This window comes from Sphaerisporangium sp. NBC_01403, assembly GCF_045040145.1.
Taxonomy (GTDB): domain Bacteria; phylum Actinomycetota; class Actinomycetes; order Streptosporangiales; family Streptosporangiaceae; genus Sphaerisporangium; species Sphaerisporangium viridialbum.
This window is the reverse complement of sequence record NZ_CP109534.1, coordinates 8,290,019-8,347,689: the sequence shown is the minus strand read 5'-3', so window position 1 is coordinate 8,347,689 and position 57,671 is coordinate 8,290,019. Positions and strand designations below refer to the sequence as shown.

Below are 57,671 nucleotides of genomic sequence, written 5' to 3'. Positions count from 1 at the left end.
CGCCAGCGAAAAGTCACCCGCGCGCGAGACCCGCCCCGCAGAAAGCTGGTGCCCACTGCGGGCCACCCTCTTGCCAAGGATAAGGTAATCCTGTCCTAATTTAGGCAAGGCTAAGGCAAGCACCAAGGAGAGCACAGTGTTCGCGAGCTACCTCATCGGTCTGAGAGAGGGCCTCGAAGCGACCCTTGTCGTGTCCATCCTTGTCGCTTTCCTGGTCAAGAGCGACCGCCGTGACCGGCTGCCGCTCGTGTGGGGCGGGGTCGCCGCCGCCGTGGCCCTGTCGGTCGGGTTCGGCGCGCTGCTCACCTTCACCGCCGCCCAGCTCGACTCGCGCCAGCACGAGCTCTTCGACGCGATCGCGTCGCTCGCCGCCACGGTGTTCGTCACCTTCATGATCTTCTGGATGCGCACGGCCGCCCGGCGTCTGTCCGGCGACCTGCGGGCCAAGCTCAGCGACGCGCTGAACCTCGGCGCCGGGGCCGTGGTCGTCATGGCCTTCCTCGCGGTGGCGCGCGAGGGCCTGGAGACGGCGCTGCTCTTCTTCGCCGCCGCCCAGGGCGCGACCTCCAGCGCCACCCCGCTCATCGGCATCAGCCTCGGCCTCGCCACCTCGATCGCGCTCGGCTGGGCGCTGTACGCGAGCGCGCTGCGCATCAACCTCGGCAAGTTCTTCACCTGGACCGGCCTGCTGCTGATCGTGGTCGCGGCGGGCATCTTCAAGTACGGCGTGCACGACCTCATCGAGGCGGGCGTGGTGCGCGTGCTCGACACTCCGGCCTTCGACCTGACGAGCGCCCTGCCGCCCGACTCCTGGTACACGACCCTGCTCAGCGGGATCTTCAACTTCACCCCGCAGCCCAGCATCCTGGAGACGATCGCCTGGCTGGCCTACCTCGTGCCGGTGCTGGTGCTGTTCGTCATGCCGTCCCGCAAGGGGCCCGGCGCCTCCCGCGCGCCGTCCACGACCGCGGTTTCCGCCTCCTCCTGACCACCTTTCATTCCTCATGACCTCGGTCCACCTGAACTGGAGAACGATGCGTACCCCCCTTGCCCTCACCGCCGGCGCGCTGGCCCTGGCGGGGCTCACCGCCTGCTCGTCGACGAGCGGCGGGGGCGACACGGCCGCCCAGACCTCCGGCAAGCCCGGAAAGATCACGGTCGCGGCCTCCGACACCGACTGCAAGGTGTCCACGGCGGCCCTTCCCGCCGGCACCTCGACGTTCTCGGTCACCAACGGGGGCAGCAAGGTCACCGAGTTCTACGTGTACGCCGCCGGCGACCGCGTGATGGGCGAGGTGGAGAACATCGTCCCCGGGCTCACCCGCGAGGTCATCGTCGAGCTGCCCGCCGGCGCGTACGAGGCGGCCTGCAAGCCGGGCATGATCGGCAAGGGCATCCGCAACCCGCTGAAGGTCAGCGGCGAGGCCGCGCCGCTCTCCGACGACGCCAAGCTCGCCCAGGCGGCCAAGGACTACGAGCGGTACGTCAAGAGCCAGACCGACGCGCTGCTGGTCAAGTCCCAGGAGTTCGTGGACGCCGTCAAGGCCGGCGACATCGACAAGGCCAAGGCCCTGTACCCGGTCGCCCGGACGTACTGGGAGCGCATCGAGCCGGTCGCCGAGAGCTTCGGCGACCTCGACCCGGCGATCGACGCCCGCGAGGACGCGGTCGAGCCCGGCGCCGAGTGGACCGGCTTCCACAAGATCGAGAAGGACCTGTGGCAGGCCAAGGACATCAGCAAGGACGGCCCGCTGGCCGACAAGCTGATGGCCGACATCAAGAAGATCGTCGAGCGGGCCACGACCGAGAAGATCCAGCCCCTCAAGCTCGCCACCGGCGCCAAGGCGCTCCTGGACGAGGTCGCCACCAAGAAGATCACCGGCGAGGAGGACCGCTACTCCCACACCGACCTGTGGGACTTCGCCGCCAACCTCGAAGGGTCGAAGGGGGCGATCGCCGCCCTGCGCCCTGTGCTCACCGAGCGCGCCCCCGACCTGGTCAAGACGCTCGACGAGAAGTTCCCCGCCGCCGAGGAAGCCCTGGGGAAGCACAGGTCGGGCGACGGCTGGAAGCTCCACACCGAGCTGTCCAAGGCCGACCTGAAGGAACTGTCCGACGCCATCAACGCTCTCGCGGAGCCCATCAGCAAGGTGGCCGCGGTGGTGGCCCAGTGAGCGATCCCAGCCCCGAGGCCCGGCCGCGTACGGGCGGGCCGGCAGGCGAGGAGGCGAAGTGACGCAGATCAACCGCCGCAAACTGTTCGGGATCGGAGCGGCAGGCGCGGCCGCCGTCGGAGCGGGAGCGTTCGCGACCCACGCCGTCCTGGAGGGCCCCGCGCCCGCCGCGGCGGCCTCCGCCTCCGACCCCGTGCCGTTCTACGGCGAGCACCAGGCCGGCATCGTCACCCCCGCCCAGGACCGCCTGCACTTCGTCAGCTTCGACGTCATCACCAAGAAGCGCGACGAACTGGTCGACATGCTCCAGGAGTGGACCGCCGCGGCGGTACGGATGACCCAGGGCAAGGACGCCGGGACGTTCGGCGCCGTCGGCGGCGCGATCGAGGCCCCGCCGGACGACACCGGCGAGGCTCTCGGTCTGCCCGCGTCCGGGCTGACCATCACCATCGGCTTCGGGGCGTCGCTGTTCGACGACCGCTTCGGCCTCGCGGGCAGGAAGCCCGCCGCCCTGGCCGACCTGCCGAGGTTCCCCGGGGACGACCTCCTCGCGGAGATCTCGGGCGGCGACATCTGCGTCCAGGCCTGCGCCCACGACCCGCAGGTCGCGGTGCACGCGGTGCGCAACCTGGCGAGGATCGGCTTCGGCAAGGTGTCGATCCGCTGGTCGCAGCTCGGCTTCGGCCGTACGTCCTCGACCTCGCGCGCCCAGGCCACCCCGCGCAACCTGATGGGCTTCAAGGACGGCACCAACAACCTCAAGCTCGAAGACGCCGCCCTGCTCAGGCAGCAACTGTGGGTCGCGCCCGGTGACGGCCCCGCGTGGATGAGCGGCGGCAGCTACATGGTCACCCGCAAGATCCGGATGAACATCGAGACCTGGGACAGGACGTCGCTCTCCGAGCAGCAGCAGATCTTCGGCCGCGACAAGGGCGAGGGCGCGCCGCTCGGCAAGAAGCAGGAGTTCGACGCGCTGGACTTCGCCGCCAAGAACGCCGACGGCACCCCGGTCATCGCGATGGACTCCCACGTACGGCTCGCGCACCCCTCGACGCACGGGAACGCCCACCTGCTGCGGCGGGGCTACAACTACGTGGACGGCTCGGACGGGCTGGGACGGCTGGACGCGGGGCTGTTCTTCATCGCCTACCAGCGGGACCCGCACAAGCAGTTCGTCTCCATCCAGATGGAGCTGGCCCGCAAGGACACGCTGAACGAGTACATCAAGCACGTCTCCAGCGGCCTGTTCGCCTGCCCGCCCGGGCTCCGCGACGCCGGCGACTACTGGGGCCGTTCCCTGTTCGCCTGACCCTTCAGAACGCGTAAGGACGCCTCACGGCAGGCGTGAGGCGTCCTCAGGGGCACGTCAGGACTTGGCGCCGGCCTTCGCGCGCGTGCGCTTCGGAGCCGGGCCACGGGCACGGCGCTCGGCGAGCAGCTCGGCCGCCCGCTCGATCGTGATCTCCTCCACGGAGTCTTCCTTGCGCAGCGACGCGTTGGTCTCGCCGTCGGTCGCGTACGGCCCGAAACGGCCCTCCTTGACCACGACGGGCTTCTTGGAGACCGGGTCCACCCCGAGCTCGCGCAGCGGCGGAGCGGCGGCCGCACGGCCGCGCCCCCGCTGCTTGGGCTGGGCGAACAGCTCCTTGGCCTGCTCGATCGTGACCGTGAAGAGCTCCTCCTCCGAGGCCAGCGAGCGGGAGTCCGTCCCCTTCTTGATGTAGGGCCCGAACCTGCCGTTCTGCGCGGTGACCTCCTCGCCGTCGATCTCCCCCAGCACGCGGGGCAGGGACAGCAGCTTGAGAGCGTCCTCCAGCGTCACGGTGTCCAGCGACATCGACTTGAGCAGGGAGCTCGTACGCGGCTTGGCGGCGACCTTCTTGGTCTTCTTCTTGCCGTCGGCGGGAGCCTCTTCCTCGGGAAGCAGCTCGGTGACGTACGGCCCGAAACGCCCGGTCTTGGCCACGATCATGTGCCCGGTGGCCGGGTCGACCCCCAGCTCGCGCTCGCCGCTCGGCTGGCTGAACAGCTCCTCGGCCTTCTCCGCCGTGAGCTCGTCGGGCGCGAGGTCCTCGGGGACGTTGACGCGTGCCCCGTCGCGGTCGAGGTAGGGGCCGTACCGCCCGACGCGGATGACGATGTCGGTGCCCTTGATCGAGAACGAGCTGATCTCGCGGGCGTCGATGTCGCCGAGGTCGCTGACCAGCTCCTTCAGGCCGTCGTCGCCCTGCTCGCCGTAGTAGAAGCGGCGAAGCTCGGGAACCCGCTCGGCCCTGGCGTTGGCGATGTCGTCGAGGACCTTCTCCATCTCGGCGGTGAAGTCGTAGTCGACGAGGTTGCCGAAGTGCTGTTCGAGCAGGTTGACCACGGCGAACGCCAGGAAGGACGGCACCAGCGCCGTGCCCTTCTTGAAGACGTAGCCCCGGTCGAGGATCGTGCCAATGATCGACGCGTACGTCGACGGGCGGCCGATCTCGCGGTCTTCCAGCTCCTTGACCAGCGACGCCTCGGTGAAGCGGGAGGGCGGCCGGGTGGAGTGCCCCTCGGCCCCCAGCTCCAGGGCCGTCAGCGGGTCGCCCTGGCCGAGGTTGGGGAGCCGGCTCACCGAGTCGTCACGGGCGGTCGACGGGTCGTCCGCGCCCTCCACGTACGCCTTCAGGAAGCCGTAGAAGGTGATCGTGCGGCCGGAGGCGCTGAACTCGACGCTCTCGCCGGTGCTGGAGGTGCCCGCGATGCGCACGCTGACCGACTCGCCGACGGCGTCCTTCATCTGGGAGGCCACCGTGCGCTGCCAGATCAGCTCGTAGAGCCGGAACATGTCCTGGGTGAGCCCGGTCTCGCCGGGCGTGGACTCGTCCCCAGAGGGCCTGATGGCCTCGTGAGCCTCCTGGGCGTTCTTCACCTTGCTCGCGTACACCCTGGGCTTGTCCGGGACGTACTCGGAGCCGTACAGCCGCACGGCCTGGTTCCTGGCGGCGGCCAGAGCGGTCTCGGACAGCGTGGTGCTGTCGGTACGCATGTAGGTGATGAAGCCGTTCTCGTACAGCTTCTGGGCGACCTGCATCGTGTACTTGGCGGAGAAGCCGAGCTTCCGGCTCGCCTCCTGCTGGAGGGTCGTGGTGCGAAAGGGCGCGTACGGCTTGCGCGTGTACGGCTTGCTCTCGACCGACGTGACCGAATAGGTGGAGCTCTCCAGGCGCTGCGCGAGGGCCCGTGCGGCCTGCTCGTCCAGGTGGAGGGTCTCCGGGCTCTTGATCGCGCCGGTGCTGGCGAAGTCGCGGCCCTGGGCGACCCTGCGGCCGTCCACGCCGGTCAGCGTCGCGTTGAAGGCCCTCGGGTCCTCGTCGCGGCCGGTGTCGAAGAGCGCCTGCAGGTCCCAGTAGTCGGCCGAGGTGAACGCGATGCGCTCGCGCTCGCGCTCCACGACCAGCCTGGTGGCGACCGACTGCACGCGCCCGGCCGAGAGGCGGGGCTTGACCTTCTTCCACAGGACCGGGCTGACCTCGTAGCCGTAGAGCCGGTCGAGGATGCGGCGGGTCTCCTGCGCGTCGACCAGGCGGAGGTTCAGGGCACGCGGGTTGGACACCGCGTCACGGATGGCCTGGGGCGTGATCTCGTGGAACACCATGCGGTGCACGGGGACCTTGGGCTTGAGGACCTCCTGCAGGTGCCAGGCGATCGCCTCGCCCTCGCGGTCCTCGTCAGTGGCGAGGTAGAGCTCGTCGGCGTCCTTGAGCAGCTGCTTGAGCTTGGACACCTGCGACTTCTTGTCCGGGTTCACAACGTAGAGAGGCTCGAACTCGTGGTCCACGTTCACCCCGAGGCGAGCCCATGCCTCGCCCTTGTACTTCTCGGGGATGTCGTCGGCCTTTTCGGGCAAATCCCGAATATGGCCGATGCTGGACTCCACGATGTAGCCGCGCCCGAGGTACCCGGCGATCGTCTTCGCCTTCGCCGGCGACTCGACGATCACCAGGCGGGTTCCGCCGGCGTTGCCGTTGTTGGCTGGCACGCTGCTTCCTACCTCGCTGTTCGCTGTCGTTCTCCTGTCGATCATGCACGAAGCACCGAGGGCGGCGCTCCGATTGATCCGTCACAGGCATGAAGGTAACCCGTCGGACTACCCGGTCACTTGCCGGTGTTCCACCTACCTGGACCCGATACCCACGAGGACGCAGAATAGAGCCCAGAGAGTGCCAGCGTCCCCTTGCACACCCTTCGGAGACTAACCGCTGTGCTCGAGTACTCCTATTTGGACCTGTATCTCCCGCGCGGGACCTCGCGGGAAACCGCTCGCAGGGTTCTTACTGAGCATGCTGAATACGGACATTGGGAGCTGGACCTCCTGCGGCTGTATCCCGATGGCCGTCGGTACGTACGGCTGCGCCGCAAGATCCTACGAGTGGCCAGCACACTGTAATCTCCGTCGGCCCCACTGTAACCCCCCGGACATGGCTTTGCCCGCTCCGGGCCGCGCCCCCGGAACGGGCAAAGCATCTGTGCTCCGCCGCGCGAGTCCAGCTCAGCGGCCCAGTACCACGGCCGAACTCGCGACGGCGAAGCGTCTATGACTCCGCCGCGATGACCCGGCGAAGGGCTTACGTCCTCACCGCACTCCGGCGGCGAGGGGCCTGCGTCCTCACCGCGGCCTCACGGCGAGGTCTCTGCTTCTTCACCGCTCTCACGGCGAAGGGCTCACGGCTTCACCGCTCTCACGATGAAGGGTCTGGGTTCCGCCGTTGGGATCACGGCGGAATGACCTGGGGTCACAGCCCGGCTCACTTCCGCCGGAGGCGGAGGCGGCGGGTGCCGGCGAACAGGGTGGCCGAGGCGGCGAACAGAGCGCCGACGAGCAGGGCCGCCAGCGATCCGGTGTTCATGCCCGTGACGCCCATCGGCTGCTCGGCGCTCATCAGGCCCGTGTTGACCGGCAGGTCGCGGGTCGCGGAGCCGCCGACGAGGCCGGAGGCGGGGGTGCCGGAGAGGACCTTCCCGACCGTCCCGAGCGGGCTGTCGGCGTCGGGCGCCGAGGGCTTCTGGACCCCATCGGCGCGGCCCGGCGTCACCGGGAGCTCGGGCAGGCCGAGCGGCGGCTTAGGCAGGCCGAGCGGCTCGGGAAGCCCACCGGCCGGCGCGGCCTCGCCGGTCTGGCGGGTCACGTCGCCCGCCCCGCGCTCGCCGTGGAGCGCCGACACGAGAGGCATCTCCGAGAGCAGGCCGTAGCCCTCCGGCCGGGCGCTGGAGACCCGGCCTGAGCTGCGCGCCCAGTGGCCGTACCCGTTCTGCCCGCCACCGCCGCCGCCCGCGTGCGCGCCGCCTAGGCAACCCGCGGCGGCGTCGCCGAGGACGGCCACCGCGTTGCCGCAGACGTTGATCGGAGCGGTGATCGGGGCGACGATCTGGTTGCCGCCGAGGATGCTGTGACGCCCGTCGGTGAGGTTGCCGCCCGCGCCACGACCCCCGCCGCCCTTGACCGTGGCGCCGCCACGGCAGCCCGCGAAGGCCTCGCCGAGCACGGCGACGGAGTTGCCGCAGACGTTGATCGGAACGGTGATGGGAGCGACGATCTGGTTGCCGCCGAGCACCGAGGAGTGACCGGACGTGCGGTTGCCGCCCGCGCCGCCGCCACGGCCTGCGGGCGGGACGCTGATGCCGCCCTCGCAGCCCGCGCTGCCGTTGCCGACGGAGTTGCCGCAGACGTTGATCGGAGCGGTGATCGGGGCGATGATCTGGTTGCCGCCGAGGATGCTGTGGCGCCCGTCGGTGTAGTTCCCCCCGGCGCCTGGGCCGGGACGCGGGCCGTTCCCGTTGTAGCCGTTGCCACCGCCGCCGCCCTTGACGTGCGCACCGCCCCGGCACCCGGAGAACGCCCCGCCGATGACGGCGACGGAGTTGCCGCAGACGTTGATCGGAGCGGTGATGGGAGCGACGATCTGGTTGCCGCCGAGGACGGAGGAGTGCCCGGACGTGAGGTTGCCGCCCGCGCCACGCCCGCCGCCGCCGTTCTGGACCGACGAACCGCCCCGGCACCCCGCGGCCGCCTCGCCGAGGACGGCCACCGCGTTGCCGCACGCGTTGATCGGAGCGGTGATCGGGGCGACGATCTGGTTGCCGCCGAGGATGCTGTGACGCCCGTCGGTGCGGTTGCCGCCCGCGCCTCCGCCGCCACCGCCGTTCCTGACGGCCGCGCCGCCCTCGCAGCCGGCGTCGGAGCGTCCGACCAGGGAGACGGCGTTGCCGCAGGCGTTGATGGGGGCGCTGATCGGTGCGTTCACCTGGTTGCCGCCCAGCACGCTGCCGTGCCCGGAGGTGCTGCCCTGGATGCCGCCCGCGCCGGAGCCCTGGACGGACGAGCCGCCGCGGGAAGACGCCGACGACTCGCCGGCCACGGCGACGGCGTTGCCGCTGATGTCGATGGGAATGTTGATCGGCAGGTTGATCTGGTTGCCGCCGCCCACCGAACCGGTGCCGGAGGTGTCGGCCAGAGCCGTACCACTGCTGAGAGCCATGACGCCTACCGCAAGAAGAGCTGCGGGAGCGGAGCCCTTCGCCCACGTTCGCATAACAGATCGCTCCTTGGTGATTTCTTGGGGGAGTACCTGACAGACCGCGAAGAGCACACGGGGATGCCACGTGAGAGGCCGCACAGCCGCACGGTGGAGCCCGAGGTTTCGTCGCGAGACTGGAATGACGCTTCACCCGCGCGGAGACGGCACAGGTCACTCCCGGGGGGAAGAGATCAGCGGCGCGCTCCGCCACCGGCCGGACAGCTCAGGTCAGGGCCGGTGCAGAGGCGGGATCAGTCGGGAGAGAAAGAAGGGTCGTCCGCTGCGGTGCGGACGACAGGGGCGGGCGCACTCGCCACGAGAGCGGGCGCGACCATGAGCCGCGGGTCGAAAACGGACCTCGCGACGTCCCCGATACCCGGCCCGTATGGACCGGAGCCACCGCCCCGGGGCACGAAACCGTTGTCCCCGGCTGAGTGGTCGGCGGTGGATGGTGCGGGAAGAGCGGGCTTCGACTGGCTGGTGAGGCCGTCGACGGTGCGCCCGGCCATCGCCCCGGCATCTGCCAGGGCGCTGTCGCTGACCGTGGGGAAACCGTCGGCCAACGCCGACCCGGCAGCGACATGGAGGGGTGGGGAGACGGAATGACCCGCCGCTCCGGCCCTGGAGGCCTTCGCGGCATCGGCCTGACCGACCCTGATCGTTTTAGAGGCTTCGACAGTCGGCGCCCGACCCGCGGGGATATGGGCATCCGCAGCCGCGGGAGCGGCGCCTAGACAGGCGAAGAGAACGCTCAGGAGCCAGCCGGCGGCGATCAGGCCACCGATGGCCAGCAGACGACCGAACCGGGAGCCGGCCACGAACCGTGCCATCCGGCTTTCCCGCGTCACGATCGTCTGAGCCTGACCGCCTGAGGCGGCCACGGGCACGCACAGGGTGACGGCGGGCGACTCAGCCCTCCGCCGCCCTTTCGGCATGCGTGCCACGTGACCTCCCCGAACTCCTCGACCAACCCGTTCGCAGGGCAGATCGTCGGACCAACCCCTCAACGGAAAGTTACCGTAGCAGCACCGCGAGTGATGGCAACGGTTTTTCGAGGAACACGTCAGCACCCGTCGATGAAACGGTCAAGAACCCGCACCCCGAACTGGAGTGAATCCACCGGAACCCGCTCATCGATGCCGTGGAACATCCCGGAGAAGTCCAGGTCGGCGGGCAGCTTCAGCGGCGCGAACCCGAACCCTCGGATGCCCAGGCGGCTGAAGGCCTTGAGGTCGGTGCCCCCGGAGAGCGTGTACGGTACCGCCCGCGCGCCCGGGTCCTCCGCGTGCAGCGCGTCGGCCATCGCACGTACGAGGGGGCCCTCGAAGGCCGTCTCGACCGCGACATCGTGGTAGACGAACTCCCTGGTCACGTTGGGCCCCAGCAGCTCGTCCAGGGTGGCGAAGAACTCCTCCTCGTACCCCGGCAGGAAGCGGCCGTCCACGTGCGCGGTGGCGGTCTGCGGAATCACGTTCGCCTTGTACCCGGCGGAGAGCATGGTCGGGTTCGCCGTGTTCCGCAGCGTCGCGCCGATCATGCGGGCCAGCGGTCCGAGCTTGGCCACCGTCGCCTCGGCGTCGTCCGCCTCCAGCTCGATGTCGAAGGCCTCGTGGAAGAAGGCCCGCACCGTCGGCGTCAGCCGTACCGGCCACTCGTAGCGCCCGATGCGGGCGACGGCCTCGGCCAGCTCGGTGACGGCGTTCTCGCTGTTCAGCATCGAGCCGTGCCCCGCGCGCCCGGCGGCGGTGAGCCTCATCCAGGCGATGCCCTTCTCGGCGGCCTCGATGAGATAGAGACGCCTGGCCTCGTCGACGGAGACGCTGAACCCGCCCACCTCGCCGATCGCCTCGGTGCACCCCTCGAACAGGTCCTTGTGCTCGGTGGACAGCCACTGCGCGCCGTAGTGACCGCCGGCCTCCTCGTCCGCCGTGAACGCGAGCACGATGTCGCGCGGCGGCCTGCGCCCCTCGCTCAGGCGCTTCCGGACGACCGCGAGGATCATGGCGTCCATGTCCTTCATGTCCACCGCGCCGCGGCCCCAGACGCACCCGTCGGCGATCTCGCCGCTCAACGGGTGATGAGTCCAGTCGCCGGCGTTGAAAGGAACGACATCAAGGTGCCCATGGAGCAGCAAAGCCTCACGGCTCGGATCCTCCCCCTCGATGCGGGCGATCACGTTGGCCCGCTTGCTGTCGCTCTCCAGGATCCGCGGCTCCAGACCTACCTCGGCCAGCTTCCCCGCGACGTACTCGGCGGCGACCCGCTCCCCCGGCCCCGCGTTGTCCCCTGCGTTCGTCGTATCTATGCGGATCAGGTCACGGCACAGCTCGACGACCTCGTCCTCGGCGTTGAACGTGGTCATACGTGCTCCTTCGGCTCGGTACGCGCTAACGCCCACCATCCTGCCGCCCAACCGGCCCCACAGGCATCCCGGCCTGCCTAAAGGCCTCCGGCCTGCCGCCCGAGGACACGTCCAAGAGATCCCGGCCTGGCACCGGGGAGACCCCCCACGGCATCCCGCGTACGGCCCCACCGCACCCTCGTGGGAATCCCGGTATGACGCAGTGCCCGGAGTTTGCTAATCTAGTGCAGCCGACGCGGGGAGACGTTCTCACGTGCAGGCACCACTGTCCGGGTGGCGGAATAGGCAGACGCGCTAGCTTGAGGTGCTAGTGCCCTTTACGGGGCATGGGGGTTCAAGTCCCCCCTCGGACACGCACTCTGGTACATGCTGGGCCTGGCCTCGACTAGAACGACCCTCTCCGTGGGGTCATAGACGAGGTGCAGGCCCATTTGCATGTAGAGGTCGTTCTTGTCGGCCGGGTCCGCCTTCTCAAGGATCCTGATCATCTCGGTCGTCCGCGGAAGGTCGAGACGGCCGAGGCGGCCCTGCGCGACCTCGGATTCCCGGTGTGCCGGGTACGCGCCCATGCCGGTTTCCCACGCCGGGCGGCCGTCCCTGCACGGCCGCGCCGGGTGCGCGGCCTTGGGGCGAGATCACGGTGAGCCCTAACGTTGCAGCCGCACGGGGGCGCCGGGGGCGCTGCGGCGGACGAGCCAGGCGTTGGTGATGTGCGTGAACATCGCTTCGGTGGCGCCGTCGGGGTCATGGGCGGCGATGCGTTCGTAGATGTGGCGATGGCCGAGGTTCGACGCCACGCACAGGGCCCGCTCGGTCCTGCCCATGTACCGGGCAGTATTGATCACCTGGCTCTCCAGCGACCGCACCACGCCCCGGGCGATGCGGTTTCCGGACGCCTGCATGATCGTGTCGTGGAAGGCACGGTCGTGGGCGGCGTAGGTGACGGGGTCGTCCACGAGCTGGTCCATGCGATCGACCAGCTCGCGCATCCGCTCGATGGTGTCCTCGTCCGCCACGCGGGCGGCGAGGTTGGCCATGTCGGACTCCAGGACGCGGCGCGTGACGACGACGTCGTCGAGTATCGCCAGGCTCTCGTCCTCGGCGATGGTCGCCGCGAGGACCAGCTCGTCGAGCATGTCCCACATCGTCGGCGGAGTGACCATGGTGCCCGCCCCCTGGCGGACCTGGACGAGCCCCTTCTCCTGGAGGATCTTCACGGCTTCACGGACGACGGTCCGGCTCACCGAGAACGCCTCGCACAGCGCGGGCTCAGGGGGAAGTGGCGTCCCCGAAGGGTGCTCCCCGCGGACGATGCGCACCACCAGTTCCGCCGTTACCGCCTTGGCCAGGCTGGCCGGTCGGCGCACCCAGTCCGGCGGTGCCGAGACCCTGCCCGGCGATTCCCGCGATGCCGTCATATTCCCCTCCGGTGGTCCCGCCGAGGACAGCGCCACCGCGCTAGTATACGTCATCTGTATTGACGTCAGACGTCATACGAGTTACGTTTCGCGACAAGACGGCCGGGGAGGCTGGCCGCCCTCTGGAGAGGGAACAGCAATGAAGCAGCACACTTTATGGTCGGCCGCCCTGATCGCGGGACTGGCCCTGGCCGGCTGCGGGAGCGCCGCGCCGACGGGCTCCGGATCAGGGTCGGGATCCTCTTCCGGGAATTCCAAGAGCAAGCTCGTCGTCTGGGACTGGAAGTCCGGCGACAAGACCGTGGCCGCGTATATCGAGAAGGCCAAGGCCGACTTCGCCAAGAAGCACCCCGACGTCACCGTCGAGTTCGTGGCCCAGCCGTTCGACCAGTACTACACCCTGCTCGGGGCGGCCATCCAGTCCGGCAAGGGCCCCGACGTCATGCTGTTCAACGGAGGCGGCCAGATCCGCGACCGCGTGGACGCGCTCCTTCCGCTGGACCAGTACGTGGCCGAGGACAAGCAGCGCCTCGCGGGCTGGGAGGCGTTCGGCAAGGACGGCAAGACCTACGCCGCGCCGGTGACCCTGCAGGGCCATCCCATCTACTACAACAAGGCGCTCTACGAGAAGGCGGGGCTCGACCCGGAGCAGCCGCCCAAGACGTGGGACGAGTTGATGAGCGACTGCGCCGCCATCAAGAAGGCCGGCGCCAAGTGCTTCGCCCTCGGGAACAAGGAGGGCATCGGGATCCAGTTCTGGCTCTCGGGCATGGGCCCCGGCATCCTCACGCCCAAGGAGTACGACGACTGGATCGCCGGCAAGCGGGACTGGAACGCCCCCGACGTGAAGCAGGTCTTCAAGCTGTGGAAGGAGGTCAACGACAACGGTCTCAACAACGAGGGAGCCAACTCGACCGCGATGTTCAACGACGCCTTCTCGGTCTTCGACTCGGGTAAGGCCGCCCACATCATCGGCCTGATGTCGGACGTCGGCCACTGGAAGGACTTCGGCGAGTTCCTGGGCGACAAGGTCGGCGTCATGCAGGCCCCGGTCATCACCGCCGGAAGCGAACCGGTCCTTCCGTACGACGGAGGCATCGGTTACGCGGTCGCCAAGTGGGCGAAGGACCCGAAGTCGGCCGCCGACCTGGTGCGGTCCCTGACGTCGACCGACGCGTTGAACGCCTTCTACACCGGGGCCGGCGCGATCGCGTCCGACACGACGATCGACGTGTCGCAGGCTCCCCCGGCCGTCAGCACCATCGTGTCGCAGCTCAAGACCGGCAAGCCCGCACTGCACGTCGCGCTGTCCTCCAAGACTCTGGACCTGATGGGAAGACTGTCCCAGCAGCTGCTGAGCGGATCGGCGAGTCCCGACGAGGTGGTGAAGCAGCTGGCCGCTTCCGATCGAGCGGGCTGATCACGTGCCGGCTGGACGCTCGTCGCCGCTGGCCCGCCCGGCTCACACCGGGCTGGCCGATGGTGCGCCTCCCGAGCGGCGAGCACGCCGCGGCGGCACCGGGACGCACTCGCGGCAGACCTCTCGCACGGGGGTGCTGGCCGAGCGCTTCGCACCTCTCTTCCTGGTGGCCCCGGCCGTACTGATCATCGTGGTGCTGCGGCTGTGGCCGCTGCTCCTGGGCGTCAACTTCTCCTTCACGGGTGACGGCGAGAACAACGGGACGGCGGTCGGCTTCGACAACTACCTGGAGCTGCTCAACGACCCGCTGTTCCGCATGGCGCTGCGCAACGTCGGACTGCTGGTGGTCCTGCTTCCGGTCGCGGTGCTGATCCCTGGCCTGCTGGCGACGTTCATCTACCTGCGGGTGCCCGGACACCGGTTCTTCCGCAGCGTCTACTTCTTCCCGGCCGTGCTCTCACCGGTGATCGTCGGCGCCATCTTCAACCTGATCCTCGCCTTCGACGGCCCGCTGAACGCCGTCCTCGGGACGATCGGCCTCGGTCCGGTCGACTGGCTCGGCGATCCCGGCGTGGCCATCTTCACGGTCGTCGGCGTGCAGATCTGGGCGACCTTCGGGATGGCCCTGGTGGTGTTCCTCGCCGGATTCTCGACTCTCGACTCCGCGCTGCTGGACGCCGCCCGGGTGGACGGCGCGACGCTTCCCCAGACCATCTGGCACGTCATCATCCCGAGCCTGTCCCGCACCATCCAGTTCGTCTTCGTAACCACCATGATCGGGATGCTGACGTCCATGTTCGGCCTGCTCTACGTCATGACCGCCGGCGGCCCGGAGGGATCGACCTACCTGCCGGAGTTCTACATCTGGACCCAGCAGGGACAGATGAACCGTCCGGCACTCGCCTCGGCCGCGTCCACGGTCCTGTTCCTCATCATGCTCGTGGTGGGGCTCGCGCAGATGAGCGTGCTACGCCGCGGGAGCGAGGACTGATGGCCCGCGAGCGCGGTCTGGGCAGGTGGGTGGCCGCCGTCCCGATGGCGGTTCTCGCCTTGGCGACGATCTATCCCCTGGTGTTCACCACCAACGTCGCCATGAAGACCCGGCGGGAGTACATCCTCGACCGGTTCTCCCCGGCGAATTCCCCGCACCTGGAGAACGTCTCCGGCGCGTGGAACAGCGTCGGCATGGCGCGGTACTTCGCCAACTCGGTCGTCGTGGTGACGTGCTCGGTGGCCCTGATGCTGCTCATCGGGTCGATGGCCGGCTTCGCGCTGAGCCAGCTGCGGTTCCGCGGGTCCAGGGTGCTCTTCCTGGGTTGCCTCGCGGCGCTGTTCATCCCGTTTCAGGTGATCATGGTGCCGCTCGCCCGGGTCATGGCGGACACCGGTCTCATCGACACCTATCCGGGTCTGATCCTGGCCTACGTCGCGCAGTTCCTCCCGTTCACCATCTTCCTGATGACCAGCCATTACCGGACAATCCCGGCGGAGATCGTCCACGCGGCCAGGATCGACGGGAACACGACCTACGGCGTCTACCGGCGGATCATGATCCCGCTGGGTGTTCCGGCCCTGTTGTCGGTCGGCATCCTCGACACCTTGTTCTGCTGGAACGACGTGCTCATCTCTTTGGTGATGATGCCGTCGGCCGAGCACCGCACCCTCATGGTCGGGGTCACCTCGTTGCGCGGACAGTACTCCGATGACATCCCCACCTTCGCCTCGGGAGTCCTGATCGCCGCGATACCCGTCCTGTTGATCTATCTCTTCCTTCAGCGTCAAATCGCCGACGGTGTCACCGCCGGCTCCACGAAGGGCTGACATGCGGATTTCGGGGTATCGCACGCTGACGACGGTGCTCGAATGGGGCCGCCCCGTCGGTGACGCCAACGGCGTGTACACCGACGGGAACGTCTCGGTGCCCATCATCTTGGTGGACACCGATACGGGCATCACCGGCGTCGGGCTCGGGCCGCACGTGGAACTCGACGCCATCTTCGCCGCCATCGAGGGCGAGGATCCGCGCGGTGTGACGGCGCTCTACGACCGCATGCTGCGGCAGACCTTCAAGGCGGGTCACGCGGGCGCCGTGTTCGGCACCATTGGCGCACTCGACACCGCCCTGTGGGACATCAAGGCGCAGGCCGCCGGCGAACCGCTCTGGCGTCTGCTCGGCGGACGCGACAGGCGGGTCCCCGCCTACGCGTCAGGCCTGGACATCGGGTTGAGCGACGACGAGCTCGTCTCGACGTACGAGGTCTACGCCCGCCACGGCCTGCGGGCGGCCAAGCTCAAGGGCGGCCTGGACATCGAGCGCGACCGGTACCGCCTGACGCTGGTCCAGGAGGTACTGACCGAGGCGGGGCACGGATCGCGGCCGAGCCTGATGCTTGACGTGAACGAGTCCTGGACGCGCAAGCAGGCGGTCCGGCACATCTGCGAGATCGAACGCACCCTGGATCTCACCTGGATCGAAGAGCCCGTCCGGCGGTGGGACGCCGAGGGCCTGGCCACGGTCGGCGCCGGAATCCGCGCCTCGGTCGCCAGCGGGGAGAACCTCACCGGGCTCGAACAGTTCCGCCCGCTCATGGCCGCGGGCGCCCTGGACATCGTCCAGACGGCCGCCGTCTGGGGAATCACCCATTTCCTGCGGGTGTCCGCCCTGGCGCACGCCCACGACCTGCCGGTCAGCCCGATCGGCACCACTCCCATCGGCCTGCTGCACGCCGCGACGTCGGTGCCGAACCACATGGTCAGCGAGCTGCAGGATCTGCGGCCGCCGCTAGGGGTGTCCCTCGACCTGCACATCGAAGACGGCGCGTTCGTCCTCGGACACTCCCCGGGCCTCGGCATCACGATCGACGAGCACGCGATCACGGCGTTCACCCGCGAGCCGGACGTCGGGTCGGCCGACGGCCCCCACGTGCGCCCCGAGCACGCCGGCCGAAGGCTGCTGGCGGTGGCCCATCACGGTGGCGCGCAGCGCCGGCCGACCCCGTAAGACACCCGGCTCACCCTGATGTCAAGGGTTCTCCGGTGGACCCGGCGCGCCTGAGCCGCCGGGCCCGCATCCTTGATCCCGTCTATGCGATCACCGGCCTCGCGGGGATGCCCACGAGGCCGGTGACCGGTTCGCTCTGTCAGCTACGTGACCACTTCTGGTTGGTCCCGCCGTTGCAGGTGCCAAGGACGATGAGGGTCCCGTTGGCGGTGCCGCCGTTGGCGGCGGTCAGGCACAGACCGGACTGGACGCCGGTGACGGTGCCGTCGGTGTTGACGTTCCACTGCTGGTTGGGCTGCCCGTTGCAGTCCCAGATGATGATCCGGGTGCCCGGGGTGGTGCCGGCGGTCTCGGCGTCCATGCACTTGCTGCCATACACCTGGAGCTGTTTGGCGCTGGTGAGGGTCCATTGCTGGTTGGCGCCGTTGTTGCAGTCCCACAGCGCCACCTGGGTGCCGTTGACCTGGGACTGACTGGGCACGTCGACGCAGCGGCCGGAGGCCTGCCCGCGCAGCACGCCGCTGGTGCCGCCGTTGCCGCCGCCCTGGCCGGGGGTGATGGTCAGGTTGTCGAACTGGGCGGTCTCGGTGGTGGCGGTGCCGAAACCGACCTGTCCGGCGCCGTAGGAGCCATCGGTGACCGAGCCGACCTGGGTGCCGTCGATGGTGGCGGTGATGGTGCTGCCGGAGAAGCCCAGCGCCAGGGTGTGCCAGCGGCCGGTGCCCAGCGCGGCGACGGTGCCGCTGCGCAGGGTGGTGAGGGCGGCGTTGACGGTGTTGCGCTGGATCTGCCAGGCGCCGGAGTCGGTGACGCGCAGGTAGTAGGCGTTCAACCCGGCCGGGCCGAAGCTGCGCTGGGTGCCGGCCCGCCCGATCAGCTGGGCATATCCGCTCTGCTCCAGCAGCACATCGGCCGAGACGGCGTAGTTGTTCCACCCGGTATCGCCCAGCAGCGTGTACGGGTCGGAGGCGCCGGTCCACAGGATCGGCTGACGGGGCGCCATCTGGCGTATGCACCGGCCCGAGCGGCCGGCGCCGCAGGCGGCGACCTCGAACGAGCCCTGCTGGTCCATCAGGTACTTGGCCTCGCGGCCGACGGCGTAGGAGTCGAAGTTGTCGGAGTAGGGCAGGGCGAACGAGCCGCGGGCGGGGCTGACTGCGGTGCCCTTGCCCTGGCCGGTCGTGGTGGTGATGGAGTACACGTACCCCGGCTGCACCGTCAGGGAGAACGCACCGCCGCTGGGGGTGATGTCGGCGGCGTGCACCATCTGGTCGGCGGTGTTACCGGAGTTCAGGTTGCTGGCCCACACGTGGACCGCGCCGGTGGACAGCCCGCCGGTGAGGGTGAAGTTCAGCTGCTGGGCGGCGGTGGCGTCCATCGTCTCGATGATGGTGCTGTAGTCCGAGCTTGTCGGTGACTTCAGCGACACGTAGCTGCCGTTGTTGCGGTTGCCGCCGATGTAGCCGGTGGAGGAGTCCAGGTACGTCCAGCCCGGCGCGGTGAACTGGGTGGTGTGCGCCATGACCCAGGCGTTCTTGCCGATGGAGTAGTACCCCGACCACGGCTGCGGCGCCACCGCCACGCCCATGGTGGCGAAGGGCAGGTTCGGCGGGATCGCGGCGATGACCGGCCAGTTGATGTAGGCCGTCATCTTGCCGTCGATGTAGTCGCGGTTGATTCCCCGCGCCAGCGCCTTTGCCCCGTCGTTGTAGTCGTCCGAGCCGTTCTCACTGGCCCAGAGCGTCTTTCCGGAGTTGATCGCGGTGGTGGAGCTGGGGCAGCTGCTCTGCGCGCCGCGGTACCCGCACACATAGTGGGCGCCGTAGACGTCCACCGCGTTGCGGAAGGCGGTGTTGCCGGCGGCGTCATCGGCCACCCCGAAGCCCCAGTCATCCGAGGCGATGATCTTCACGTTGCCGAACCCGCGCGAGTCCAGCGCCGAGTTGAGGTTGACGTACCAGTTCAGGTCACGGCCCTTTTCGTTCCACCCGCCCAGGTAGTCGATCGTCAGCCCGTGACTGTTCTTGGCACACCCCAGCCAGTCGACCAGGTAGTTGATGGTGTCCTGGGACCAGAAGTTGCCGTTGCCCAGCCAGCCCGGCGCGCCCCACGACAGCCCGACCAGCTTGATGTTGGGGTTACGCGCCTTGGCCTGCTCCATCAGCCACCACTCGTACCCCCGGTTGCAGTCCAGATCGGCCGAGGTGTGCCGGTGACTGGGCTCGGCGCCGCTGGTGGAGTTGGTGTCGCCGCCGATCTCCACCTTCAGGATCTGCATCGCCGCCCCGTAACCGGGCTTGAACAGATAGTCCAGGATCTGACTGCGCTGCGGCTCGGGATAGTCGATCAGCAGACGGCTGTTCCCACCTCCGCCGCTGATGGCCCCGACCCCGTCGAAGGTCCGGCCGGCCGATCCGCCGTTGATCGTGATCCCGACGGCCGCCTGCGCCGGTGACATGCCGATCAGCGTCATCGCGGCCGTCACCAGCGCGGCCACGAGAGCCGAGACCAGGCGCAGCCTGGTGTTTCTTCGTCGGTTCATGGGGGTTCCTTTCGAGGAGGGAGGTAACGGTCGCCCGGCCTCAGCCGATGCGGCGTCCGCACACCGGTGAGACCGGTGACGGTTCAAGACGGTCGAGCCGAGATGTGGAGGATCTGTTCGTGCGTCAGCTGCGGGTCCAGCGTTGGTTGCTGCCGCCGTTGCACGACCAGATGGCGAGTTTGGTGCCGTTGGCGGTGGCGTTGTTGGGCACGTCCAGGCACTTGTTCGCGCCGACGGCGGTGATGGTGCCGTCGGAGTTCAGCCGCCACTGCTGGTTGGCCTGCCCGTTGCAGTCCCAGATGATGACGCTGGTGCCGTCGGCGGTGCCCGCGTTGTTCACATCCAGGCACTTGCCGCCGTACACCCGCAACTCACCGCTCGCGGTCGACGTCCACTGCTGGTTGGCCTGACCGTTGCAGTCCCAGATCTGCGCCTGCGCGCCGTTGGCCTGCGAGGAACCGGACACGTCCAGACACCGGCCCGACCCCACGCCCCTGATCGCACCCGTACCCGAGGCAGTGGGAGTGGGCGTGGGCGTCGGGCTCGGGGAGGAGGTGCCCCCGCCGGAGGTGACGGTGAGCAGGACCGCTTCGCGGGCGGGCACGGTCGTGGTGTAACCGCCGCTGAAGGTGCCGGCGTCGGTGCCCGTCCACGGGTTGCGCACGGTCGCCGAGCCGGTGAGCCCGAGGTCGGACCAGCGGGCGGTGATGGACGCGGCGGAGGTGGTCCGGTTCAGCAGCAGCACCGCCCGGCGTCCCGTGCCCGACAGGACCTTGCTGTACACCTGGCGTCCCGTCTGGTCCTCGGCGACCTTCACGCCCTGCCCTCCCAGGGGGTCCTGGTCGATGGCGAGCACTTCCCGGTTGGTGAGGATCGCCTTGGTGTCGGCGCTCATGTCGGTGAGCTTGTTGCCGGCGAGCAACGGGGCGCCGGAGAGGGCCCACAGACTCATGTGGGTGCGGTTCTGCGCGGCCGAGAAGCCCGTCATGCCCACGATGAGCATGTCCGGGTCGTTGTAGTGTCCTGGGCTCTGCGCGGCAGGGTGCTGGGCGGAGTCGAAGTTGGCCAGCACGCGGTCCATCGACGCGCTCTGTCCCCAGTAGATGATGTCGCCGCTGGTGCGCCACATGGTGGACATGCTCGGCGCCCAGTCCCAGGGGCTCTGGTTCCCCCAGTTGCAGACGGACAGGACCATCGGCCGTCCGGTCTGCGCGCTCGCGCGGGTGATCGCGTCGCTGATCGCCTGGTAGGCGTTGCGGGAGTTCAGCCCCTCGGCGTTGCCGCCGCACCAGTCGACCTTGACGAAGTCGAAGCCCCAGCGGGAGAACTGCAGGAAGTCCTGGTCGTAGTGGCCCTCGCTGCCGCTCCCCGGGGCGGCCGGACGGCCGGTCGGGTAGTAGTAGCCGCATCCGTCTCGGCCGGCGTCAGTGTAGATGCCGGCTTTCAGGCCCTTGCTGTGGATGTAGTCGGCGATCGCCTTCATCCCGCCCGGCCACTCGGCCGTGTCCACCGTGATGTTGCCGGCGGAGTCCCGCGTGCCCTGCCACCAGCCCTCGTCGATGTTGACGTACTGGTAGCCGGCGTCCTTCATCCCGGAGGACACCATCGCGTCCGTCTGCGCCTTGATCACGTTGTAGTTGATCTGGGCCGCGAAGGTGTTCCACGACGCCCAGCCCATCGGAGGGGTCGTCACCGACGCGACGGCGGCGGTGGCCGCGGTCGCGGTGCCCGCCGCGGCGACGGCGGTGCCGTCCGAGATGGCCCATCCCGCCGACACCACCGCCAGCATCATCAGCTGCACGATGACGGCGAGCCGGCTGAATGATCGGACGGGATCCGGGGGTGAGGAGTTTTCGCCCATGCTCGCGCCTCCAGAGCTGGATCAATGAGAGACATGTGGGGAGACCCCGCGATCGACGACCGGTCCATCGCCGACGCGTCACGGTCGGGGGCTCCTGCCGCTCACCACCGGCCCCGGCAGGAGGTAGCCGCCTTGGGGACTCAGTGTGGAAACCATTACGAAACATGTCAAGACCATGCCGAACCGGTTCGATCGCACTGTCGCCGCCCGAGCGGTCCCATGCGCTGGTGCGACACCGCCGGGGCGGGGGAACGTCCCGGCCCGGTCATGTCGCCGCCGGATGAACGTTTCATCGCCTCGCGCCGCCGGGACAACCGTGCCCATCAGGGCAGATCAAGCCGGTTCACCGCGTGGAACCGTGCCGCGGAGCGGCGGGGCCCTTGACAGATCTTCTGGGGTCGGATTTGCTCCGCCACACCACCACCGCGATCCGCCCGCGTGGAAAGGAGCACTCGATCCACCGTAATCAATGTTAGCGCTAACAACTCTGGGAAGCCGTTATGCGCATGGTTCGCCGCCTCGCGATGAGCCCCGAATCCATAGGTACCGGAGGTACTCGCTTTGTTAACGTTAACATCGCCAGCTGGGCGCGCACGTACGACCCGCGCACGGTGCTGGTGCGCATCGGCACCGACGACGTGCCGCAGAACGCCAACGTGTCCAGCGCGCCGCAGCGGCTGTCCATGCTGATCGACCCCATCCCCACGGCCGTGCCCGGCGCGGACGTCTTCGTGTAGAGGAAAGCAGATGCGCAAAATTCTTGGCTTGGCACTGGCGGCACTACTGGCCGCCGGCTCCATGGTCGCGATCGGCGGTGAGACCACGCCGGCCGCCGCGCTGGACAATGGTCTGGCTCGTACGCCGCAGATGGGGTGGAACGACTGGAACAGCTTCTTCTGCAATGTCAATGAGTCGTTGATCCGGCAGAGTGCGGATGCGATGGTGTCCAGTGGTATGGCGGCGGCCGGGTACACCTACGTCAACATCGATGACTGCTGGTCGACCAAGAGTCGTAATGCCAGTGGGGATCTGGTGGCCGATCCGCAGAAGTTCCCCAGTGGGATCAAGGCGCTGGCGGATTATGTGCATGGCAAGGGGTTGAAGCTGGGGATCTATTCGTCGGCGGGGACCACGACGTGTGCGGGGTATCCGGCGAGTCTGGGGTATGAGCGGCGGGACGCGGCGTTGTGGGCGTCGTGGGGGATCGATTACCTGAAGTACGACAACTGCGGGGATCACCAGGGTAAGAACGGGCAGCAGCGGTATACCGCGATGCGGGACGCGCTGGCGGCGACCGGGCGGGCGATCGTGTACAGCCTGTGCAGCTGGGGGCAGGAGAGTGTGTGGACCTGGGGGATGCCGGTGGGGAATTCCTGGCGGACCACCGGGGACATCGGGTCGAACTGGAATTCGATCATGGGGATTTTGGATCAGCAGGTCGGGCTGGAGGCGTATTCGGGTCCGGGTGGGTGGAACGACCCCGACATGCTGGAGGTGGGGGTCGGTTCGGTGACCGGGACCGAGGGGCGGGCGCATTTCAGTTTGTGGTCGCTGCTGAACGCGCCGCTGATCGCGGGGAACGACATCCGCACGATGAGCGCCGACACCCGCACGATTTTGACCAATACCGAGGTCATCGCGGTCAACCAGGACTGGGGTGGCAAGCAGGGTCACAAGATCAGTGATAACGGGAACCTGGAGGTCTGGCGTAAGCCGATGGCCAACGGTTCGGTCGCGGTGGTGCTGTTGAACCGGGGGACCTCGACCGCGACGGTGTCCACCACCGCCTCGGCCCTGGGGCTGGGTTCGGCCGCCTCGTATTCGGTGCGGGATCTGTGGGCGCACACCACGTCCTCTTCATCTGGGACGATCAGCGCGTCGGTGCCCGGGCATGGTGCGGCGATGTATGTGGTGACCGGCGGGGGCATCGTGACGCCCACGCCCACGCCCACGGGTACCGGTGCGCTCAGGGGCGTGGGGTCGGGCCGGTGCCTGGATGTCACCGGGGCCTCGCAGGCCGACGGCACGCAGGCGCAGATCTGGGACTGCAACGGGCAGGCCAACCAGCAGTGGACCCCGACCGCGGCCGGTGAGCTGCGGGTGTATGGCAACAAGTGCCTGGATGTGTACAACGCCGGCACCGCCGACGGCACCAACGTGATCATCTGGGACTGCAACGGCCAGAGCAACCAGCAGTGGCGGCTGAACGCCGACGGCACCATCACCGCCGTCGGCGCGAACAAGTGCCTGGATGTGCCCAACTCCACCGCCAACGGCACCAAACTCATCGTCTGGTCGTGCAACGGCGGCACCAACCAACGCTGGACCCGCACCTGAGGTACACCCCCGACCCGCCTTCGCCGGGGGCGGCCGACCACTCCCGGCGAAGGCGTCCCATCCACTCCGCCCGAAGGAGGTCCCCCGTTGTGGCTCACGTCGCGCGCGGTCACCCGCGCGCCCGACGGGGGGCCCGTTCCGCCCGCCGGTCATGGTGGATCTGGCCCGACCTCACCAGGTGGTCCGCGCATCGCGCGGTCCCCGCGCGGTGATGCAACTTTCATCATCTGGCCGGTGCGCCGCTTCCGGGCGGCGCGCCGGCCGTATGCCGTACTTCCCCGCCTCCACCAGCCGAGAGGCGGACGCGGGCGCGCGACGAGACGCTCGAATCGATTCGCTGATGGTCTTGACATGTTACGAGAAGGTTTCCACACTGAGTCCCCAAGGCGGCCACCTCCTGTCCGGTCCGGTGGTGGAGGGCAGGGGCCGTCGTACGTGACGCCTGCGGCACCACGGGTGCGGCGATGGGCCACGCCCCCGGTCGTCCCGGTTGTCGCTGCATTTTCCCTCCGGATGTCATCGATCTCAGTTGTGGAGGCTTGGGCATGGGCGAAAACGCCATCCCCTCAAACGGAGCTCGGCCGTTCAGGTTCCGGAAATCACACGGCGGCGTGCGCCGGGCGGTGGTCGCCGGCGCGCTTGGCGTGCTCGGTGTGACCGCGGCGCTGGCGCTGCCGTCCACCGCCGGGGCCGCCGCCGGCACGCTGGGTGCCGCGGCGGCGCAAAGCGGACGCTACTTCGGCGCGGCGATCGCGGCCGGGCACCTGAACGACTCGGCCTACGTGGCGACCTGGGACCGGGAGTTCAACGCGGTCACCCCGGAGAACGAGATGAAATGGGACGCGACCGAGCCCTCGCGCGGCTCGTTCCGCTTCACCTCCGCCGACCAGATCGTCAGCCACGCCCAGAGCAAGGGCATGAAAATCCGCGGGCACACCCTGGTCTGGCACGGCCAGCTGCCCAGCTGGGTCGCCGGCCTGTCGGCCAGTGACCTGCGCACCGCGATGACCAACCACATCAACGGCGTGATGGGCCACTACAAGGGCAAGATCTACGCCTGGGACGTGGTCAACGAGGCCTTCGCCGACGGCGGCGCCGTCGGCAGCCTGCGCAGCTCGGTCTGGACCCAGAAACTCGGCAACGGCTTCATCGAAGAGGCCTTCCGCGCCGCGCGCGCCGCCGACCCCAACGCCAAGCTCTGCTACAACGACTACAACATCGACGACGCCAACGCGAACAAGACCCGCGGCGTCTACAACATGGTCCGCGACTTCAAGGCCCGCGGCGTGCCCATCGACTGCGTCGGCCTGCAGTCCCACTTCGGCAACCCGCCCTCCAACTACCAAGCGAACATCGCGCAGTTCGCCGCCCTGGGCGTCGACGTGCAGATCACCGAGCTCGACGTCGGCGGCTCGGGCTCCACCCAGGCCGACGCCTACCGCCGCGTCACCCAGGCCTGCACCGCCGTCCCCCGCTGCACCGGCATCACCGTATGGGGCATCACCGACAAGTACTCCTGGCGCTCGGGCGAGACCCCGCTGCTCTTCGACGGCAACTACACCGCCAAAGCCGCCTACACCTCCGTCCTGAACGCCCTCAACGCCGCCACTTCGAACCCCAGCCCCACACCCACCGTGACCCCGACGTCCACCCCCTCGGGTACGGGTGCGATCAGGGGCGTGGGGTCGGGCCGGTGTCTGGACGTGTCCGGTTCCTCGCAGGCCAACGGCGCGCAGGCGCAGATCTGGGACTGCAACGGGCAGGCCAACCAGCAGTGGACGTCGACCGCGAGCGGTGAGTTGCGGGTGTACGGCGGCAAGTGCCTGGATGTGAACAACGCGGGCACCGCCGACGGCACCAGCGTCATCATCTGGGACTGCAACGGGCAGGCCAACCAGCAGTGGCGGCTGAACTCCGACGGCACCATCACCGCCGTCGGCGCGAACAAGTGCCTGGACGTGCCCAACAACGCCACCGCCAACGGCACCAAACTCGCCATCTGGTCGTGCAACGGCGGCAGCAACCAACGCTGGACCCGCAGCTGACATACGGGAAGTTCGCCGGGGGCGGGCGACCGCCCCCGTGCCCCGGCGGGCAGGTGACGCCGGTTCACCCCCCAAGAGGAGAGCAATGCAGCATTCATCCGTCCCCCCGCGGGATCCCGCCGTCCGTCGGCGGCGCTCACCGGCAGCCGTCGCCGCATCCGTGGTCGCCGTGCTGGCCACGGTGCTGGCGGCCACGCTGACCTGGACGTCACCCGCGTTGGCCGCGGCGGCGCCGTTGGTGAGCGCCGCTTCCGGACGCTGCCTCGACGTGAAGGGCAACGTCGACACCGCCGGCACCACGCTGGACATCTGGGACTGCAGCGGTCAGGCCAACCAGGCGTTCGAGTTCACCTCGGCGGGAGAGCTGCGGACGCTGAACGGCACGCGGTGCGTGGACGCGTACGGCAACCAGACCGCGCCCGGCACGCAGGTGATCATCTGGTCGTGCAACGGACAGGCCAACCAGAAGTGGCGGCGGAACTCCGACGACTCCATCGCCGGCACCCAGTCGGGCCTGTGCCTGGACGTCAACCAGGCCGGCACCGCCAACGGCACCGCCGTCATCCTGTGGACCTGCAACGGACAGGCCAACCAGAAGTGGAACACCACCGCGGGCCCGAGCCCGACCCCCACGCCCACGTCCCCGGGCGGCGCGCGCCCGTGCGACATCTACGCTTCGGGCGGTACGCCGTGTGTGGCCGCGCACAGCATGGTGCGGGCGCTCCTCGGTTCCTACAACGGCAACCTGTACCAGGTCAGGCGCTCCTCCGACAACGCGACCAGGAACATCGGCGTGCTGGCCGCGGGCGGCTACGCCAACGCCGCGGCCCAGGACTCGTTCTGCTCGGGCACCTCCTGTGTCGTCACCGTCGTCTACGACCAGTCCGGGAGAGGGAATGACCTGTGGTACCAGGGATCAAGCGTGGTCCCCGGCTCGCCCCAGAGCAGGCCCGCGACCGCGACGTCAGAGTCGCTGACGGCCGGCGGCAACAAGGCGTACTCGCTGTACATCAACCCCGGCAACAGCTACTGGCGGGACGGTCACCTGACGGGCGTACCGACCGGTTCCGCGCCTGAGGGCATGTACATGGTCACCAGCGGCACGCACGTCAACAGCGGCTGCTGCTTCGACTACGGCAACAGCGAGACCACGCGCAAGGCCGACGCCGCCGGAGCGATGGACGCGATCAACTTCGGCAAGCAGTGCTGGTTCGGCGGATGCTCGGGAACCGGTCCCTGGGTCCAGGCGGACCTGGAGTGGGGGCTGTTCCCCGGCGGAAGCCAGTCCTGGAACCCCAACCAGCGGGCCTTCACCAGCAAGTTCGTCACCGCGACGCTCAAGAACAACGGGACCTCGCGGTTCGCGATCAAGGGGAGCGACGCGCAATCGGGCGGCCTGTACACCCTTTACGACGGCTCGCTTCCCCCGGGATACAACCCCATGAAGAAGCAGGGGGCCATCATCCTGGGAAGCGGCGGTGACTGCTGCAAGCCCGACGGCGGAGCCAACCTCAGCGCGGGAACCTTCTACGAAGGAGCCATGGTCGCGGGTTACCCGTCCGACGCCACCGAGAACGCGGTGCAGGCCAACGTCGTGGCCGCCGGCTACCGCTGACCTCGGGCCCTGCTCCGCCACCTCGCGGGGCGGTGCCCTCGTGGCCGAGACCTAGGCTGCGTGCGAATCGATTCGACGCAGGACATCCTGGGATGAAAACGCCTCCCGCCCACGAAGCCGGGCGGCTCACATGGGCGCACAGCACCCCCTAGTGAAGGAGTCCGAGATGAACGTCGGCGACGTCGTCCGCCGAGCTCGCCTGTGGCGTTCCACACCACCGCCACCGGCGCCTCCCGTCCACCCGTCCCGATCCCCCGTGGCCATGGAGTCACGTGCCGACGCCGCACCCGGCGGCCGGCGCGGACGCCGCCGCGGCATCGCCGCCTTCCTCGCCGTCGCCGCGCTCGTCGCCGGACCCATCGTGGCGACCGCCACGCCGGCCCAGGCCGCGGACCAGTCCATCACCGTCGACTTCTCCGCCGGCGGCGGCACTCCGACCTACCGGGCCTCCGGCTGGATCTACGGGATGACCGAGAACGCCTCGGGCCCGCCGGACCACTTCTACACCGACGTGAAATTCCGGTACATGCGGGCCGGCGGGGCACAGCTCGACAGCCCGGGCGGGTGGGTGTCCGGCAAGTACGAGCGCCGGTGGAACGCCACCCGCGCCCAGCTGCTGCGCACCCGGTCGCTGGGTGGTGAGTTCGTCCTGCTCGTCCACGACCTCTGGGGCGCCGACGGCTACCCGATCTCGCGCTTCCCCGGCGACAACGGCAACTGGACCGACTACGACAACTTCCTCACCCGCCTGATCAACGACGTACGGGCGACGGGCGCCCCCGTGCAGTGGGACCTCTGGAACGAGCCCAACATCACCCTGTTCTGGAACCGCCCCCAGTCCCAGTACTTCGAGATGTGGCGGCGCGCCTACCAGCGCATCCGGGCCGCGTTCCCGACGCATCTCATCGTCGGGCCGAGCTGCGCGTGCGTGCCCTCCACCAGCCACGCGTTCTGGAACGCCTACCTCGACTACGTCAAGGCCAACAACGTGGTCCCCGACATCATCAGCTGGCACTCCCTGCCCGGCGACCCGGTGGCCAACGTGGCGGCGGCCGACACCACGTTGAACTCCCGCGGCATCCCGCACACGCGCCCGTACCAGATCAACGAGTACGGGGCGTCCAACGAGCAGAACCCCGCCGACGGATCCTGGTACATCGCCCGCCTGGAGCGGGCCGGCGCCGACGGCCTGCGCGCCAACTGGGCGGGCGGCGGGAACCTGCACAACGACCTCGCCAACCTGCTCATCCGCGACTCTTCTGGCCAGTACCAGCCCAAGGGCGAATGGTGGGCCTACCGCTTCTACGGCTCGCAGACCGGTCAGATCGTGTCCGTCACCCCCAGTTCCTCCTACGACGCGTTCGCCACCAAGGCGGCCGGGACGGCCAAGATCCTGGTCGGCGGCGGCACCACGACCGGCAACATCGCCGTCAACCTGAGCCGCCTGGACACCACGAGCGGCATCGTGCAGAACAACCAGGTGAGAGTCGTCGCCGAGCGCATCCCCTACAACGGCGGCGGCGCCGTCACGGGCCCGGTCACCGTCCAGAACTCCGTGGTGATCCTGTCCGGCAACGGCGCGACCGTCAACCTGCCGCACACCGCCATCGACGACTCCTACACCATCACGCTGCTGCCCCCGTCCTCCGACCCCGGCAACGGCAACGGGTCGACGTCGGTGTTGCGCAACGTCAACGCCGGCCGGTGCCTGGACGTCCCGAACGCGACCACCACCAACGGCACCCAGCTCCAGCTCTGGGACTGCGGCACCGGCAGCAACCAGCAGTGGACCCTGACCTCCGCCAAGCAGTTGCAGGTGTACGGCAACAAGTGCCTGGACGCCAGCAACCACGGCACCACCAACGGCACCCAGGTGATCATCTGGGACTGCAACGGCCAGACCAACCAGCAGTGGAACATCAACTCCAACGGCACCATCACCGGAGTGCAGTCCGGGTTGTGCCTCGACGCCAACGCGGCCGGCACGGCCAACGGCACCAAGCTCATCCTGTGGTCCTGCAACGGCGGCGCCAACCAGCAATGGAGCCTGCGCGGCTGATCCGCGAACGGCGGCCGACGTGAAGGCCCGGCGGTGAGATCCCTCTCGCCGCCGGGCCCGTTGCCCTAGGAATCGATGGGACCACCTCTAGGCCACCGCACCCGCGTCCCCGGGGAAGGCCTCGCTCAGGATCGGTTCCGGCGCTCGTGAGCGGCGGCGAGGATGAGATACGCGCTCGCCGTCCAGGTGTAGGCGCGGTCGCGAAGGCCGGCGCCGCTGCGGGCGTCGAAGTTCTCCGCGAACCCCGACTTCTCGCACAGGATGCGGAAGCGCGCGCTGATCTCGTCGGCCAGCTTCGCGTGTCCGGCGCGGCGGAGCCCGTCCTCGATCAGGACGGTCGAGGGCGCCCAGATGGGCCCGCGCCAGTACCCGTCGTCCTGGTAGTGCGGGGACGTGGTCAGCTCCGTGGCGAGCCCGAACGCGGTCAGGTGCGTCTCGATGCCGCTCGCCAGCGACGCGCGGACCGCTTCGGGCAGTTCCTCCCCCAGCACGATCGGCATCAGGTCGAGCAGGCTGGAGCTGGACCAGGTGCGTCCGGAATACGCGCTCCGGGCGACAAACCGGTCGACGGTCCACAGCTCGGCGAGCAGCGCGTCGCGCATGCGGTCGGCCGCCCGCGACCAGTGAGCCGAGTCCGCGGGCCGGTCGAGCCCGGCGGCCAGCCGGGCGAGCTCGCGCATCTGGAGGACGAGAAAGGCGGCCAGGTCGGCCGTCTCGACGACGCGCTCGCAGTCGAAGGTGGTGGCATTGTCCCAGCCGCTGTCGTTGCCGTGCTGGTAATGGGCGAGCTCGTGCCCGGGGACGCGCCGGTGGGTCAGCCAGAAGGACGTCCACCGCTCCAGCCGGCGATAGACCTCGGCCGGTTCGCGTTCGTGCGACGGGTCCACATTCCGCAGGGCCCAGCCATGGATGGGCGGCTTGACGAAGTTGTGGAGGACCTCGGAGTGCGTGACGGAGTCGGGCAGCGCGCCGGCGGCGTCCTGGTGGTCGAACACCAGGTGGAACTGGTCCCACGCCAGGTCCGGCAGGCCGTCCGCGAGGGCGATGGCGTTGAAGCAGTGGTCCCAGCTCCACACCTTGTCCATCCAGTGCTTGGACATCAGCACCGCCGGGCGGGTGACGAACCCCGCCGGACGCACGGTGGCCGACCACAGGACGTAGGCGGCCAGCTCCGCGGCGGGCGTCCGATCACCGCGCCAGGGCGCCACGGCGTCGCGGAAGGCGTCGAAGTCGGCCCGCGCGGCCGAGACCACCTGCTCGAAGTCGTTCTCGCGCGTGTAGGGGGCGCGGGCGGTCTCGTACTCCTCGATGGCGATCTCCCACGGCCCGTCGTCGCCGGGTATCACGACGCCACGCACGGCCGTGCCCAGCACCTGTGCGCCGAGGTATTCGGCGACCCGGCCCTCCAGGAGCGTGACGCGGTAGCGGCGCCCGGTCTGGTACAGGGTGAAGACCCACGAGCCGTCGCCGGGATCCTGGTAGAAGTACGGGCCGCTGAACGGTGTCAGGACCGCGTCGGCCGCCAGCAGGCGCAGACCGAGGCCCACGCCGCGCATCCGCACCGTGTCGGGGCTCTCGTAGGCGGCGTCGATCCGGCCGGCGTCACGGGCCCAGGTGAGCCGCTGCGGTGCGGCGGTGATGGCCGTCTCGGTGCGGGCGCCCTTCGCGGTGGGGATCAGCCGCAGGATCGGATGCATGCCGGTCTGGTGCGACACCAGGTGCACGTCCTGCGCGTAGGCCTTCTCGCCGATCACCGGAGAGAGGTCGAACCAGGATCCGCGGAAGCTGAACGGGATTTCCCGCGGGGAGAACACCGGGCCGGCGGCGACGGTCATGAAGTGAGGGCCCTTCTGGGGAGAGGAGGCCGGTCAGCTCTTCACCGCGCCCGCGGTGACACCTGCGGCGACGTACCGCTGTGCGATGACGAGCAGGACGGCCGTGGGGATGGACGCGATCACGGCGGTGGCCATGATGGCGTTCCACTGCTGGTTGTTGTTGCCGATGTAGTGGTAGATGCCGAGCGTGATCGGCTGGTGGTCGCCGCCCTGGTCCAGGGTGCTCGCGAAGACGAAGTCCGACCAGGCCCACAGGAACGCGAACAGCGACACCGTGATGAGGGAGTTGCGGCTGACCGGCACGACGATCGACCAGAAGGTCCGCACGGTTCCCGCCCCGTCCACCCGTGCCGCCTGCATCAGCTCCGCCGGGATCCCGGACATGAACGTGGTGAGGATCAGCACGGCGAACGGCACGGCCAGCGTGGAGTCGGCCACGATCAGTCCGGTGACCGTGTTGAGCACCCCGGCGCTGAGGAAGATGGCGTAGAACCCCATCGCCATGATGATCCCCGGGATCATCTGCGCGACCAGCAGGACGAAGCTCAGCGTCCCGCCGCCGCGCGGCCGCAGCTTCGCCAGCGAGTACGCGGCGGGCGTCGCGACCAGCAGGGTCAGCGCCACCGTGCCCAGGCCCACCAGGAGGCTGATCCCCAGATAGGGCAGCTGCTGGTCCAGGGCCGCCCGGTAGCCCTCCAGTGTCCCGTGGATCGGAAACAGGTACGGCGGGCTCTTGCGCATGTCCTGGTCGCGCGTGAAGGACACGTTGATCATCCAGTAGACGGGGAACAGCATCACCCCGGTCAGCACCAGCCCGATCGCCGTCTTGCCCCACCTGCGCGCGTCCGTCATGAGAGGGTCTGCCTTCGCTGCACACGGATGTAGACCAGTCCGAAGAACAGGGCCATCACGATCAGCAGGTTGCCGACCGCCGCCCCGGGACCGAACGCCGGCAACAGGTTGCCGAACCCCAGCCGGTAGGACCAGGTGGCGAACGTGGTGGAGGAGCCGCTCGGCCCGCCCCTGGTCATGATCCAGATGATGTCGAAGACCTTCAGCGTGTAGACCAGCCCCAGCAGCAGCGTGACCGCCGACACCGGGCGCAGCAGGGGGAAGGTGACCCTCCAGAACCGCTGCCAGCCGGCCGCGCCGTCCAGCTCGGCCGCCTCGTGGATGGCCGGGTCGATGGCCTGCAGACCCGAGTACAACACCACCAGGTTGAACGGGATGCCGATCCAGATGTTGGCCAGGGTGACCGACCACAACGACCAGTCGGGCGAGGTGAGCCAGTGGATCGGCCCGACGCCGAACGCGCCGAGCACGGCGTTGACGACGCCGGAGTCGCTGTTGAGCATCCACGACCAGGTGGAGGACGACACGATGAGCGGCAGCAGCCACGGCACCAGGAACAGCGCGCGCAAGATGGCCGACAACCGGAAGTTCTTGACGAAGAACAAGGCCAGGGCGAGCCCGATGGTGAACTGGAAGGCCAGCGACACCAGCGTGAACACCGCCGTGTGCCACAGGGCGGGCCCGAAGGTCGCGTCGCCCAGGACCTGGGCGTAGTTGGCGAGCCCGGTGAAGGGCGCGTCGCCCTGGACGAAGGAGCGCACCGTGTAGTGCCGCATGCTCAGTTCGACGTTGCGGTACAACGGATAGGCGTAGAACACCAGCAGGTAGACGACCACCGGCGCCAGGAAGGCCCATGCCGCCCACTGGCCGGATCGGGGCCGCGATGCCGCCCGGCGGCCCCCGCCCGCCGCCGGGGCCGGACGGGCGGCGGTGGGGGGCGGCGCCTGTGTCACTCGACTCATACTCGTGTCGTCCGGGTTCCTACTGCGTGGCGCTCGCCGCCGCGGCCTGCGCGGCGGTCATCGCCTCTTGCGTGCTCTTCGACCCGCTCAGCGCCGCCTGCACCGCGCCCCACATCGGCTCGGAGATCCGCGGATACTTGGTGCCGAGGTCGTCGCTGGTCCGGCCCTTGGCGGCCTTGACCGCCTCCACCCACACCTTCAGGCCAGGGTTCTGGGCCACCTGCTTGGCCTGCACCTGCTCGGTGGGCGCGACGTAGGACAGGGTGGTCGTCGTGGTGAGGGAGTTGTCGGTGTCGGTCAGGCAGGTGACCAGCTTCTGGGAGGTCGCGTAACGGGCGGTGTCCTTCTGCACCGGGATGCCGACGAACTCGCCGCCTGTCGGCGCCGGCGCCGGCCCGCCGTTCTTGCCGGGGATCGGGATGACGCCGTAGTCGAAGCCGGCCTTCTCGGCGCCGGCCAGTTGCCAGGTGCCGTTCTCGGCGAAGGCGTAGTCGCCGCCGGCGAACTCCTGCCAGCTCGTGGTCTGGGTGTTGTTGATGACCGAGTTGGGGGCGTACCCCTTCTTCAGCCAGTCGGTCCACAGCGCCACCGCGGAAACCCCCTCCGGGGAGTCCAGCTTGGTGAGCTGGGCGCCCGATCCCCAGAACCAGGGCAGGAACTGGAAGCTGCCCTCCTCGGTGCCGATCGCGGAGAACGTGATGCCCTTCTTGCCCGACGTCTTGACCTTCGCCAGCGCGGCGGTCAATGACGCCCAGTCCTTGACGGAGGTGATGTCCACCCCGCTCTTCTCGAGCACTTCCTTGTTGTAGTAGAGGGCCAGGGTGTTGGCCCCGATGGGGACGCCGTAGGTCTTGCCCTGGCTCTGCCCGGCGGCCAGCAGGTTCGGCGCGATGGCCGAGGTGTCGAGCTTGTTCTCCTCGGTCGTCGTGAGGACTCCTGCCTCGGCCAGCGTGGACACCACCGGGTTGTCGACGATGAGCACGTCCGGCGCGTTGCCCTGCTGCGCGGCCAGCAGCGCCTTGTTGGTCAGGTCGCTGGTGTCATAGGCGGCGCGCTCGACGGTGACACCCGCCTGCGTGCCGCAGGTCTCCAGCAGCTTCACCCACTCGGACCCCTTGTCGTGCTGGGGGTAGGGGTCCCAGATGGTGTAGGTCGCGGCGGTCGCGGCCTGGCTCGCGCTCGCCGGCGCTCCGCCACTGCCGGACGATGAGGAGCACGCGACCAGACCACCTGCGGCCGCCACCGCTGCCAGACCGACGCCGGCCATACGCCGGCTCGATGCCGCTGATCTCATGATCCTGACCTCCGCTGACGCGTTACGCGGCTACTTCGCCATGCATGTCGAATCGGTTCGACCACGATAGGCCCGTACACTCCGCGCGTCAATGGGGCCGGCGAACAGCCGCAGGCCAGCTCTTCCATGTGAACGATTCGACCTACGATGGTGCGTGTCGGTTCGACCATGTGAGGAGCACCGGGTGAACATCGGGGAGATCGCCAGGCGGTCGGGCGTGTCCCGCAGCACCGTCTCCTACGCCTTGAGCGGCAAGCGCCCGGTGTCGGAGGAGACCCGGCAGCGCATCCAGGCGGTCATCGACGAGCTCGGCTACCGCCCCAACGCGACCGCCAAAGCGCTCAAAGAGGGCAGGACCCGCACCATCGCCCTGGTCATTCCCCCGGCCAGCCGGCGCCTGACCGACGTGCAGCTCGGCTTCGTGGCCAGCGTCGTCGACGCCGCCGGCCGCGCCGACCTGGACGTCCTGCTGTCCCCCTCGGGCGGCGAGCACGACCGCTCTTTCGAGCGCGTGATCGGCGGCAGGCGCGTGGACGGTGTCGTCCTGATGGAGATCCGGCTGGAGGATGACCGCGTCACCCGCCTGCGGCAGACCGGACTGCCGTTCGTCACCATCGGCCGCACCCGTCACCCCGAGGACATGACCTGGGTCGACATCGACAGCGACTTCTTGATCTCCAGATGCGTGCACCACCTGGCCGACCTGGGCCACCGCCGCATCGCCTTGGTCAACCGCTCCGCCGAACTGGTGGCCACCGGGTACGGCCCGAGCTACAGGGCCCAGGCCGGCTTCACGCGCGCGATCGCGGAACGCGGCGTGGAAGGTGTGGAGACGTGCTGCGCCGACGACGCCCAGTCCGGAGTGTCCTGCGTCGAGCGGCTCCTCGAGGAGGATCCCGCACTGACCGCCATCGCCACCATCAACGAGGCCGCCCTGCCGGGCCTGTACCGCGGGATCGAGCAGGCGGGCCTGGCGGTGCCACGGGACTTCTCCATCGCCGGGGTCGCCGCACGGCACCTGGCCGAGAACATGCACCCTCCGCTCACCGCCGCCGACGTGCCGGCCGACGAGCTCGGCGCCCGCGCCGTCGAGCTGCTCATCGAGCGCATCGCCGATCCCGCCACCCCGCACCGCGACCTCCTCCTCGCCCCGCCCATCTCCCTGCGCGGGACCACCGCACCCGCGCGTCCCCGCGACTCCCGCTCTCCTGACCGGCTACGGAGGGGCGGCGGCGCCGCGTGACTCCCGGCCACGACACCGTCCGAGCTCCGGAAGGACTCCCTGTCCGCCGCACACCCCTCGTGGGTACCACCTTCGCCGGGACTCGCGGCGCGCCCCGGCGAAGGTGTGAGGGCCGGATCAGCCGGCAAGGCTCCAGCGTTGGTTGGCGCCGCTGTTACAGGACCAGAGGTTGAGCTTGGTGCCGTTGGCGGTGGCGTTGTTCGGCACGTCCAGGCACAGCCCCGACTGCACCCCTGTGATGGTGCCGTTGGAGTTGACGTTCCACTGCTGGTTGGTCTGCCCGTTGCAGTCCCAGATGACCACCTGGGTGCCGTTGGCGGTCCCCTGGTTGTTGGCGTCCAGGCACTTGTTGCCGTACACCTGCAGTTGCTTGCCCGAGGTGTAGGTGAACCGCTGGTTGGTGCCGCTACCGCAGTCCCAGATCTGCGCCTGGGTACCGTTGGCGGTGCTGGAATTGCTGATGTCGACGCAGCGGCCCGAGCCGGCCCCGACGATCCGCACATTCTGCTGGCTGTCGCCGCCACTCTGCGGGCCGGCGGACCCCATCACAGCCTGGGCGCCGGACGGCCAACTGCCGTTGGTGACCGTGACGTTGTTGTTCACCACGTTGCCGCGGTCGCCGTTGGTTACGTTGGTGCTGCCGTTGCTCGACCAGTTGCCGGTGACGGTGAAGTTCCCCATGTTCTCGCCGCCCCAGTAGTTGGCGGTGAGCCACGTGCCGGTGGAGGACAGGACGTTGTTCCTGACGGTGTAGTACTTGGAGCCCTCGTCGAAGTAGACCCCGAACCAGCCGTTGGTCCGCAGGCAGTAGTTGTCGCTGATCACCGCGCCGGGGTTCCACGACAGCGTGTAGATGCATCCGCCATCGGTCATCTGCTGCATGACGTCGTGCACGTAGTTGCCGATGAGCTGGTTGTTGGACGCCGTGGTGGCCGTGGTGTAGCGCGGCTGGTAGTTGTACAGGCCGCGGTTGGCGTACTGGGTGTTGCCGCCGGGCTCGTTGGCGCCCCAGCCGTACCCCAGCGACATGCCGGTGTAGGGCAGGTTGTAGACCTCGTTGTGGGAGATCGTGGCGTTGGTGACGTAGGTGGGCAGGACCGAGACGATGCCCCGGTAGTCCACGCCGAGGTCGTGGATGCGGTTGTTGCTGACGGTGATGTTCCGGTTGACCATCCGCTGGTCGCTGGGGTGGTGCGCGTCGGCGCGCACGCCGCCGATCACGATGCCGCCCGCCGAGTTGCGGGCGATCTCCGACCGGGTGACCGTGATGTTGCCGGCGCCCAGGCCGACACCGCTGGCGTGCGCGTTGGCGTCGTTGCCGATGCCCACGGCCGTCTGACCGAGGTTGACGAACTGGGAGTCGGTGAAGGTGATGTTGTTGGCGGCGGAGACCTGGACCGCGGCGGGCATCTGGAACCAGTTCGGCCGGGCGGCCTCGAACTGCTGGCAACCCTCGTTGCAGGAGCCGAAGCTGGGCCAGTTCCAGTTGCCGGCGATGTAGGAGCCGGTCTGCTGGTCCGCGAAACCCTGGTTGCTGCTCGGCCCGAGCCAGCTCGTGCCGGAGAAGGTGACTCCGCTGAAGGTGATGTGGTGCGCGGGCGCGTCGTAGGTGCCCCCGACGTCCACCAGGGACTGCAGCACCGGCAGGTCCACGCTGACGTTGCTCATGTTCTGCCCGGCGAGCGGGATGTAGGACAGCACGCCGGTCCCGGGGTTGATGTACCACTCGCCCGGCGAGTCGAGGAACTCGTAGGCGTTCTCCAGGTAGAGCGGACCCGCCCGGTGCGGGCTGGCGAAGGTGTCGTACCCGAAGTTGTTGTTGTTCCAGGCGGGCTGCTGCATCGTGATGAAGTTCCCGCTGATGCTCTGCACCGGCACGTAGCGGTCGGTGAACGAACCGACGCTCTCCATCTCGACCCGGTTCTGGTTGGCGAGGTTGTTCAGATAGCTCAGGGCGCTGTTGCTGAACCTCATCCCCGTGCTGCTCGCGGTGAAGTCGGACCGGTTCACGCTGGTACGCGCGCGTGTGGCGATGGCGCCGTTGACGTAGAGCTGCCGGGTGTCGATCCCGGTACCGACGTTGGCCCGCCAGATGTTCTTCCCGGAGTCGGCGAGCGTCCAGCCGGTGACCGCCCTGGCGCCGCTGATCACGGGGTGCGCCGACGCGGCCGCCCGCCAGATCACCTGGTATCCGTTGGTGCCGGAGTCCGCCGCGGTCAGCCGTAGCGGCGAGGACAGCCGGTACACCCCGTCGGCCAGCTCCACGACGATGTCACCGGACATCCCGCCGACACGCGACCGCACCGCGGCCTGCGCGTCCGTCAAGGAGCACGGCTGGGCAGCGGAGCAGCTGGTGCCGCTGCCGGAAGGGGAGGCGTACAGGGTGGTGGTAGCAGCCGAGGCGGGAGAGGCCGGTGCGACCAGGGCGACCGCGGCGGTCAACCCCATCGCGGCGACTCCGGCTGACAAGAGCCTCCGCATCGCAGAGTACGACGATTCGAACACGGGACCTCCTGATGAGGGGGGGAGTTTGGTCAGCAAAGGCCCTGCCGTAGCCGATCGGGTGGTGTGGCTGGGTCCTCGTGCCGGCTTCGCGCCCAGTCCGCGAGAGGACGGTGATCCCGATCGTCGGCTCGCGAAACGTAACTCGTATGATGTCTCGCGTCAACAATGTCGGTGTATGAGGGGAAGTCGTCCATGAGTTCACCCATCGGATGACGAAGTGGAACCAGGCAGCCACACAGCACGTGATGACGGCACCCGATGCGCGGCGGGGCTGGCTGTGCCGCTGGTTCGTGCTCGATCGGGCACGCATACGAGGGCCGCTCGGCCTGGGGCATCCTCGCCGGGCCGCCCGAGTCACCCTGTGAAAGTTTCCCGGGCGCCTGAGGGCGTCCGGGCGGAGGCGGGCCCGCCTCCGGCCGGATCCGCCCGGCGAGGACAGATCTGGATCTCGTGTCGTCGGCGGTGCCCGCCCGATGGCCTGTGGGCACGTGCTCGCCCCGGTCGCGGCGCCCCGCTGTGAGGCGAGGGCGCCGCGGCCGGGGTCGCGAGTCCGGCGCGTCGCCGCGCCGTCATCGCGTCAGGAGGCGCTGCAGGAAAGGGCGGGCGTGGCCGCCGTGCCGGTGGCGGTGAAGCCGAACGTGGTGCTGCCGTTGGCCGCGACCGAGCCGTTGTAGGACTCGTTGCGGACGCTGACGTCGGCTCCGGAGCCGGAGCGGACGCCGTTCCACAGGCTGCTGATGGTCTGCCCGCCGGGCCAGGTCCAGTGGACCGTCCAGCCGTTGACGGCGCTGGTGCCCGTTCGGACGGTGACGGTGGACTGGAAGCCGCCGGACCAGGAGTTCACCGTCTCGATCGTGGCCGCGCATCCACCGGGTACCGGCGTCGGGGTGGGTGTCGGCGTGGGTGTCGGCGTGGGCGTCGGGCTGGGCGAGGGGTTGCTCCCGAACTGGGAGAAGAACTTCCACACTTCTCCCTTGGTCCAGGTCGTGATGCCGCTCTCGGTGTAGGTCCCATCCACCGGGCCGGGCATGTGACCGTTGTCGAACGCGGCCCAGACGACCGGATACCCGGCCCGGCACCCCGAATAGGCGGTGACGATGTGCGTCTTGCTGCCCGAACTCGGCTCGCGCGGGGTCTGGGGGGTGCAGCCGTTGTTCTGGACGAACCGGTCACGCAGCGAGCGTCCCTGCGAGATGTTGAGCACGGTGTCCCCGATGCCGTGCAGCCCCATGTAGGCGATGGGCTGAGTGCCGCCGCTGCACCCGCTGAGCTGGGCGCCGGAGAAGACCGCGACCGCGCGGAAGACGTTCGCCCGGGAGCACGCGATCGAGTAGCTCATGGCGCCGCCGTAGCTGAAACCGGTGGCGAAAAGCTGCGAGGTGTCGACACAGAGGTCTGCCTCGATGCGCTTGATCATGTCGTCGACGAAGACCAGGTCCTCGCCTCCGGAGTTGGCCCAGCCGTTGTTGAAGCCCTGGGGCGCGACGAAGATCGCTTGGTTGTTCGACATCTGCCTGAGTCCGTAGAAGGACCAGGGGTAGCCACTGGTTCCGCCGGAGTCGACCTCGGTGGCGGTGCCGCCCAGCCAGTGGAATCCGAAGATCAACCGGTAGGGGGTGTTGTTGTTGTAGTTGTCGGGAAGCCGCAGGATGTAGGAGCGATTCTTGCCGCTGGTCTGAATCGACTGCGTACCACTCCTCAGCGTCGGGGTCTTTCCGCATCCGGCGGTCGCCGCGAGGGTGCCGGCGCCGGCGGACGACGTGGCTGCGCCGAGGTCGCTGCTCATCGCCGCACGACCGGTGCCCAGGACGAGAAGCGCCGCGACCGCGACCGCTCCGAAAAAGGATCTGTGCCTTGACATCACACAACTCCGGTTATGGTGCGGGTATCGATGGATCTGGACAAAGAAACCATTCGCTTCTCCCTTATCGGGTGGGAGCATCGGCCTGTCGGCATACGTGATCTCTGATCGGGGAAAATGCACGACAGGTCCTTGTTAGCGCTAACATCAGACGGGTGTTAAGTGCTCCTCTCTTGGGCCTGATTGGAGGGGACGGTGCAGCGGAGCAAATATGACGGCGACGATGTCTGTCAAGCATCGGCCTTTATCCTCGCGCGGTGCTCGCCCGCGACCACCCATTACTTTTCACTTCTGATCAGGGATGCGGTCGAAACAGCCACTGACGTCTCATGTTGAAAATTTCAGCGCCGACGGTTCGGCACGGCACCGGCGCTCGATTCGAATCGATTCCGGGCGGGCATGATCAGGGCATGGCCGCGGCGGTGGCCGCCGGTCGCGGCGCGGGAAGACGCGGTCGCGCGTGGGGCCGGGCCGGGTCATACCGCGGTGATGGTCCACTGGTTGTTGGTGCTGGCGTTCGGAGTCCACAGCTGCACGGCGGAGCCGACCGTGGTGGTGCCGGCGCCGTCCAGCGCGGTGCCGGTGCCGCGGTTGATGATCTGGTAGCGGCCGTTGCCGAGGCTGTTGAGCCGCCACTGCTGGTTGTTGCCGCCGTTCCAGGTCGTCTGCAGGCAGGAGGCGCCGTTGGCGGTGTTGCCCCAGCTGTCGGCGACCATGCCGTTGGTGCGGTTGACGATGCGGTACCACCCGCCGCCCAGGTCCACCAGCTGCCACTGCAGGTTGGTGCTGCCGTCGTAGTTCCACTGCTTGAGGACCGACCCCGAGGCGACGTTCCCTCCGCTGTCCAGGACGAGGTTGGTCGTGACGTTGGTGATCCGCACCCAGCCGGTGGGGGTGGGACCCGAGTCCAGGGCGGGGATGGCGCCGTTGAAGGTCAGCTTGACCACATACGCCGGGGCGCTGAACGGGGCGGTGGAGGAGGGCATCGAGATGTGCAGGCCGCCACCGTCCTGCGTGCGGCCCGCCAGGTTGATGTACTGGCCGGCTGTGGAGCCGAGCAGTTGCACCGAGGCCAGACTGCTCAGGTTGATCCGGCCCGAGCCCAGGGTCGTGATGTTCAGCGTGCCGCCCGGCCAGCCCAGCACAGTGGCGTACAGCACCCTGTTGTCCTTGCTGCGGGTGAACCGGATGTCGCGGTTGGTTCCCGGCCGTGGCGTGGTGAAGGAGCCGCCTCCCATTTGTGTCGGTCCTTCGCCGTAGGTCGCCCAGGCGCGGGTGGCGTAGATGGACTCTCCGAAGCGCTTGAGGTAGTCCCCGATGCCCAGCAGGATCGTCCGCTGTCCGGAGGGAATGGTGCCGTCGGCCATGGGGGCGATGTTGAGGAGCATGTTGCCGTTCTTGCTGACCCGGTCGATCAGCGAGTGCAGCATGGCCTCGAGCGAGTAGTAGCCGATGCCGACGGTGTAGCACCAGCTGGAGCTGGAGATGCTGTCGTCGGTCAGCCAGTAGGGGGTCTGGATGGCGGCCGGTCCGCCGCGCTCGTAGTCGAAGACCTCGCCCCTGGTGTTGAACCCGTCCTTGTAGGTGGCGACCACGTCCTTGTTCAAGGCGACCGCCTGGTTGTAGTAGTACGCCAGGAAGTTCAGCCGCTGGGACTCCGGGATGCTGCCGAGGTTGAAGTCCTGCCAGATGACGTCGGGCTGGTAACCGTCGATCACCTCCTTGAGCTTGTCGTACCAGAGCTGGTACTCCGTGGCCGCGTCGAGCTGCCCGTACAGCTTCCGCAGGGTGGGGGTGGACTGCGCCGGCACGCGCTCGTAGAAGCCGGTGAAGTTGTAGGCGTGGTGCAGGGACACCAGCAGCTTCAGACCCTTGGCCCGGATGGCGTCGGCGTGCAGCCGCAGCAGGTCGAGCTTGGGGCCGGTGGCGACCGAGTTCCACTCGTTCACCCTGCTGTTCCACATCGAGTAGCCGTCGTGGTGCTCGGCCACCGGCCCGGCGAACCTGGCGCCGGCGTCGGCGAACAGCTGCGCCCACTCGTTGGGATCGAAGTTGCCGCCGGCGGACCTCAACTTGGGGGCGAACTGCATCCAGTTGCCCGCCTTGTCGCGGGCGCCGTTGATGAAGTTGTGGTACGGCCACACCGAAGGATCACCGTAGACGCTCTTGTGATGGTTGTTCTCGTTGGAGCCGCTGAAGTACATGTTGCGGGGGTACCACTCGTTGGCGAACGCGGGGACGCTGAACACTCCCCAGTGGTAGTAGATGCCGAACTTGGCGTCCTGGAACCATTCGGCAGCGGGCGGGTGCTGGTCGACCGACCCCCAGCTCGATGTGTAACTCTGCGGCCCGTCGGTGGCCCACGCGGTGCGCACCCCCAGCAGGCCGGCGGCCGCGACGCCTCCGGCCCCGGCGAGCAGTGTGCGGCGGCTGAACTGGAATGAGGATGAGGACGAGGACATGGGAGGAACCTCTCGAGAGCCTGAGGAGCTCTTCCAGGTCGCGCGGAATCCTGCCGCCCGCACACTGGGCGCGCAATCCATGCACGCCCACCGGCGCAGAACCCTTCGTGTTTCGCGAACGTGAAGAGACCTTCACAAGATGGACATGGGATGTATTTGTAAGCCAGACGCAGGGGAATGTCCAGACCTGCCGCCGGTCGATGTCGCGGAGACTTCCGAGACCGGGCCCGCCGAGACGGTCCACGAGCCCGATGACGGCGCTATATGGCCAGATCAGACGGGCATTTCCCGCTGCTCCCCCTCCTCCGGCCCTTCCGCTGCGGAGACCCTCGTGACTGTGAAATCCGCCAGCTGTTCTTTCATGACATGGGATGTCTTACCGTGGCTTCGCCCGGCTGGATGAGGTAGGAAGATTCAGTTATGTCGCTTACCGAGCAGGCGATCGAGCACATCAGACAGCTGATCAAGGACGGGGTCCTTCCGCCGGGGGCACGGTTACCCTCAGAGCAGGATCTGGCCGCCGAACTGGGCCTGTCCCGGAACCTGCTGAGGGAGGCCGTCCGGTCGCTCATCACCACACGTGTCCTGGAGGTGCGCAGGGGCGCCGGCACCTATGTCACGAGCCTCAAGCCGGAGCTGTTGCTGGAGGGGGTCGGCCTCGCCGTCGAGATGATGCGGGGCGACGACCTGCTGGAGATCACCGAGGTGCGGCGCCTGTTGGAGCCGGTCGCGACCGGCCTCGCGGCCACGCGCATCTCCGCCGACCAGCTCCGGAAGGTCGAACACCACCTCAACGCGATGATCGACGCACAGGGCGACGTCGAGGCGCTCAACCACTATGACGACGACTTCCACCGTGCCGTGCTCGCGGCGACGGGCAACACGGCGCTCTGCACCCTGCTCGCGGGGATCGCCGGCCGGACGCTGCGCGCCCGCGTGTGGCGCGGGCTGGTCGACGACGACGTGGCCGGCCGCACGATCACCGAGCACGTCGCCATCTACCGGGCGCTGGCGGGCCGCGACGCCCCTCTCGCCCAGGCGGCGGCGCTCATGCACGTGAGCACTACCGAGACCTGGCTGCGGGAGAACCTCGGCCGTCCGGCGTCCGGCCCGGACTCCCAGGTGCGGGCCGAGTCGTGACGGCTCTCACCCGGGCGATCGCGCCGCCCCGGCGTCACCCGACCACGACGCGGGGTCGGTGATCGTACCGGAGCGGCGCGCGTGACAGCCGGCTTGGGACTACTGGAACGAGGCGTCGTCGATGGAGAGGCCGTCGGTGCCCGCCGCCGTCTCGACGTAGAAGGTGGCCCCGGTCAGCGTCCCGCTCCACGACACCGTCGCCGTGCCGGTGAGCTGGGTCCAGCCGCCGGAGTTGACCGCCGTCGCCGGCGTCAGCTGGAGGTAGTTCGTCGTGCCGTTGGCCGTGACCGCCAGGGTCGCCTTCGCGCTCGGCGTACCGGTCTGCGACCGCACCCAGACGCTCGTCGTGTAGCTCTTGCCGTTGGTGAGCTTGGAGGTCACATCCTGAGTGGTGCCGTTCCATGACGCCGTGCGTCCGGTGATGGACAGCGCCCGCGCGCCGCCGTGCACGGCGTTGGTGACGGACGACAGGGTTCCGCCGGACGCACCCCAACCAGTCGTGCCGCTCTCCATGTCGCCGTTGGTCAACAGGTTCCCGCCGGTACCGGTGCCGCCGTTGAACTGCCACCAGTTCACGTTGAACAGGGTGCCGCTCCCGCCGGTGTACTTGAAGTACAGGTCATGGGTGCCCATCGCGCCGTTCACCGGGCAGGTGACCGTCGTCCAGGTCTGCCAGCCACCGGTGCCCGCCACCGTGCACGTCCCCACCAGCGCGCCGTTGACACCGTCCAGACGCAGCTCGATCCGGCCGCCGCTGGTCGCCGAGGCCACCCGCGCGCTGAAGGACGCCGCGCCGGAACCGAAGGCGACACCCTTGACCTTGACGTAGTCCCCGTTCTCGATCCACCCGACGTTCATCCCGCCCTCACTGGAAGGCTCGGTCTCCACGCCGGACTCCCAGGCGATCGTCTCGGCCTCCTGACGGAGGTAGGGGTTCAACGTGCCCACCTGCGGCGCCCCCGTCGTGGTCATGTTGATCGTCGGGATGGTCCCATCAGCGTTGTAGGCGAACTTCTCCACCGCGACCGAACGGGTGAAGCCGCCGCCGCCCGGCAGCGCGCCGTTGTGGTAGAAGAAGTACGACCCGCCGTTGTAATCGATGACGCCGGGGTGGTTGGTGAAGCTGCTGCCCTGCGTGGGCATGATCGTTCCCCGGTAGGTCCACGGCCCGGTCGGACTGGTGGCCGTGGAATACGCGATGAACTCCGAGCAGCATTTCGCCGCGAACACGATGTAGTACAGGCCGTTGCGCTTGTAAACCCACGGACCCTCTTCGAACAGGGTCGGACGATTGGCATCCCCGCTACGAGTACCGAACCCCGCGGTGGTCAGCGGGATCTGCGTCACGCTGCCGGAGTAGGAGATCATGTCGGTGTTCAGCTTCACATACGACAGATGCGGGTTGCCCCAGTACAGGTAGGCCTGCCCGTTGTCGTCGATGAACACCGTGGGATCGATCTCACCGTTCTCCACCAGCGGACGCCCGATCGCGTCGGTGAACGGCCCGGTCGGGCTGTCGGAGACCGCCACCCCGATGGCCATCCGCCCGGTCGACCGGTTGGTCGTCGGCACGTACCAGTAGAACTTGCCGTTGCGGTAGATCGTCTGACCCGCCCACGCATCCGACTTCGCCCAACTGAAAGTGGCGACACTCAGCGGGGAACCATGGTCGGTCCAGTTCACCATGTCGGTGGTCGACCACACCCGCCAATCCTTCATCGTGAAATACGTCGACCCGTCCTCGTCATGCCCCGTATACAGATAGACCCGGCCGTTGTACACCAGCGGAGCCGGATCAGCGGTATAGATCGTCTGGACGATCGGATTATCCGCCCGGGCCGTACCCGGGATCAGCGTCACGGCGCAGAGCAGTGCCATGAGCAAAAGCACACTGCGCCTGGATATGACGTCGAGTCGAAGGGGAGATGCGACTTTCATGATCACCTTCCGGATTGGGGCAGGCACATGTGCCACCGCCGTCGGAGAGATCCGTCGGCCTCGGAATTTCCGACGGAATCGATTCATGCAATGGCTCGAGAAAGGTCGAGATGGCATTCACCGGCCGATTGTTAGCGCTAACATACTGTTGAGACAGCCTCCATCAGCGCTACTCGAGGATGTCCGAACCTCTTGTCGTGGCCTCGGCCGAAGGCCGCATCGTTCTCCTCCTTGGTGGTCAACGGCATCGGCGTGCCGCCGGCACCGGAGCCTTCGCCGGGGGCGGTCGTCGGTCCCCGGTGCGAGGCCGCACGTGTGTCAGGTGCGGGTCCAGCGTTGGTTGGTGCCGCCACTGCAGGACCAGATCTGCAGCTTGGCGCCGTTGGCAGTAGTATTGCGTACGTCCAGGCACTTGTTCGCGCCCACCGCGGTGATGCTGCCGTCGGAGTTGAAGCGCCACTGCTGGTTGTTCTGGCCGTTGCAGTCCCAGATAATCACGCTGCTCCCGTCGGCGGTGCCGCGGTTGTTGACGTCCAGGCACTTGCCGCCGTACACGCGCAACTCGCCACTCGCGGTCGGCGTCCATTGCTGGTTGGCCTGCCCGTTGCAGTCCCAGATCTGCGCCTGCGTGCCGTTGGCCTGCGACGCGCCGGAGACGTCAAGACACCTGCCCGACCCCACATTTCTGATCGCACCCGCGCCCGTGGGAGTCGGGGTGGGGGTGGGCGTCGGTGTCGGGTTCGGCGAGGTTCCGTCGAGGCCGAGGAAGGTGAGGGCGTAGGGGAACATGCCGGTCAACGGCAGGGAGTGACCGTAGCCCGCGAAGCTGAGTCCCTCGACGGGCGCCTGGTTTCCCGTGCCGCCGTACCGGGTCCGCGTGAGGCCCGACTTCGGGCTGTCGGTGAACGTGGGAGTCTGGCTCACCCCGTTGAGGTTGGTCCACTGTTTGATCTCTTCGCCGAAGTTGGGGTAAGCGAGGGTGGTGTCGGTGGTGCCGTGCCACAGTTGCATCCGCGGGTAGCGGCCGGTGTAGCCCGGGTACATGGCCCTTGCCTGGTCGCCCCACTGCTGGGCGGTCCTGATGAGCTGGCCGCCGGAGCACTGGCTGTTCCACAGCGACCCGTCGGTGGTGGCGAAGCACCCGGCCGGGACGCCGGAGAACGCCGCGGCGGCCGAGAACACGTCGGGGTACTGCGCGGCCAGTACGTTGGTCATCATGGCGCCGGAGGAGAAGCCGCTGACCACGATGCGCCCGGGATCGATGTTGTAGCGCTGCCGGGCGTAGGCGACCATCGACATGATCCCGGTGGAGTCCCCGCCGCCGTCGCGTTTGAGGGCGGCCGGGGTGGACACGTCGAAGCACTGGCCGCTGCGGGTGGCCTCGGGCAGGACGATGATGTAGCCGTACCGGTCGGCGGCGGTGACGTAGTCGTGCCCGACGCCGTTGAACACCCCGGAGGCCGAACCGGTGCAGTAGTGCACCATGACCAGCAGCGCCGGCCGGGCCGCCACCCGGTCCGGGACATACATGTACATGTTCAAGTTGGTCGGGTTGTTCCCGAAGCCGGTCACCCGGGTCAGCGACGCCGCCGCGGCGGGCCGTACCCCCAACAGCACGCTCGCGGCCACCACCGATACGGCGACGGCCGCCAGCATGGCGCGTAATGTGCGTTTCACACCATTTCCTTCCATTTTGTCGTTCACTTTCAAGCCTGTGGTGGCTCGATCGCGCGGACCGAACTGTCACGATCGCGGGCGTCCGGGTACCGCCGACGCGTTCCCCACCAGGACCGGAGGCCTCCCTGACCGTGTCCGACGCGCTGGGATGGGGTCGAGTCGGACTTCGGCCCGGCCAGCGCGGTTCCGAGCGGAAGCGGGGGTGGGGTCCCGTTCTTGGTATCCAAGGTGTCGCTCCCTTTCGAGGGTGCGGACTCGCCCGCTCCGAAGCAGGGGCGGGCGTCACCGCAGACCTCCACCGCCTTGCCTTTCTGTACTCAGGGGGTGGTCAGGTCGAACCGGCGCACGGTCACCGAGCCGCCGAGGGCCTGGGTGGCGTAGTTGAACATCGCGAACCGGTAGCCCATGAAGAACTGCCAGGCGTTGTTGAGCGTGAAGGCCGGGCCGAGGGTGGTGAAGTTGACCCCGTCGGTGCTGTAGGAGAAGCGGGCCTGCCGTCCCGAGCCCGGGCGGATGTCGGCGTTGACGCGCAGCCAGATCCGGCCGCCGGAGACCGGCGCGCTCGCGGCCTCAGTGCCGGTGGCGGCGGTCTGCCAACTGCTGTTCATGGTGATGTTGTTGGTCATCACCACCCGGGTAGCGCCGTTGTCGCGCCTGACGCCGATCCACGCCGACGAGTCGCGGAGCATGGCCAGCCCGGCCCGGTCACCGTTGCTCATCGTGGAGTAGTCCAGCTCGATCGTCGCGGTGGACGAGGGGCCCTGGATGCGGTGGGTGAGGGTGTTGCGGGCTGCGTACAGGTCGCCGGTGACGGTAGCGGTCTGCAGTCGCAGCCCGCTACCCGCCGACCACTTGGTGTTGTCGGGGTTGTGGTTCCACTCCCACTGCGGCCCGAGCGCGCTCGTGGTGAAGGTGTCGGCGCCGGTCATCGGTTTCACGGTCTTCGTGGTCTGGATGTTCGGCGTCGGGTACGAGGCACCCCAGGCGCCGTTGACGGTCTGGACGGTGGGCCAGCCGTCGGCGCTCCAGGTGATCGGCGCGAGAGCCGGCATCCGGCCACCGGGGTAGGCGTCGACGAAGGCCATGTAATACCAGGCGCCGTTCTGGGTCTGCACGAGGCCGCCCTGATGCGGCACCCCGCCACCGGAGATCGGGCCGGGCATGTCGAGCAGGACCTGCCGCATCTCGTACGGGCCGAACGGACTGGTGGACCGCAGCACGTACTGCCCGTTGGCGGGGCGGGTCAGCCAGATGTAGTAGTAGCCGTCGCGCTTGTAGAAGCGGGAGCCCTCCAGGGTGCCGACGCTCGACGGCGTGGTGAACACCTGCTGGTGACGCACCTCGCTGAGCCCGTCAGCGGACAGTTGCGCGACGCTGATGTTGCTGTTGCCGTAGGCGACGTACATGGTGTCGTTGTCGTCGACGAGCAGGCCGGCGTCGTAGTAGCAGTTGTCGATCCGCGACCGCTTCTGCCAGGTGCCGTCCACCGCCGACGCGGTGTACACGTAGGTGCGGTTGAACTCGACGCAACCGAGCCAGTAGTACGTGCTGTTCCTCGGCCGGTAGTTCAGCGCGGACGCCCAGATGCCCTTGACGTAGGCGCGCCCGCCGCCCAGGTCGTAGGCGGTGGAGTCGAAGTCGAGCCGGGGCACCGAGTGGCCCGCGTACTCCCAGTTCACCAGGTCGTAGGAACGCAGGATCGGCGCGCCCGGCGAGTAGTGCATGGTCGAGGCCGAGTAGTAGTACGCGTCGCCGACCCGGATGATGTCACCGTCGGCGAAGTCCTGCCAGATGACGGGATTGTTGTACCGGGTCGTCGGCGTGGTCGGGGTCGGCGTCGGGGTGGGATTGGGGGTGCCGCCCATTTTGACGAGTTGCCACTGCTGGTTGGCGCCGTTCCAGTCGGTGTACTGGACGATGTTGCCGCCGTCGGCGGTGGAGGCGTTCTGGACTTCGACGGCCTTGCCGCTGTTGCGGTTGGTCAGGCGGATGTAGCCGTCGGAGGAGTCGGTGAGGCGGAACTGCTGGTTGGCACCGTTTCCGTCGCTCCATTGCACGATGGCGGCGCCGTCGGCGGTGGAGAAGTTGTAGACGTCCAGCACCTTGCCAGAAAGTTTGGACTTCAGCCGGTAGTAGCCGCCGCCGGAGTCGACGAACTGCCACTGCTGCTGGTTGCCGTCGTTGCGCGCCCACTGGGTGATCCGCGCCCCGTCATTGGTCGCCAGGTTGTACACATCCAGCGCCTTGCCACTGTTGCGGTTCACCAGCACATACCACGCGCTGGTGTCGACGCTCGCCGCCGATGCCGTCGTCGTACCGATCGTGACCATGGATCCGGCCAGGACGACCGTCACGAACACGGCGAGCAATGACCGCCAGCCACGCCGCCGCCGCCGAAAGGCGTGCCCGACCTTACCGATGGCAACCATTGAGTCCTCCTTCGATCCTCCGTGCCGGACAGCCCGACATGTGAGCGTGATGCACTGCCGCGGCAGCCGGGCGGTCACGCATGACGTGCTCTCTGACCGGCGTCCAGATCAATGTGGTCGGACGGTCCCGTAGGTGGGAGCACGGCTCGGATCGCTCGCTTCGGAGAAGCGCGGCCTGAGGGTCGGCCGGCTGAAAGCGGCCCGGTTTGATGTGGGGCATGGCGCGGGTCCCGCACGTCGTTGGGCGGGTGCACCGTCTGACGCGAACACCGCGAACGCATGAACGTTTCATCACCTCGTCCCTCACGGAAGCACGGCCGCGCTCTGTTAGCACAGATGACGCCACATCGGCGGCTCCGAGAACCGTGGACGGACAAGAGACGGGCGTGATCATCTCGCCCAGGTCCATTTCTGGTTGGTGCCGCTCCAGCAGGTGTAGAGCTGGATTTGGGTGCCGTTGGCGGTGCCTGCGCCGATGGCGTCCAGGCACAGTCCGGACTGCACCCCGGCGATGGTGCCGTCGGAGTTCAGGCGCCACTTTTGGTTGTCGCCGCCCCAGCAGGAGTAGATCTGCACCTTGGCGCCGGTGCCGGTGCCCGCCGCGTCCAGGCACTTGTTGCCGTAGACCCTGATCTCGCCGGCCGAGGTGGAGGTCCACTGCTGGTTGCCCTGCCCGTTGCAGTCCCACAACTGCACCAAAGTGCCGTCAGTGGTGGCGGAGTTGGGCACGTCCAGGCAACGCCCGGAGCCCGCACCCTTGACCTGCCCGGCACCACCACCAGGCACCGTCGGCGTCGTCGTGGGGGTAGGAGTCGGCGTCTGGGTGGGCGAGCCGCCGTCCAGACCGAAGAAGCGGATGGCGTAGGCGGCCATCCCGGTTCGCGGCAGATCGTGGTCGGCGCCGGTGATGGTGTACGCCTCGACCTGCCCGGAGCCGAAGACTCGCCGGGTCCACCCGGATTGCGGGCTGTCAGTGGAGGCGGGGGTCTGGCTAAGTCCGTGCACGTTGGTCCACTGGTCGACCTCTTCCTGCAGCATCGTGTAGGGCAGCACGGAGTCGGCGGTGCCATGCCAGGCCATCACCCGCGGCCGGGGCCCGGTGTAGCCGGGGTAGGCGTTCCGGACCAGGTCACCCCACTGCTGTGGCGTCTTGTCCCCGCACCCGGCGGGCCCGAGGCACCCGTAGGGCACACCCGAGAACGGCGCGCCGGCCTTGAACACGTCCGGGTACGTGGCGAGCAGGTTGTTGGTCTCCATCGCTCCGGAGGAGAATCCCGTGGCGAACACCCGCTGCGGGTCACCGTTGTAGCGTTGCAGCGCGTAGTTCGCCATGGAGATGATCGACACCGGGTCACTGCCGCCACCGTGGCGCAGGGCCTCGTTCGACCACACGTCGAAGCAGTTCGACATGCCGTTGGCGCTCTTGTTCGCCTGCGGGTAGATGACGATGAAACCGTACCGGTCGGCCAATGAGGCGAACTCGGTGCCCTGGTGGAAGCTCGGAGCCCATCCGTTGCAGCCGTGCATCGCCACCAGGACGCCCGGCCGGGATGCCACTCTGTCGGGGACGTAGAGGTACATCCGCAGACCACCGGGGTTGGCGCCGAAGTTCGTCACTTCGGTCAGGGCCGCCGCCGACGCTCGCGGGGCGGGCGTCAGGAATATGGACAGTGCCGTGGCCGCGACCGCGACCAGGGCCACCATGCCGATTCCGATGCCGGCGTTCGGTCTGGTACGCCGTTTCATTGTTCTGCCCTTCTTTGGGGATCCGCGTCATCGCGGTCGTGTCGGCAGAGACGCATTGACGTGGCCCGGATCTCGCGGGCTCTCACTCCGCGTCGCTGGGGGCTTTCTCGTCAGGGCCGGCGCTCCGTCGAGCCGGCTCGGCCGATACCGGGTGGTGGCCGCCACCGGAGCGGCCTTCTCGGGTGTCCACAGCGAAGGGATGCGGGTCAGATGCGGATCCAGCGCTGGTTGGCGGCGCCACTGCACGACCAGATCTGCAGTTTTACGCCGTTGGCGGTGGAGTTGTTCGGCACGTCCAAGCATTTGCTCGCGCCGACCGCGGTGATGCTTCCGTCGGCGTTGAGGCGCCACTTCTGGTTGCTCTGGCCGTTACAGTCCCAGATCTGCACCTGGGTACCGTCGGCGGTGCTCTGGTGGTAGACGTCCAGGCACTTGTTGCCGTACACCCGCAACTCACCTGCGGAGGTCAGCGTCCACTGCTGGTTGGCCTGCCCGTTGCAGTCCCAGATCTGCACCTGCGTGCCGCTGGTCTGCGACGCGCCGGTGACATCCAGGCACCGCGCGGACCCCACGCCGCGAATCGCGGTCGTACCCCCCGAGGGCGACGGGCTCGGGCTGGGGCTGGAACCGCCCGGCTGGCCGATGCTGCCGGGGACGGCCTGGAGTGCGGTGTACCACGCGGCGGCCATCTTGTCGTAGCCGGTGGCAGTGGGGTGAATACCGTCGACCAGGTCGGCGGTGGTCAGCTTGGCGTACATGTCGACCAGGTGGACGTGCTTGCCGGAGTTCACCTTGCTCTGAACGATGCCGGGGATGGCCGCGTTGAAGGTGCGGGCGGCGGCTTCCTGGCTGGAGTTCGACAGCGGGATGATGGTCGCGACGAACACGTCCGCGTTGGGCACGGCCGTGGTGATGTGGTCGATCAGCGTGGACAGCCGCTGGGGCGCGCTGCTCACGTTGTAGTTCTGCAGCACGTCGTTGGTGCCGATGTGCAACAGCACCGTGCGCGGGTTGTACGTCCGCGCCCAGCCGGCGATGTTGGCGTCGATCTGGTCGATCCGCCACCCGGGATGTCCCTCGTGGTCGTGGTCACCGAGGTTTCCCGGCCCGTTGAACTGGGATCCGACAAAGTCGATCGTGTAGCGGCCGGAGGCCAGGCGCTGCCACAACCCGATCCGGTACCCGCCCGGCACCTGCGTGCCCTCGGTGATCGAGTCACCCAGCGGCATCACCCGCACCCCGCCGTTGGACTCCGCGCTCGCGGCCCCCGTCCCGCTCACCGCGCCCAACGCCACCGCGACCACCATCAGGAACGCCCCGGCGCACCATCGTCTCCACATGAGCATGCTCAACCTCTTTCGGGCATCGGCGACCACGCCGGGTCGCTGTGAGCGATAACAGATCCAACGATCGGGCCATCTCGGCGGCGAGCGTGGTGAGGTGGTGGCCTGTGCGGCCGGACGCGGGGTCCGCCCCGCACGGCCGGCCGTTCTGTCGCGGGCCCCGCCGTCGCGGCGAGCCCATATGCCGGCCGCTTCGGCTCTCTGCCTGGACGGACAACCTCCTGCCGGGATGCCGGCGACCGGTGGACCGCGTGGACGTGGTGTCTGTCCCGGGTTCACGGCCTCCGGCCGCCGACGCGTCGCGGACAAGATCGTAAACTTGTTAGCGTTAACATTTTGCCGGTCGGCTAGCTCCCTTCTCCGTCGGTGTACGGGGTGGTGTGGGCGGAGCAAATACGAGACAGGGAGGTGCCGTCAAGGACCGGGCACAAGGCGCGCCGCAAGCGCCCGGAGCTTCGGTGCGGCCGATCTGGTGTTATCGGCGTCCTCGCACTCCGACGCACACGGCATTGTGCTGAAACTTTCATCACTCTGGCCCCATCTCCGGCGTGGATCGCAATTTCCAGCAAGTGAGGACAGGCGTTGTGCGAGGTCACTGGGCACTTCGAGGAAGCGAAGCCGAAACTTTCGGCTGCAGGCTTGACTTATTTCGGGGATGTTTCCACACTGAGTCCCCGAGACGGTTCTCTCCTGTCAGCTCGGTGGTGCGTGGCGGGAGCAGTCGTCCGCGACGTCCTTGTGGTGTGCGCCCCCGGTGATGGGGTGCGGCGTCGGTGCCGCGGGGTGTTTCCCGCGTTCTCCCTCCTTCCGCTTTCCCCGTGATTCCTTATGGAGGCTCAAGCATGGGCGCAAACGCCATACATCCGCCTGGAACCCGGCGACCTCTCCGCAGCCTGCGGGTCGTGCTCGCCGGCGCTCTCGGCGTTCTCGGCACGATCACGGCGCTGACGTTGCCGGGTCCGGCCGATGCCGCTGAGAGCACGCTCGGCGCCGCGGCGGCGCAGAGCGGCCGGTACTTCGGCACCGCGATCAGCGCCGGCAAGCTCGGCGACTCGGCGTACACCACGATCGCCAACCGCGAGTTCAACATGGTGACGCCCGAGAACGAGATGAAGATCGACGCCACCGAGCCCCAGCAGGGCCAGTTCAACTTCACCAACGGTGACCGGGTCTACAACTGGGCCGTGCAGAACGGCAAGCAGGTCCGCGGGCACACCCTGGCCTGGCACTCCCAGCAGCCGGGCTGGATGCAGTCCCTGTCCGGCAGCGCGCTGCGCCAGGCGATGATCAACCACATCAACGGCGTGATGGCCCACTACAAGGGCAAGCTCGCCTACTGGGACGTGGTCAACGAGGCCTTCGACGACAGCAACGGCGGCCGGCGCCAGTCCAACCTGCAGGCCACGGGCAACGACTGGATCGAGGTGGCCTTCCGCACCGCCCGCGCGGCCGACCCCTCGGTGAAGCTCTGCTACAACGACTACAACATCGACAACTGGACCTGGGCCAAGACGCAGGGCGTCTACAACATGGTCAAGGACTTCAAGTCCCGCGGCGTGCCGATCGACTGCGTCGGCTTGCAGGGCCACTTCAACAGCGGCAGCGCCTACAACAGCAACTTCCGCACCACGATCTCCAATTTCGCCGCGCTCGGCGTGGACGTTGCCATCACCGAACTGGACATCCAGGGCGCCTCGGCCACGACCTACGCCAATGTGGTCAACGACTGCCTGGCCGTGTCGCGGTGCGTCGGCATCACGGTGTGGGGCGTGCGTGACAGCGACTCCTGGCGCTCGGGCGACACCCCGCTCCTGTTCGACGGCAACGGCAACAAGAAGGCCGCCTACACCTCGGTCCTCAACGCCCTCAACGCCGCCGGCCCCAACCCCTCGCCCACCCCGACCCCGACGCCCACACCGACTCCCACGGGACCGGCCGGCGGCGCCGGGCAGATAAAGGGTGTCGCGTCCGGCCGCTGTCTGGACGTGCCCAACTCCGCCACCACTGACGGCACTTTGGTGCAGTTGTGGGACTGCAACGGGCAGGGCAACCAGCAGTGGACCTCCACCTCGGCCGGCGAGATCAGGGTCTACGGCAACAAGTGCCTGGACGCGGCCGGCACCGGCACCGGCGCCAAGGTGCAGATCTACTCCTGCTGGGGCGGCGACAACCAAAAGTGGCGCCTGAACTCCGACGGCACCATCGCCGGGGTGCAGTCCGGACTGTGCCTGGACGCCATCGGCGCAGGCACCGCCAACGGCACCCAAATCCAGCTCTACACCTGCTGGAGCGGCACCAACCAGAAATGGACCTGGAACGGCGGCTCCGGATCACCCAGCCCCACGCCGACTCCGACGCCCGGTGGGGGGACGCTGCCGTCGAGCCTGCGGTGGAGTTCCAGTGGCGCGCTGATCGCGCCGAAGCCGGACTCGACGCACAACATCGCGGGCATCAAGGACCCGACGGTGGTGTACTACAACGGCAAGTACCACGTGTTCGCCAGCACCGCCCAGTCCTCGGGCTACAACCTGGTGTACCTCAACTTCACCGACTGGTCGCAGGCCGCCTCGGCGACGCACTACTACCTCGACCGCACCCCGATCGGCTCCGGCTATCGGGCGGCCCCGCAGGTGTTCTACTTCGCGCCGCAGAACCTGTGGTACCTGGTCTACCAGACCGGCAACGCCTCCTACTCCACGAACCCCGACATCTCCAACCCCAACGGGTGGAGCGCGCCGAAGAACTTCTACTCCAGCATGCCCAGCATCATCCAGCAGAACATCGGCAACGGCTACTGGGTCGACATGTGGGTGATCTGCGACAGCGCCAACTGCTACCTGTTCTCCTCCGACGACAACGGGCACCTGTACCGCTCCCAGACCAGCCTGGCCAGCTTCCCCAACGGGTTCACTAACACCGTCATCGCGATGCAGGACTCCAACAAGAACAACCTGTTCGAAGCCTCCAACGTCTACAAGGTGCAAGGACAGAACCAGTACCTGATGATCGTCGAGGCCATCGGCTCCGACGGCCGCAGATGGTTCCGGTCCTGGACCGCCCCCAGCATCACCGGACCGTGGGACCAGCACGCCGCCACCGAGAGCAACCCCTTCGCCCGGTCCAACAACGTCACCTTCAGCGGCACCGCCTGGACCCGCGACATCAGCCACGGCGAGATGGTCCGCACCGCGGTCGACCAGACCCTCACCATCAGCCCGTGCAACATGCGCTACCTCTACCAAGGCCTGGACCCGAACGCCGGCGGCGACTACAACTCCCTGCCCTGGCGCCTGGGCCTGCTCACCCAGACCAACTCCACCTGCTGACCCTCGCGCCCTCCTGGTGGGGAGGCCTCTGGTGCGGCGCGACCCGCCGCACCAGAGGCGATCACCTGCCGGGGCTCGGCCGATGAGTTACGGATGTCGTCGGCCAGGATGCCGGATCGCCCGCGCGGAGCAGTTGGATGAGGTTCTCCATCGCTGCCGCCGTGCCTGACCGGGACCTGTTGGCCCAGGCACAGGGCTGCACTGCACAGTCCTCCATGGGGGTCCGGTATCTAGCTTGGGATGGCTTGTACGCCGGGGGGGAGTTGGGCCCGTTCCTGGGCGTCTAGGAAGGCTTTGACGACTGCGGCGTCTGAGCGGCGTCTGGTCCAGAAGAGGGCGACTTCTCGGCGGGCGGTGGGGGAGTCTATGGTGCGGATCGCGAGGCCTTCGGTGCTGGTGGTCTCCAGGGCGAGGCGGTTGATGACGCCGATGCCGAAGGCGGAGCGGACCAGTGCGACCAAGGTCGCCGGCTGGTCGGTGAGGTAGGCGATGTCGGCTCGTCCAGCCTCGTCGCCCAGGGTGTTGCGCAGGTCGAATCCGCCGCCGTCGTCCTCGCTGCCGGCCGGGTTGCCGATCAGTGGCCGCTGCAGGATGTCGTCGACGCTGACCGAGGTCTTCTGGGTGAGGGGGTCCTGCTCGCGCATCACGGCGACGATGTCCTCGCGCCAGATGGTTCGATGGCAGAGCGTGGTCTCGTGCATCTTCGGGAGCAGCGGCCGGAACGCGAGGTCGACGGCCCCGCTGACGACCATTTCCTCCAGTGTCGAGGCGGTTCCCTCCTGGAGCTCGATCGTGATGCCCGGGTATTTCGACGTCAGCTCCCGCAACACCGAGGGAAGGTACGTCGAGCTGACGCTCGGATAGCTGCCGATCTTGACGTGCGCGACGAAGTTGTCGAGCGTGCTGCGGGCGGCCTCGATGCCGCGTTGGAGCTCGAGGAGGGCGTTCAGGGCGTGTCCGCGGAACAGCTCACCCGCCTCGGTTGTGCAGATGGGCCGTGCCTTGCGATCGAAGAGGGTCACTCCGAGGGCATGTTCCAGGGCTGCGATGTGGGCGCTGACTCGCGACTGCGACAGATGCAGGCCGAGGGTGGCGGCGCCGAATCCGCCTTTGTCCGCCACCGCGAGGAAACTGCGCAACCAGGCGGTCTGCAGCGACATGGCGTCCCGCGGATCGCGTGGGGCGAGATCGACGATCTCGTCGGCGGGGCGATCGTTCGAAGGGGCCGGCGAGCCGTTCATCCGTCCGCCGTTCCCGCTTGAGCCATGGCGACAAGCTCCGCCAGGTGGAGCGCCCGCGTACCCAGCCGAGCGCGGCGCACCGCCGTGATCAGCTGACGCTGGCAGCCTGGGTTCACCACAACCAGAGAATCTAGATTAAGTTCGGCCAGTTCCACCATCTTCCCTGCCAGGACCCGCCGGCTGTCGCGGCGCCTGTCGGCGGAGATCGCTCGAGCATCGGCGACGGTCGGGGCCCTCATGCCGCCGTCATCCCTCCGTCGAGGACGAGCGCGGCCCCGTTGACGAACCGGCCCTCGGGCCCCGCGAGGAAAGCGACCATGGCCGCGATCTCGTCCGGTGACCCCATGCGCCCGTCCAGCTGCCGCGCCGCCATCGCCGCGCGGGCCGCTGCCGGATCCGGCGCGTTCGCGAGGATCTTCCCGACCACCTCGGTCT

General features: G+C 68.3%; 38 protein-coding genes and 1 tRNA gene (1 of these 39 cut by a window edge). 17 read left to right on the top strand and 22 right to left on the bottom strand.

The window, feature by feature from the left end; all coding sequences use genetic code 11:
- Positions 1 to 136 precede the first annotated feature (136 nt).
- The 3 genes from efeU to efeB are packed head-to-tail and all read left to right on the top strand — an operon-like array spanning position 137 to position 3,483.
- Positions 137 to 988, top strand: a complete 852-nt coding sequence (gene efeU / locus OG589_RS37575) for an iron uptake transporter permease EfeU (RefSeq protein ID WP_405143178.1) — start codon at positions 137 to 139, stop codon at positions 986 to 988.
- Between the two features lie 46 nt (positions 989 to 1,034).
- The gene (gene efeO / locus OG589_RS37570; protein ID WP_405143177.1) at positions 1,035 to 2,174 is read left to right on the top strand and encodes an iron uptake system protein EfeO; all 1,140 of its coding nucleotides are present in this window, start codon (positions 1,035 to 1,037) and stop codon (positions 2,172 to 2,174) included.
- A gap of 58 nt (positions 2,175 to 2,232) precedes the next feature.
- On the top strand, positions 2,233 to 3,483 hold the full coding sequence (gene efeB / locus OG589_RS37565) for an iron uptake transporter deferrochelatase/peroxidase subunit (RefSeq protein WP_405143176.1): 1,251 nt from the start codon (positions 2,233 to 2,235) through the stop codon (positions 3,481 to 3,483).
- Between the two features lie 57 nt (positions 3,484 to 3,540).
- On the opposite strand, the gene topA is transcribed toward efeB, so the two are convergent.
- On the bottom strand, positions 3,541 to 6,186 hold the full coding sequence (gene topA, locus OG589_RS37560; RefSeq protein WP_405143175.1) for a type I DNA topoisomerase: 2,646 nt from the start codon (positions 6,184 to 6,186) through the stop codon (positions 3,541 to 3,543).
- A 222-nt stretch (positions 6,187 to 6,408) separates the two neighbouring features.
- On the opposite strand from topA, the gene OG589_RS37555 reads away from it, so the two are divergent.
- Positions 6,409 to 6,594 carry a DUF5703 family protein gene (locus OG589_RS37555; protein ID WP_262847182.1) on the top strand — a complete coding sequence of 62 codons (186 nt, stop codon included), beginning with the start codon at positions 6,409 to 6,411 and terminating at the stop codon, positions 6,592 to 6,594.
- A gap of 358 nt (positions 6,595 to 6,952) precedes the next feature.
- Here the strand turns inward: OG589_RS37555 and OG589_RS37550 are convergent, their stop codons facing one another.
- From OG589_RS37550 to OG589_RS37540, 3 genes are all read right to left on the bottom strand, one after another.
- On the bottom strand, positions 6,953 to 8,683 hold the full coding sequence (locus OG589_RS37550; RefSeq protein WP_405143174.1) for a chaplin family protein: 1,731 nt from the start codon (positions 8,681 to 8,683) through the stop codon (positions 6,953 to 6,955).
- Positions 8,684 to 8,973: 290 nt separating this feature from the next.
- On the bottom strand, positions 8,974 to 9,657 hold the full coding sequence (locus tag OG589_RS37545) for a hypothetical protein (protein ID WP_405152206.1): 684 nt from the start codon (positions 9,655 to 9,657) through the stop codon (positions 8,974 to 8,976).
- 128 nt (positions 9,658 to 9,785) lie between these two features.
- Entirely contained in the window at positions 9,786 to 11,084 is a 1,299-nt protein-coding gene (locus tag OG589_RS37540) for a M20/M25/M40 family metallo-hydrolase (RefSeq protein WP_405143172.1), read from the bottom strand.
- A 267-nt stretch (positions 11,085 to 11,351) separates the two neighbouring features.
- Between OG589_RS37540 and OG589_RS37535 the strand changes: the two genes are divergently transcribed.
- Positions 11,352 to 11,437, top strand: a tRNA-Leu gene (locus OG589_RS37535).
- Here the strand turns inward: OG589_RS37535 and OG589_RS37530 are convergent.
- Positions 11,402 to 11,653, bottom strand: coding sequence for a hypothetical protein (locus OG589_RS37530; protein WP_405143170.1), 252 nt, complete (start codon positions 11,651 to 11,653; stop codon positions 11,402 to 11,404). The two genes, OG589_RS37535 and OG589_RS37530, sit on opposite strands and share 36 nt — an antisense overlap.
- A 78-nt stretch (positions 11,654 to 11,731) precedes the next feature.
- The gene (locus OG589_RS37525) at positions 11,732 to 12,502 is read right to left on the bottom strand and encodes a FadR/GntR family transcriptional regulator (protein WP_405143168.1); all 771 of its coding nucleotides are present in this window, start codon (positions 12,500 to 12,502) and stop codon (positions 11,732 to 11,734) included.
- Between the two features lie 139 nt (positions 12,503 to 12,641).
- On the opposite strand from OG589_RS37525, the gene OG589_RS37520 reads away from it, so the two are divergent.
- The 4 genes from OG589_RS37520 to OG589_RS37505 are packed head-to-tail and all read left to right on the top strand — an operon-like array spanning position 12,642 to position 16,923.
- A complete protein-coding gene (locus tag OG589_RS37520; protein ID WP_405143166.1) occupies positions 12,642 to 13,922 on the top strand; it encodes an ABC transporter substrate-binding protein in 1,281 nt (426 codons plus the stop codon).
- Positions 13,923 to 13,926: 4 nt separating this feature from the next.
- Positions 13,927 to 14,913 carry a carbohydrate ABC transporter permease gene (locus tag OG589_RS37515; RefSeq protein WP_405143164.1) on the top strand — a complete coding sequence of 329 codons (987 nt, stop codon included), beginning with the start codon at positions 13,927 to 13,929 and terminating at the stop codon, positions 14,911 to 14,913.
- Positions 14,913 to 15,743: a carbohydrate ABC transporter permease gene (locus OG589_RS37510; protein WP_405143162.1), complete on the top strand. Its 831-nt coding sequence runs from the start codon at positions 14,913 to 14,915 to the stop codon at positions 15,741 to 15,743. Before OG589_RS37515 ends, OG589_RS37510 begins: the two co-directional genes overlap by 1 nt.
- A 1-nt stretch (position 15,744) precedes the next feature.
- Positions 15,745 to 16,923: a mandelate racemase/muconate lactonizing enzyme family protein gene (locus OG589_RS37505; RefSeq protein ID WP_405143160.1), complete on the top strand. Its 1,179-nt coding sequence runs from the start codon at positions 15,745 to 15,747 to the stop codon at positions 16,921 to 16,923.
- 139 nt (positions 16,924 to 17,062) lie between these two features.
- Here the strand turns inward: OG589_RS37505 and OG589_RS37500 are convergent, their stop codons facing one another.
- Complete coding sequence (locus OG589_RS37500) at positions 17,063 to 19,465, bottom strand: ricin-type beta-trefoil lectin domain protein (RefSeq protein WP_405143158.1); 2,403 nt, start codon at positions 19,463 to 19,465, stop codon at positions 17,063 to 17,065.
- Positions 19,466 to 19,589: 124 nt separating this feature from the next.
- Positions 19,590 to 21,326, bottom strand: coding sequence for a glycoside hydrolase family 27 protein (locus OG589_RS37495; RefSeq protein ID WP_405143157.1), 1,737 nt, complete (start codon positions 21,324 to 21,326; stop codon positions 19,590 to 19,592).
- 611 nt (positions 21,327 to 21,937) lie between these two features.
- Between OG589_RS37495 and OG589_RS37490 the strand changes: the two genes are divergently transcribed.
- The 5 genes from OG589_RS37490 to OG589_RS37470 all read left to right on the top strand — a co-directional run bounded on the left by OG589_RS37490 (position 21,938) and on the right by OG589_RS37470 (position 29,382).
- Positions 21,938 to 22,063: a hypothetical protein gene (locus OG589_RS37490; protein ID WP_405143156.1), complete on the top strand. Its 126-nt coding sequence runs from the start codon at positions 21,938 to 21,940 to the stop codon at positions 22,061 to 22,063.
- A gap of 10 nt (positions 22,064 to 22,073) precedes the next feature.
- The gene (locus tag OG589_RS37485) at positions 22,074 to 23,663 is read left to right on the top strand and encodes a lectin (RefSeq protein ID WP_405143155.1); all 1,590 of its coding nucleotides are present in this window, start codon (positions 22,074 to 22,076) and stop codon (positions 23,661 to 23,663) included.
- A gap of 611 nt (positions 23,664 to 24,274) precedes the next feature.
- Positions 24,275 to 25,708, top strand: coding sequence for a lectin (locus OG589_RS37480; protein ID WP_405143153.1), 1,434 nt, complete (start codon positions 24,275 to 24,277; stop codon positions 25,706 to 25,708).
- An 85-nt stretch (positions 25,709 to 25,793) separates the two neighbouring features.
- Complete coding sequence (locus OG589_RS37475; RefSeq protein WP_405143152.1) at positions 25,794 to 27,323, top strand: arabinofuranosidase catalytic domain-containing protein; 1,530 nt, start codon at positions 25,794 to 25,796, stop codon at positions 27,321 to 27,323.
- Between the two features lie 166 nt (positions 27,324 to 27,489).
- A complete protein-coding gene (locus OG589_RS37470; RefSeq protein WP_405143150.1) occupies positions 27,490 to 29,382 on the top strand; it encodes an RICIN domain-containing protein in 1,893 nt (630 codons plus the stop codon).
- 125 nt (positions 29,383 to 29,507) lie between these two features.
- On the opposite strand, the gene OG589_RS37465 is transcribed toward OG589_RS37470, so the two are convergent.
- The 4 genes from OG589_RS37465 to OG589_RS37450 are packed head-to-tail and all read right to left on the bottom strand — an operon-like array spanning position 29,508 to position 34,298.
- Complete coding sequence (locus OG589_RS37465) at positions 29,508 to 31,217, bottom strand: amylo-alpha-1,6-glucosidase (RefSeq protein ID WP_405143148.1); 1,710 nt, start codon at positions 31,215 to 31,217, stop codon at positions 29,508 to 29,510.
- Positions 31,218 to 31,250: 33 nt separating this feature from the next.
- A complete protein-coding gene (locus OG589_RS37460) occupies positions 31,251 to 32,069 on the bottom strand; it encodes a carbohydrate ABC transporter permease (protein ID WP_405143146.1) in 819 nt (272 codons plus the stop codon).
- A complete protein-coding gene (locus OG589_RS37455; protein ID WP_405143144.1) occupies positions 32,066 to 33,022 on the bottom strand; it encodes a carbohydrate ABC transporter permease in 957 nt (318 codons plus the stop codon). The genes OG589_RS37460 and OG589_RS37455 overlap by 4 nt, the downstream gene beginning before the upstream one ends.
- A gap of 28 nt (positions 33,023 to 33,050) precedes the next feature.
- On the bottom strand, positions 33,051 to 34,298 hold the full coding sequence (locus OG589_RS37450) for an extracellular solute-binding protein (protein ID WP_405143142.1): 1,248 nt from the start codon (positions 34,296 to 34,298) through the stop codon (positions 33,051 to 33,053).
- 211 nt (positions 34,299 to 34,509) lie between these two features.
- Here OG589_RS37450 and OG589_RS37445 point away from each other — a divergent pair, with 211 nt between their 5' ends.
- Complete coding sequence (locus tag OG589_RS37445; protein ID WP_405143141.1) at positions 34,510 to 35,568, top strand: LacI family DNA-binding transcriptional regulator; 1,059 nt, start codon at positions 34,510 to 34,512, stop codon at positions 35,566 to 35,568.
- A 117-nt stretch (positions 35,569 to 35,685) separates the two neighbouring features.
- Here the strand turns inward: OG589_RS37445 and OG589_RS37440 are convergent, their stop codons facing one another.
- From OG589_RS37440 to OG589_RS37430, 3 genes are all read right to left on the bottom strand, one after another.
- A complete protein-coding gene (locus OG589_RS37440) occupies positions 35,686 to 38,037 on the bottom strand; it encodes an RICIN domain-containing protein (protein WP_405143139.1) in 2,352 nt (783 codons plus the stop codon).
- A gap of 613 nt (positions 38,038 to 38,650) precedes the next feature.
- Positions 38,651 to 39,934: a cellulose binding domain-containing protein gene (locus tag OG589_RS37435; RefSeq protein WP_405143138.1), complete on the bottom strand. Its 1,284-nt coding sequence runs from the start codon at positions 39,932 to 39,934 to the stop codon at positions 38,651 to 38,653.
- A gap of 476 nt (positions 39,935 to 40,410) precedes the next feature.
- A complete protein-coding gene (locus OG589_RS37430) occupies positions 40,411 to 42,396 on the bottom strand; it encodes an alpha-L-fucosidase (RefSeq protein ID WP_405143136.1) in 1,986 nt (661 codons plus the stop codon).
- A 420-nt stretch (positions 42,397 to 42,816) separates the two neighbouring features.
- Here OG589_RS37430 and OG589_RS37425 point away from each other — a divergent pair, with 420 nt between their 5' ends.
- A complete protein-coding gene (locus OG589_RS37425) occupies positions 42,817 to 43,536 on the top strand; it encodes a FadR/GntR family transcriptional regulator (protein ID WP_405143134.1) in 720 nt (239 codons plus the stop codon).
- Between the two features lie 99 nt (positions 43,537 to 43,635).
- On the opposite strand, the gene OG589_RS37420 is transcribed toward OG589_RS37425, so the two are convergent.
- The 5 genes from OG589_RS37420 to OG589_RS37400 all read right to left on the bottom strand — a co-directional run bounded on the left by OG589_RS37420 (position 43,636) and on the right by OG589_RS37400 (position 52,672).
- Positions 43,636 to 45,414 (bottom strand): family 43 glycosylhydrolase, encoded by a 1,779-nt coding sequence (locus OG589_RS37420; protein ID WP_405143132.1) that lies wholly within the window; start codon positions 45,412 to 45,414, stop codon positions 43,636 to 43,638.
- Positions 45,415 to 45,792: 378 nt separating this feature from the next.
- The gene (locus OG589_RS37415; RefSeq protein ID WP_405143130.1) at positions 45,793 to 47,151 is read right to left on the bottom strand and encodes a PHB depolymerase family esterase; all 1,359 of its coding nucleotides are present in this window, start codon (positions 47,149 to 47,151) and stop codon (positions 45,793 to 45,795) included.
- A gap of 317 nt (positions 47,152 to 47,468) precedes the next feature.
- A complete protein-coding gene (locus OG589_RS37410) occupies positions 47,469 to 49,580 on the bottom strand; it encodes a family 43 glycosylhydrolase (RefSeq protein ID WP_405143128.1) in 2,112 nt (703 codons plus the stop codon).
- 390 nt (positions 49,581 to 49,970) lie between these two features.
- Entirely contained in the window at positions 49,971 to 51,326 is a 1,356-nt protein-coding gene (locus tag OG589_RS37405) for a PHB depolymerase family esterase (RefSeq protein WP_405143126.1), read from the bottom strand.
- A 206-nt stretch (positions 51,327 to 51,532) separates the two neighbouring features.
- On the bottom strand, positions 51,533 to 52,672 hold the full coding sequence (locus OG589_RS37400; RefSeq protein WP_405143125.1) for a lectin: 1,140 nt from the start codon (positions 52,670 to 52,672) through the stop codon (positions 51,533 to 51,535).
- An 899-nt stretch (positions 52,673 to 53,571) separates the two neighbouring features.
- On the opposite strand from OG589_RS37400, the gene OG589_RS37395 reads away from it, so the two are divergent.
- Positions 53,572 to 55,995, top strand: a complete 2,424-nt coding sequence (locus OG589_RS37395) for a non-reducing end alpha-L-arabinofuranosidase family hydrolase (RefSeq protein ID WP_405143123.1) — start codon at positions 53,572 to 53,574, stop codon at positions 55,993 to 55,995.
- A gap of 230 nt (positions 55,996 to 56,225) precedes the next feature.
- Here the strand turns inward: OG589_RS37395 and OG589_RS37390 are convergent, their stop codons facing one another.
- The gene (locus OG589_RS37390) at positions 56,226 to 57,236 is read right to left on the bottom strand and encodes a LysR family transcriptional regulator (RefSeq protein ID WP_405143122.1); all 1,011 of its coding nucleotides are present in this window, start codon (positions 57,234 to 57,236) and stop codon (positions 56,226 to 56,228) included.
- 235 nt (positions 57,237 to 57,471) lie between these two features.
- Positions 57,472 to 57,671 carry the 3' portion of an SDR family NAD(P)-dependent oxidoreductase gene (locus OG589_RS37385; protein ID WP_405143120.1) on the bottom strand. Its footprint extends 553 nt past the window's final position, so 200 of the gene's 753 nt are visible here — the last part of the coding sequence; its start codon lies beyond the right edge, outside the window; the stop codon is at positions 57,472 to 57,474.

Excerpts from the sequence above, each read along its gene's own strand:
- efeO (WP_405143177.1), top strand. The coding sequence starts at position 1,035 with ATGCGTACCCCCCTTGCCCTCACCGCCGGCGCGCTGGCCCTGGCGGGG.
- OG589_RS37550 (WP_405143174.1), bottom strand. The coding sequence starts at position 8,683 with ATGGCTCTCAGCAGTGGTACGGCTCTGGCCGACACCTCCGGCACCGGT.
- OG589_RS37545 (WP_405152206.1), bottom strand. The coding sequence starts at position 9,657 with ATGCCGAAAGGGCGGCGGAGGGCTGAGTCGCCCGCCGTCACCCTGTGC.
- OG589_RS37540 (WP_405143172.1), bottom strand. The coding sequence starts at position 11,084 with ATGACCACGTTCAACGCCGAGGACGAGGTCGTCGAGCTGTGCCGTGAC.
- OG589_RS37530 (WP_405143170.1), bottom strand. The coding sequence starts at position 11,653 with ATGGGCGCGTACCCGGCACACCGGGAATCCGAGGTCGCGCAGGGCCGC.
- OG589_RS37525 (WP_405143168.1), bottom strand. The coding sequence starts at position 12,502 with ATGACGGCATCGCGGGAATCGCCGGGCAGGGTCTCGGCACCGCCGGAC.
- OG589_RS37520 (WP_405143166.1), top strand. The coding sequence starts at position 12,642 with ATGAAGCAGCACACTTTATGGTCGGCCGCCCTGATCGCGGGACTGGCC.
- OG589_RS37510 (WP_405143162.1), top strand. The coding sequence starts at position 14,913 with ATGGCCCGCGAGCGCGGTCTGGGCAGGTGGGTGGCCGCCGTCCCGATG.
- OG589_RS37505 (WP_405143160.1), top strand. The coding sequence starts at position 15,745 with ATGCGGATTTCGGGGTATCGCACGCTGACGACGGTGCTCGAATGGGGC.
- OG589_RS37500 (WP_405143158.1), bottom strand. The coding sequence starts at position 19,465 with ATGAACCGACGAAGAAACACCAGGCTGCGCCTGGTCTCGGCTCTCGTG.
- OG589_RS37495 (WP_405143157.1), bottom strand. The coding sequence starts at position 21,326 with ATGGGCGAAAACTCCTCACCCCCGGATCCCGTCCGATCATTCAGCCGG.
- OG589_RS37485 (WP_405143155.1), top strand. The coding sequence starts at position 22,074 with ATGCGCAAAATTCTTGGCTTGGCACTGGCGGCACTACTGGCCGCCGGC.
- OG589_RS37475 (WP_405143152.1), top strand. The coding sequence starts at position 25,794 with ATGCAGCATTCATCCGTCCCCCCGCGGGATCCCGCCGTCCGTCGGCGG.
- OG589_RS37470 (WP_405143150.1), top strand. The coding sequence starts at position 27,490 with ATGAACGTCGGCGACGTCGTCCGCCGAGCTCGCCTGTGGCGTTCCACA.
- OG589_RS37465 (WP_405143148.1), bottom strand. The coding sequence starts at position 31,217 with ATGACCGTCGCCGCCGGCCCGGTGTTCTCCCCGCGGGAAATCCCGTTC.
- OG589_RS37460 (WP_405143146.1), bottom strand. The coding sequence starts at position 32,069 with ATGACGGACGCGCGCAGGTGGGGCAAGACGGCGATCGGGCTGGTGCTG.
- OG589_RS37450 (WP_405143142.1), bottom strand. The coding sequence starts at position 34,298 with ATGGCCGGCGTCGGTCTGGCAGCGGTGGCGGCCGCAGGTGGTCTGGTC.
- OG589_RS37435 (WP_405143138.1), bottom strand. The coding sequence starts at position 39,934 with ATGTCAAGGCACAGATCCTTTTTCGGAGCGGTCGCGGTCGCGGCGCTT.
- OG589_RS37430 (WP_405143136.1), bottom strand. The coding sequence starts at position 42,396 with ATGTCCTCGTCCTCATCCTCATTCCAGTTCAGCCGCCGCACACTGCTC.
- OG589_RS37425 (WP_405143134.1), top strand. The coding sequence starts at position 42,817 with ATGTCGCTTACCGAGCAGGCGATCGAGCACATCAGACAGCTGATCAAG.
- OG589_RS37420 (WP_405143132.1), bottom strand. The coding sequence starts at position 45,414 with ATGGCACTGCTCTGCGCCGTGACGCTGATCCCGGGTACGGCCCGGGCG.
- OG589_RS37410 (WP_405143128.1), bottom strand. The coding sequence starts at position 49,580 with ATGGTTGCCATCGGTAAGGTCGGGCACGCCTTTCGGCGGCGGCGGCGT.
- OG589_RS37405 (WP_405143126.1), bottom strand. The coding sequence starts at position 51,326 with ATGAAACGGCGTACCAGACCGAACGCCGGCATCGGAATCGGCATGGTG.
- OG589_RS37400 (WP_405143125.1), bottom strand. The coding sequence starts at position 52,672 with ATGCTCATGTGGAGACGATGGTGCGCCGGGGCGTTCCTGATGGTGGTC.
- OG589_RS37390 (WP_405143122.1), bottom strand. The coding sequence starts at position 57,236 with ATGAACGGCTCGCCGGCCCCTTCGAACGATCGCCCCGCCGACGAGATC.